Origin of the sequence: Streptomyces sp. NPDC059255, assembly GCF_042752355.1 — a bacterium.
Classification (GTDB): Bacteria; Actinomycetota; Actinomycetes; order Streptomycetales; family Streptomycetaceae; genus Streptomyces.
In genome coordinates, this window is record NZ_JBHYZP010000006.1 from 16,277 (window position 1) to 72,963 (window position 56,687).

Sequence of the window (56,687 nt, forward strand, 5' to 3'; positions counted from 1 at the left end):
TGGCGGTCGCCACAGCGGTGTACAGCGCGTCCATCGAAACCCTCCCTCTCGTCGTGGGGGGGCCCGGGGGGCGCCCGCCGCCAAAAACCGGCCCGCGGCCCCCCGCGCGGATCACTTCCGCGCGGGGCGCCTCCATGTCGTACGACGGTCTCCGGCTTCGTCGGCGGTCTCAGAGGCTTCCGTCGGTGGTCTCAGGCTTCCGCCGGAGGTCTCGGCCGTCACCGGGGTCTCAGCCCTCGCCGATGTCCTGGCCGATGTCCTCGCCGATGTCTTCGTGCCACAGCTCCGGGCTCCGCGCGATGAACTCCCGCATCAGCGCCACGCACTCCGCCGCGTCGAGCAGCACGATCTCCACGCCGTGCTCCGCGAGCCAGTCATGGCCGCCGTGGAAGGTCTCCGCCTCGCCGATCACCACGCGCGAGATCCCGAACTGCCGTACCAGCCCGCTGCAGTACCAGCACGGCGAGAGCGTCGTCACCATCGTCGTGCCCCGGTACGAGCGCTGCCGCCCCGCCGCGCGGAACGCGGCCGTCTCGGCGTGCAGCGACGGATCGCCGTCCTGTACGCGGCGGTTGTGGCCCCGGCCGAGCAGGGTCCCGTCCGCGCCGTACAGCGCCGCGCCGATCGGGATGCCGCCCTCGGCCAGCCCGGCGCGTGCTTCGGCGACGGCGGTCGCCAGCCACTCGTGCGCCCGCGCCGTGTCCGGTCCCGTCACGGCCGTCAGGACTTCGGCGGGGTGTCGTCGGCGCTGCCGCCGCCCTTCTCGCGCCGCTCGATCTCCTCCTCGCGGCGGCGCAGATCCGCCTCCCACCGCTCAAGGTGCGCGGAGTCGTCGTCCTCGGGCGCCTTGGCGGCCCCGCCCTGGGCGGCGTCGCCGGCACCGGCGCCCTCGTCGTCGTGCTTCTTGTCCTTGAGGGAGTTCAGGAAGTCCGGGTTGTCGTCCGGCGCCACCCAGCCGCCGCCCCGCGCCTTAGGCGTCCGCTCGCGCCCCACGATCAGCCAGGAAATGGACCCGACCAGCGGGAAGAGCAGCACCAGGATCGCCCAGACGGGCTTCGGGAGATACCGGATCTCCTTCTCCTCGGTGGTGATGCAGTCGATGAACGCGTAGATGCTGAGAGCCAGCGGCACCAGAATCATCAGCACCCGAAGCATGGAGCTCCCCCTGGTAAGTGGAGTTCGAGACCGGATCGCGGCCCCCGTGACAAGTCCAGCGTACCGAGTGCGCATCGGGCGAGTGGCTTCCTGTGGATGATCAGCGTCGCCCGACGGCCAGTAGGTGCGAGCTTGCGGCAAGGAGCTCGGGATAGGGCTCGGCCATGCGTGAGGCGGCGAGAGCGGAGGCGAACATGCGTGAGTCGCGCAGGGACTCGCCGGTGTGGTGCTCGGTCGCCTTCAGCAGCGCCCAGGCAGGACCTTCGATGCCATACACAGCGGTGTGCCTGAACCCGGCGGCGCGCAGCTCACCGTCGAGTTGTTCGCCGGTGTGGAAGTAGGCCTCGGTGAAACCCTTCCTGCCGTTGTGCGCACCTGTGGCCAGGATGGCGGCGATGCCTTTCTGAAGGTCAGGCTTGTCGAGATGGGCCAGCGCGCTGTGCTCGAACAGGGAGGCATATCTGTTGATCGCCGCCGCTGCGATCAGGCCACCGGGTCGGACCACTCGGTATGCCTCGGCCAGCGCCGTGCGCCGGTCGGACGCGTCCGTGAGGTGGTAGAGCGGGCCGAGCATCAGGACCACGTCGTACGAGGCGTCCTCGGCGGTAAGCGATCTGGCGTCCCCCAGCTCGACCGTGCACCCCGCGCCGATCGCGTCCGCGAGGTGCCGTTCGACGGGATCCACGAGGTGGACGCGGTAGCCGTCCGCGACCAGCCAGCGCGCGTGGGTGCCGGGGCCACCTCCGACATCGAGGACCGCCGCCGGCGCGGTCGGCGCGTGGCGCCGAAGGAGTTCCTGCGTCCTGAGGAGTTCCAGGGCGCCGTCGGCCGAACTGGTCAGGCGTTCGGACTCGTTGATGGTCGATGTGTAGAACGCGATGATCGCTGGTGGAACCCGTGGCGTTGTCATCTGTCTCCCTCACGGCCTTGGACTGCAGGTCCGGCCGCCGGTAATTTAGCCGGTTGACCTGTCCAGTCACCAGGAGGAATTGTGCCGCTTCTCAAATACGAGCAGATCGCCGACTCCCTACGCGCCAGGATCGCGGACGGTGAGTTCGGTCCCGGAGATCACCTGCCGTCGGGGCGGGATCTGTGCGAGCAGTGGTCCGTGTCGCGCGCGACAGTCATCAAGGCGATGGACGTGCTGCGCAACGGCGGTCTCGTTGTCGCACGGCAGGGGTCGGGTTTCACGGTCGCGGAAGGCCCGGTCGCCCGCCCTGCCGGGCGGAGGGGCGTGGGCACATCGCGTCTGGAGAAGGGCGGCCCCTTCCGCAGGCTGGGTACGCCCCGTAGGGAACGTCCCCCGCGTCATGTCGTGGGCGCGCTGGGCCTGGTGGAGGGGCAAGCCGCACTGCGGCGTGCCCGGCTGATGCTGCTGGCGGACGGCGCGCCGTATTCCCTGGTCACGGCCTGGTTTCCGGAAGCAGTGGCGGATCGTTGCCCCAAACTTGCGCAGAGCGGGCCGATCATCGAGGGGACCACGCACTACATCACCCGCATGCTCGGCAGGTCCCCGGTGGAGGGGAAAGATGTCGCCTCGGTAAGGACGGCCGATGCGGAAGAGGCCGAATTGCTCGGTCTCTCGCTCCCGGCAACGGTCGTGGCTGTCCTCCATGTCGCGTATGGCCGCGAGGGAGCAGCTCTGGTCTGTGAGGACGGAGTGACACCGGCTCACTTGTGGGAACAGGTCGACATCTACCCGATGGGGTGATGGTGACGCAGACCTCTTGATTGGACCGGTCAACCGGTCCAATATGTGTCGCATGGCGAATACGGAACGTGGCGACGGTGGGGATTTCGGCGATGCGGAACAGTCCGATCCGGTTAGTCATGCTCGGCTGCTGCCGTGGACGAGGGACGACGGTCGGCCGTGTTACCTGATGAGCGCGAGTGGTGATGGCTACGTCTCACGCCTCGCCGACCGGATGGAATCGGTGCAGTTGGACACGGGGGCTGAGGTGTTGCGGTGTGCGAGGTCGCTCATCACGGACCAGCGCACGACATCGCGCCAACTGCGCTTCGTCGCGACGCGGCTGTCCGAGTGCCTGACGGACGTTCTGAGGATTGCCGAGAGCCGAGGTGCCCGGCTGCCTCAGGGCACGGTCGAACGCTGACGCCAGAGGGGCGGGGAAATGTTCGAGGGGCGCGTGTACCGGGCTGAACCGACGGACTTTCAGTTGCAGGAGGTTGAACGGTATACGGGCGCGTGTCGATCCGTCTGGAACACCGCGCTCGAACAGCGGCGTGAGTATGGGCGTCGGGGTGGCCGGATCAGCTACGAAGAGCAGGCCCGGCAACTGGCCGAGGCGAAGAAAGTCCCGGAGTTCGCTTGGCTGCGTGAGGCTCCGGCTCATTCGTTGCAGCAGACGCTGATGGATCTGGACAAGGCGTGCCGCACGCACGGCGTAAGGAAGGTTCGTTGGAGGTCGAAAGGAAAGTGGTCCCCATCGATGCGGTTCCCCGACGGAAAGCATCTTCGAGTGGAGAAGCTGTCGCGGAAGTGGGCGCGTGTGAAGTTGCCCAAGCTCGGATGGGTCCGGTTTCGGCTTGCGCGTCCACTTGGCGGGACAATCCGGTCGGTCACGTTCCGCCGGGATGGAAGTCGATGGCAGCTCTCATTCCTGGTGGACACACCGGAGAAAGTCCGGACGGTCTCGCTGGCGCGAGGCCGGATCGGCCTGGACCGGGGCGTGGTCACGGCTGTTGTCACCTCGGAGGCGGATCCGGAGACCGGTACAGGATTTTTCGACCGTGAATTCCTCAGTACCGGTGAGGCGGAGCGCTACATGCGCCTTCAGCGACGACTGGCGCGATCCCGGAAAGGGTCCAACAGACGTCGACGGCTGCGGGCGGCCATGACAGTGGTCATGCGGCGGGTACGTCGCAGACGCGCCGACTTTCAGCACCGTACGGCACGCGAACTCGTCCACGGGAATGCGTTGGTCGTGCTGGAAGATCTGAACATCAAAGGCATGACAGCTTCCGCAAAAGGAACCGTAAGCCGACCGGGCCGCATGGTGGCGCAGAAGACCGGTCTGAACCGTGCGATCCGCAACAAGGGCTGGTACGGCCTGGAGACGGCTCTGCACAGCGTGGCCCGGACCACCGGCACCCGCATTCGCAAGGTCAACCCCGCTTACACCTCGCAGACATGCCCGAAGTGCGGACATGTGGATGCGGACTCGCGCAAGAACCAAGCCGAATTCGCGTGTACCCGATGCGCTCATACCGAGCATGCCGATCTCGTCGGCGCGAAGAACACTCTGGCCGCCGGGCATGGCGGTTACAGGACGTGGAGCCCTCCAGGCGTCGGCCGGGGCTGTGAAGCGTCAACCGGGCCACCGGGCTACCGGTGCGCGACTGTCTCAGCCGCAGACTGAGACGGGGAAGCCCCGGGCGTATCCCGCCGGGGAGGATGCCACACTGGAGCGTATGGCTTACGACGATCTTCGCTCGCTCCTCCGGGCGCTGGAGCGCGACGGCGACCTCAAGCGCGTCAAGACCGAAGTCGACCCGCATCTGGAAGTCGGGGAGATCGTGGACCGGGTGAACAAGGCCGGCGGGCCCGCGCTGCTCTTCGAGAACGTGCGCGGCTCGTCCATGCCGCTGGCGATGAACGTGTACGGGACGGACCGCCGCCTGCTCAAGGCGCTCGGGCTCACCTCGTACAGCGACATCAGCGACAAGATCGGCGGACTCCTCAAGCCCGAACTGCCGCAGGGCTTCGTCGGGGTGCGCGAGGCTTTCGGGAAGCTCGGCGCGATGACCCATGTCCCGCCGAAGAAGATCAAGCACGCGCCCGTCCAGGATGTCGTCCTCACGGGTGACGACGTCGATCTCGACCAGTTGCCCGCGCTGTTCACCTGGCCCCAGGACGGCGGGGCCTTCTTCAACCTCGGGTTGACGCACACCAAGCACCCGGAGACCGGTGTCCGCAATCTCGGGCTCTACCGGCTCCAGCGCCACGACCGGCGCACGATCGGGATGCACTGGCAGATCCACAAGGACAGCCGGAACCACTACCAGGTGGCGGCCAAGCGCGGGGAGCGGCTGCCGGTCGCGATCGCGTTCGGCTGCCCGCCGGCCGTGACATACGCCTCGACCGCGCCGCTGCCCGGCGACATCGACGAGTACCTGTTCGCGGGGTTCGTGCAGGGGCAGCGGATCGAGATGGTCGACTGCAAGACCGTGCCGCTCCAGGTCCCGGCCAACGCCGAGGTGGTCCTGGAGGGGTGGCTGGAGCCCGGGAAGACGCTGCCGGAGGGCCCGTTCGGGGACCACACCGGCTTCTACACCCCGCAGGAGGAGTTCCCCGCGCTCACCATCGACTGTGTGACGATGCGGGAGCGGCCGCTGCTCCAGTCGATCGTGGTCGGCCGCCCGCCGACGGAGGACGGGCCGCTGGGGCGCGCGACGGAACGGTTCTTCCTGCCGCTGCTGAAGATCATCGTGCCGGACATCGTGGACTATCACCTGCCCGAGTCGGGCGGGTTCCACAACTGTGCGATCGTTTCGATCGACAAGAAGTACCCCAAGCACGCCCAGAAGGTGATGCACGCGATCTGGGGCGCGCACATGATGTCGCTGACCAAGCTGATCGTGGTCGTCGACGCGGACTGCGATGTGCACGATCTGCACGAGGTGTCCTGGCGGGCGCTGGGCAACACCGACTACGCGCGCGACCTCACCGTCGTGGAGGGCCCGGTCGATCATCTCGACCACGCGTCGTACCAGCAGTTCTGGGGCGGCAAGGCGGGGATCGACGCGACGCGCAAGCTCCCCGAGGAGGGGTACACCCGGGACGGCGGCTGGCCGGAGATGGTCGAGTCCGACCCGGAGACGGCGGCGAAAGTCGACCGCCGGTGGAGGGAGTACGGGCTGTGACCAGCGCAGCGGCGGCAGTACCGCAGCCGGGCCGGACGAAGGCGTTCCTGCGGCTGGTGATGATCGAGCACTCGGTCTTCGCGCTGCCCTTCGCCTACATCGCCGCGCTGACCGCGATGTTCCAGCTCGACGGCAACGTCCACTGGGGCCGGCTGCTGCTGGTCACGGTCGCGATGGTCGGGCTCCGTACGTTCGCGATGGCGTGCAACCGGATCATCGACCGGGAGATCGACGCGCGCAATCCGCGCACGGCGGGGCGCGAGCTGGTGACGGGCGCCGTCTCCGTGCGCTCCGCGTGGACGGGCGCGCTGATCGCCGTCGTCATATTCCTCGGGGCGGCGGCGGCGCTCAATCCGCTCTGTCTGGCGCTCGCGCCGATCGCCGTGATCCCGATGGTGGTCTATCCGTACGGGAAGCGGTTCACCAATTTCCCGCACGCCATTCTCGGGGTCGCCCAGGCCATGGGCCCGGTCGGCGCCTGGCTCGCGGTCACCGGGAGCTGGTCGTGGGAGGCGGTGATCCTGGGCCTGGCGGTGGGGATCTGGATCGGCGGCTTCGACCTGATCTTCGCCTGCCAGGACGTGCAGGCGGACCGGGCGCACGGGGTGCTGTCCGTACCGGCGCGCTTCGGTGTCCCGGCGGCGCTGTACGGGGCGCGCGCGTCCCATGTGGTGACGACGGTGCTGCTGGTCTGGTACGCGCTGGCCACCGGCGCCGGGGTGTTCTTCTGGACCGGGCTGGTGATCGTCGTGGGTGCCTTCCTCTACGAGCACACGATCGTGAAGCCGCACGACCTGTCGCGCCTGAACCGGGCGTTCTTCTCCGTGAACGGGTTCATCGGGATCGCCCTGTTCGTGTGCGCGCTGCTGGATCTGCTGGTGCGCGGCCTCACCCTGTGACGGGCCCCGGGGCGGCCCTGAGCCGCCTCGGCCCGCGATGCCTCAGCCTATGAGTTCGTTCATGGGCGGCTTCCTGCGGAACATGAAGGCGGCCATGACGCCGCCTATCAGCCCGAAGAGATGGCCTTGCCAGCTCACCGCCGGGTTGGTCGGCAGGACGCCCCAGAGCGCCGAGCCGTAGACCGCCAGCACCAGCAGCCCCGTCACCATGTCCACCGCGCTGCGGTCCACGAAGCCGCGGACCAGCAGATAGCCGAGCAGGCCGAAGACCACGCCCGAGGCGCCCGCCGTGACGGAGTGGTCGGCGGCGGTGAGCCAGACGCCGAGACCGCCGACGAGCATGATCGTCAGCACCACGGCGGCGAACCGGCGCAGCCCGTTCAGCGCGGCGAGGAAGCCGAGGATCAGCAGCGGCACGGTGTTGGACGCGAGGTGGTCGAAGCCGTGGTGCAGGAACGCCATCGGGATGACGTCCCGCAGCTCGCCGAACTCGCGCGGGCTCAGCCCGTACGTACTCAGCGAGCCCGTCGCGCTGTTGAAGGCCTCCAGGACCCAGAGCAGCGCGACCCAGCCGGCCATGAGAGCGGCCGCGCCCTTCACCCGGTCGGTGCGGGTGCGCGGGGTCGATGTGGTCGGGTCGACGGGCGAGTACGGCATCGCAGGCCCCCCTGTGGTCCACGGTGATCCATGTGTTCCGTTGTGCGGAGAACGTCTGTTCCGTTGTGCGGAGAACGTCCGGGACCCGGCCCCCGGTTCCCGGCCGGGCCCGCCGGATAGGCTCGGTGCCGTGAAGCCCGGATCGTACGCAGACCACCGCCCCCCGCACCCGACGGAGCGGCCGAGGCGGCCCTGGGTCGTCGGGATCTCCGGCGCGTCCGGGACGCCGTACGCCGCCGCCGTGCTGCGCGGGCTGCTGGCGGCCGGTGAGAGCGTCGACCTCGTCGTCAGCAGGGCGTCCCGGCTGACCCTGCTCGACGAGACGGGCACCGGCTTCCGGGACGCGCACTGGCGGGAGGACCTGGCCGCCTGGCTGGCGCGCGGCGCCGACGGCAAGCCGGACACCTTCACCGGCGGGTCGGCGCCCGACCTCTCGGACGTGCGGTACTGGGCCGCCGGGGACCTGGCCGCCGGGCCGTCCTCCGGGTCGTACGCGTCGAAGGGGATGCTGATCGTCCCCGCGTCCACGGCGTGCGTGGCCGGGGTGGCGCTCGGGCTCTCGAAGGACCTGCTCCAGCGCGCGGCGAGCGTGACGCTGAAGGAGCGCCGGAGGCTGGTCGTCACCGTACGGGAGACGCCGCTGAACGGGCAGACGCTGGAGCACCTGGTGACGCTGGACCGGGCGGGCGCCGTGGTGCTGCCCGCCTCCCCGGCGTTCTACGCGGGCGCGACCCACATCCAGGACCTGGTCGACTTCGTCGCGGGGCGGGTGCTGGACGCGGCGGGGGTGGCGCACGGGCTGTACCGCCGCTGGGAGGGGGAGCTGGGAGGCCCGGGGGGCTCGGGAGGACATGGGGGCCATGGCGGCCCGGGGAGTCATGGGAGCCCGGGAGACCCCCGCGTGCGGTGAGCCACGGCTGATCATTTCCTGAACCATTTGCTAAATTCGCAGGACTTCACCTCTTCATGCCTTAGATTCTCTCTATAACTTTGCGGGATTGCTGAATAATGGAAGGTTTCAGGCATATGGACGCCGTGGATCGGCAGCTCATCCAGGCCCTCAGGGAGAACGGCAGAGCCTCCTACGCCGAACTGGGCCGGCTCGTCGGGCTCTCCGGGCCCAGCGTCACCGACCGCATCAACCGGCTCGAAGCCGCGGGCGTCATCACCGGCTACCGCGCCACGGTCGACTCCGCCTCGCTCGGCCTCGGGGTCACCGCGCTGATCGGGATCTCGCTCTCCGACGCCGCCGACCACGAGGACGTGGCGCGCCGGATGCGCGACCTCGGGGAGATCGAGGACTGCTGGTTCATCGCGGGCGACGACTCGTTCATGCTCAAGGTCCGCGCGAGCGACGTCGACGGCCTGGAGAAGACGATCCGGCGGCTGAGCGGCACCAAGGGCGTCTCCCGGACCCGTACGACCATCGTCCTCTCCACGAAGTGGGAGAACCGGGTGGGCGAACTGCCCGAGGACTGATCGAGGACTGCCCGGGGACTGACCGAGGACTGGTCGAGGACTGACCGAGCAGGGCTGACCGAGGGGCGCCTCGGGTTCTGTCGGTCCGGGGGCGTAGGCTCGTCTGGCCCGATTGGTAGACGTATGGGAGGCGGCCTGATGACTGCATCTGTCCAAGATGTGGGTCTCAAGCGCGAGCTGGAAGCCAAGGTCCTGGCCGGTGAGCGGCTGACGCGCGAGGACGGCATCGCCCTGTACGAGTCGGACGACCTCGCCTGGCTCGGCGGGCTCGCCCACGAGGTACGGACCCGCAAGAACGGTGACGTGGTCCACTTCAACGTCAACCGGCACCTCAACATGACGAACGTGTGCACCGCGTCGTGCGCGTACTGCTCGTTCCAGCGCAAGCCGGGCGAGAAGGACGCGTACACGATGCGCATCGAGGAGGCCGTCCGCCTCGCCAAGGCGATGGAGGGTGAGAGTCTCACCGAGCTGCACATCGTCAACGGCCTCCACCCGACGCTCCCGTGGCGCTATTACCCCCGCTCGCTCAGCGCGCTGAAGGAAGCCCTTCCGCAGGTCTCCCTCAAGGCGTTCACCGCCACCGAGATCCACCACTTCGAGACGATCTCGGGGCTCTCCGCCTCCGAGATCCTCGACGAACTGATCGAGGCCGGCCTGGAGTCGCTGACCGGCGGCGGCGCCGAGATCTTCGACTGGGAGGTCAGGCAGCACATCGTCGACCATCGGACGCACTGGGAGGACTGGTCGCGCATCCACCGCCTCGCGCACGAGAAGGGGCTCAAGACCCCGTGCACGATGCTGTACGGGCACATCGAGGAGCCCCGGCACCGGGTGGACCACGTGCTGCGGCTGCGTGAGCTCCAGGACGAGACCGGCGGCTTCCAGGTCTTCATCCCGCTGCGCTACCAGCACGACTTCGTGGACATGAAGGACGGCAAGATCCGCAACCGCCTCCAGGCGCGCACCTCGATGGCGACGGGGGCCGAGGCGCTGAAGACCTTCGCGGTCTCCCGGCTGCTCTTCGACAACGTCCCGCACGTCAAGGTCTTCTGGGTGATGCACGGCGTGCAGACCGCCCAGCTCGCGCTCCAGCACGGCGCGGACGACATGGACGGCTCGGTCGTCGAGTACAAGATCACGCACGACGCGGACAACTACGGTACGCCCAACAAGCTCGGCCGGGAGGACCTGCTCGACCTCATCCGTGACGCGGGCTTCCGCCCCGTCGAGCGGAACACCCGGTACGAGATCATCCGCGAGTACCCGGGCCCGGACCCGGACCGCCGCGAGGCCCCGCAGGCGATGCGGCTCTGAGGCGGGGGTTCCGATGGCGCTCGCGTTCGAGCTGGATCCCGCGGTGGACCGCGCCCTGCGGGACGGGCTCCTCGCGCTGTGGACGGACGTCTCCAACGCCGGTGGCGCGGTCGGGTTCGTCCCGCCGGTGACGTCCGAGGACATACGGCCCGAGCTGGTCAGGCACTTCGCGTCGATGGACGAGGGCCGCACCCGGCTGCTGGTCGGGTACGACGAGGCGGGCACCGTCGCCGCGGTGGCGTTCCTCACCCTCAACACCCACCGGCTGATGCGCCACTGGCTCTGGCTCTACACGGTGATGGTCCACCCCCGGTACCAGGGCCGGGGGTACGGCCGCGACCTCATGGCCGCCGCGGCCGACGCGGCGCGCTCCGTCGACGGCATCGAGGCGATACGGCTCACCTGCCGGGGCGGCACGGGCGCGGACGCGTTCTACACGGCCTGCGGCTACAAGGAGGTCGGCCGGGTGCCGGACGCGATCCGGGTCGCCCCGGGCGACGACCGCGACGACATCACGATGCTGCTCCCGCTGAACCGGCACTGAACGGCGCGTGCTTCACTGTTCGTACGCCTTTCGGACATCCAGGAAGAGAGAGAAGGCCCGCTGTGACCGCTGTGAAGACAGGCGCCACCCTCCGGTACACCGCGATGCGCCTGGGCATCTTCGTCGGAAGCTTCGTCGTCGTCGCCGGACTGGTCCAGTTCGGCGTGCTGCCCAAGGGGCTCGGGGACTCGAACTTCATCTGGGTGCTGCTGCTCGCGATCGTCATCTCGGCGCCGCTCAGCTTCGTGCTGCTGCGCAAGCAGCGTGACGCCATGTCCGAGCAGATCGTCGGCAAGGTCGGCACCGCGAAGGCCCGGCTGGAGGCCAACCGGTCGCAGGAGGACGGCGCCGCCGTCCAGTCCCAGTCGTAGCGGCGGCAGCGACAGCTCCTACGCGCCCGCCCAGGAGGGCGGGTCGTGGTCGCCGGGGGCGACGAGTCCCGTCTCGTAGGCGAGGACGACCGCCTGGGCCCGGTCACGCAGGGCCAGCTTGGCGAAGATCCGGGCCACATGGGTCTTCACCGTCGCCTCGCTGAGCGTCAGGGCCCGCGCCAGTTCGGCGTTGGAGAGCCCCCGCCCCAGCAGTGTCAGCACCTCGTGCTCGCGGGGCGTCAGGGCGGCGAGATCACGGTGTACGGCCGGGGCATGGCCGCTCGGGGCCGCTCGGCGGCCATGGCCGGGTTCCTGGGACCCCGGCGCCGGGGCGCCGGACGCGAAGCGCTCCACCAGGCGGCGGGTGATCGACGGAGCCAGCAGCGCGTCACCGGTGTCGACGAGGCGCACGGCGGCGGCGAGATGCGCCGGGGTGACGTCCTTGAGAAGGAAGCCGCTGGCACCGGCGGCGAGGGCGGCGTAGACGTAGTGGTCGAGGTCGAACGTGGTCAGCATGATCACTCGGCACTCCGGGGCCCGCGCGAGCACGCGCCGCGCGGCCTCCAGACCGTCCATCACGGGCATCCGGATGTCCATCAGCACGACGTCGGGCCGCAGTTCGGACACCGCCGCCACCGCCTCGGCCCCGTCGCCCGCCTCGCCGACGACCTCGATACCGCGCGCCCGCAGGATCAGACAGAAGCCGGTACGCACCAGCTCCTGATCGTCGGCGATCACCACACGGGGGCCGCGCCCGGCCGGCGGTGTCGCGGCCGACGCCGTCACGGCCGGTCCAGCGGGATCCGGGCGCGGACGCGGTAACCGCCGCCGAGCCGGCGCCGGGCGTCCAGGTCGCCGCCGTAGACGGCCACCCGCTCCCGCAGCCCGATCAGCCCGCGGCCCGTACCATCGGCGGGCCGCGCCGCCGGACCCGGCCGGTCACCGGGGACGCGGCCGCCGCCGGCGAGCGTGTTCGGCCCGCTGTTCAGCACCTCGACCCGCAGGCTGCGCTCCGCGTACCGCACCGTCACCTCTGCCTTCACCCCGTCCCCGTGCTTGAGCGCGTTGGTCAGCGCCTCCTGGATGATCCGGAAGGCGGTGGCGTCGACACCGGCCGGCAGCGGACGCGGCTCCCCGGAGATCCGTACCTCCACGGACAGCCCGGCGAAGGAGACCCGGTCGATCAGCGGGCTGAGCCGGCGCAGACTCGGCTGCGGTGCCAGGCCCGTACCGTACGGATCCGTACCGTAAGAGCCCGTACCGTACGGCGCGTCCTCACCGTTCTGCGCGGGGGCCAGCAGGCCGAGCAGATGGCGCAGTTCGGTCATCGCGTCCCGCCCGGCGGTCTCGACGGCGGCCATCGCGGCCGCGGCCTCGTCGGGCAGCGTGGCCAGCACCTCGCGGGCGGCCCCGGCCTGAACGACCATCAGGCTCACGTTGTGGCTGACGATGTCGTGCAGCTCCGCCGCGATCCGGGACCGCTCCGCGTCGACCGCGGTGCGCGCCGCGCTCTCCCGTTCCCGCTCCAGCAGCCAGCCCCGCTCCTCCACGGCCGCCCGGTGCGCCCGCCGGGCGCGCGCCAGCAGCGCGCCCAGCCACCCTGCCGCCGCGCACGCCACCACCAGGGCCGCGGCCAGCCATCCCACCGCCGCCGAACTCCCCACCCGTACCCCGCCTCCGCCCGTCCCCGACGCCCCGACGCCCCCAGCTTCACAGCGACCGGCGCCGTGCGCGTCATCCTCCGGGCGGGCCGCGTACATCGCCGGGATGACGGGCCGGACCGGATACATCCCGCGCGTGACGCCCGGCCCGGACGCCCCTTCTAGGTTCGTGCCATGACAACTGATGACGGCGGCCCGCCGCGGATCGTCGTACGCCTGGACGGCGTGCGCAAGGAGTACGGCGAGGCCAGAGCCCTGGACGGGATGTCGGTGGAGATACGGGCGGGGGACGCGGTCGCCGTGATGGGGCCCTCCGGCTGCGGCAAGTCCACCCTGCTCAACCTGGTCGCGGGCCTCGACCGCCCCACCTCGGGCACGGTCGAGGTCAACGGCCAGGACCTGGCGGAGCTGAACGAGACCGGGCTCGCGCTGTTCCGGCGGCAGCACATCGGGATGATCTTCCAGTTCTTCAATCTCATCGACGACCTGCCGGCGCTCGACAACGTGGCGCTGGCCGCCCAGCTGACCGGAACCCCGGCCCGGCAGGCCCGGCTGCGCGCGCTGGAACTCCTCGACGAACTGGGCGTCGCCGACCGCAGGAACAGCTATCCGGCCGCCCTCAGCGGCGGCGAGCGCCAGCGCGTCTCGGTGGCCAGGGCGCTGATGAACCGTCCGGCGCTGCTTCTGGCCGACGAGCCGACCGGCGCCCTCGACAGCCGCTCCGGCGAGCAGGTGATGGACCTGCTGATCGACCTCAACCAGATCGGCCAGACCCTGCTGATCGTCACCCACGACCCGCACCTCGCCACGCGCTGCGCCAGCCGCCTGGTCGAGATGGCCGACGGCCGGGTGGCCCGTACGAGCGCGCTGGAGCCGACCGTATGAGCGCCGTGTGGCGGGCCTCGCGCGGGGCCGTGCGGCGCCGCAGGCTCCAGACCTTCGTCATCGGTCTCGTCGTCCTGTGCTCCACCGTGACCGTGCTGCTGGCGCTGGCCGTCCTCGACGCCGCCTCGGCCCCCTTCGACCGGGCCTTCGCGGAGCAGCGCGGAGCCCACGCGGTGGCGAGCTTCGACGCCGCGAAGGTGTCGGACGCGCAGCTCGCGCGGACCGCCGGGCGACCCGGGGTCGCCGCGGCCGCCGGGCCGTTCGGGCAGGCCGTCCTGGAGCTGCCCGAGAGCTGGCTGTTCCGGCCCGCCGGGGCGCTCACCGTGGTGGGCCGGGCCGACCCGGCGGGGCCGGTGGACCGGATCAGGCTGCTGACCGGCCGCTGGGCCACCGCGCCCGGGGAACTCGTCGTCGAATGGCCCGTCCAGGGCACGCCCGACACGGAGATGCTGGGGACCGAGCTGAGGACGCCCGGGGCCCCGCCCCTCACCGTCGTCGGGTTCGCGGCGAGCATGAGCAGGTCCGCCGGCGGCTGGGTGACCCCCGGGCAGGTGGCGGCGCTGCATCCGACCTCGGCCCAGATGCTCTACCGCTTCCAGGAACCGGGCACCGGGACCGACGCGCGGCTCGGGGCCGGGCTGGACAACGCCACGGCGGGGCTGCCCGCCGGGGCGCTGACCGGCGCGCAGTCCTACCTCACGCTCAAGCGGACCTTCTCCGCGCAGGCCGACGCGTACCTCCCGTTCATGACGCTCTTCGGGGTGCTCGGGCTGCTGGTCTCGGTGCTGATCGTCGGGAACGTGGTCAGCGGCGCGGTGGTCTCCGGATACCGGCACATCGGCGTGCTCAAGGCGCTGGGCTTCACCCCGAACCAGGTCGTCGCCGTCTACCTGACCATGGTGTCCGTGCCCGCCGTCGCCGGCAGCGTCCTCGGGACCGCACTCGGCAACGTGCTGGCGGGACCCGTCCTGAAGCTGGCCTTCGGCGGGATCGAGACCGGCACCGCGTCCATCGGCGTCAGTCCCTGGCTCTCCGTCGTCTGTCTGCCGGCCATGCCCGCGCTCGTCGTCCTCGCCGCGCTGGTGCCCGCGCTGCGCGCGCACTCGCTGCCCGCCGCGCGGGCGATCAGCGCGGGCAGCGCGCCACGGACCGGGCGCGGGCTGCGGGTGCAGCGATGGCTCGGCGGTACGCGGCTGCCGCGCCCGGTGAGCCTGGGGCTCGGCCAGCCGTTCGCCCGGCCGGGCCGGACGCTGCTGACCATGGCGGCCATCGTCCTCGGGGTCACCACCGTGACCCTGACCACCGGCCTGACCAGCACGATGGTCGCGTACGCGGGCGGAGCCCGGGGCAACGGCGCCGACCGGGTCGACGTGGACATGAGGGACCCCGAGGACACGGGGGATCCCGAGGAGGGTGGGGCGGCACGGAAACCCGATGACCGGCGGATCGAGGCGCGGCTGCGCGCGCTGCCCGGTACCGGCCGGATCACGGTCCGCGCGCTTGCCAAAGTGCGTGTCGCGGGTGTCGGCACCACCCCGTTCCTCGACTTCTACTGGGGGGACACCCGGCCCCTCGCCCGCCGGATCGTCGAGGGGCACTGGCCGGACGGACCGCGCGAGATCGCGGCGGGGCCGGCGTTCCTGAAGCAGAACGGGCTCGCGGTCGGCGACCGGACCACCCTGTACCTGAACGGCAGGCAGCTGCCCGTGACCGTGGCCGGCCGGCTCATCGACGGCGACGCCCGGTCCATGGAGACGGGACGGCGGACCATGGCCGAACTGGCCCCGGACGTTCCGGTCTTCGGCTACACGATCCAGCTCGCCGACGGCACCGACACCCGGTCCTACCTCAAGGCCGTCGAGGCGGTCGATCCGGCGCTGCGCCCGTCCCTGAGTATCGCGAGCGCCGGTCCCGTCGTGGCCGTCGTCACCTTCTCGACGGTCTTCACCGTGCTGCTGACCGTCGTCGCGGCCCTCGGTGTCTTCAACACTGTCCTGCTGAACACCCAGGAGCGGCGGCGGGATCTGGGCATGCTCAAGTCGATCGGGATGACGCCCCGCCAGACGCTGCTGATGACGGTGACGTCGGTCGCCGGGCCGGGCGCGGCCGGCGGGCTGCTCGGCGTCCCCCTCGGGATCGTGGCGCACCGGCTGGTCGTGGACAACGTCGGGATCATCGAGTTCCCCGAGTCCATGAAGAACGTGTGGCACGTACCGCAGTTGACGGGTCTGGCCCTGGCGGGCGTCACGATCGCCGTGCTCGGCGCGCTGGTCCCGGCGCGGTCGGCGGCCCGCCTCACCATCGCCCGGGTGCTGCACAACGAGTAGCCGCTCCGGGCTGCCGGGCCCCTGACGAGCCATAGGGTGGGCCCGGCAAGCAGAACTGGTGGGGGCGGGAAGAGGGAGTCGGGAGTGGCTGCGGGTGGTGCGGCAGGGGCCGCAGGGGCTACGGAAGTCGCGGCAGCCGTGGGGGCGGTGGGGACTACGGAGGCCGCGGAGGTCGCGGAGACCGCCGGGAGCGGGCGGTCCGGCAGGCGGATGCCGCGCGCGGTGCGGGAGCGGATGATGATGGACGCCGCCGTACGGACCTTCGGGCGGCGCGGGTACCGCGCCGCCTCGATGGACGACATCGCCGAAGTGGCCGGCGTGTCCAAGCCGTTGGTCTATCTGTATCTGAACTCCAAGGAGGAGCTTTTCATCTCCTGTATCCGCCGCGAGGCCGCCGCGCTGCTCGAAGCCGTCACCGAGGGCGTCCAGCCGGGAGTGTCGGCCGACCTCCAACTGCGCTCCGGGCTGGGGGCGTTCTTCGCGCACACGGCGGAGCACCCGGACGGCTGGTCCGTACTGCACCGTCAGGCGCGCACGCACGGGGAGCCGTTCGCGGGGGAGGCGGCGAAGGTACGGGACGAGCTGGTGGCGTTCGTGGCGGGGCTCATCGGCGCGGCGGCACGCGAGGCGGCCACCGGCCGGGAGAGCGGCCCGGGAGGCAACCCGGGAGGCAACCCGGGAGGCAACCCGGGAGGCGGCGCGGAAAACGGCGCGGGGGAGCTGGCCGACCGGGATCTGGCCGGGCTGGCGCAGGCCCTGGTGGGGGCCGCGGAGTCGCTGGCCGGGTGGGCCATCGAGACGCCCGGCGTGTCGGCCAAGGAGGCCGCGGCCACGCTGATGAACTTCTCCTGGATGGGCCTCGGCCGGCTCATGGACGGCGAGCGCTGGCCGACGACAGCTCGCCGGTGACATGGACGCGCGCCCCGGCGCCGTCGCGCAGTTCGAAGGCGACACCCGAGGGCGAGGACCTCGACACGTAGGTCACGGTGCCCGGCAGCGGCACCGGCGCCCGGAACTCCGCCCGCGCGCGGGCCGCCCGGGGCGCGCCCCGGCCCGTCTCCGCCTCCGCCACACAGCGGGCGAACGTCCACATGCCGTGTGCGACGGCGCGCGGGTAGCCGAACGGTTTCGCCGCCAGCGGGTGCAGGTGGATCGGGTTGCGGTCGCCCGACACGGCACCGTAGCGCCGCCCGAGCCGGGCCGGCAGCCGCCACCGCGCCGTCGCGGCCAGCAGCGCCGCGGCGTCGGGGGCGTCGTCGGCCGGGGCGGCGCCATGGGAGGGACGGGCGCCGTAAAGGGGATGGGGGGTATGCGTGCCGTGCCGGGCGAGATAGGCGCCGCGTGACATCCAGACCGGCTCGTCACCGATCCGCGCCTCGGTCACCATGATCACCTCCGTGCCCCGCCGGTGCGGCGCCAGCCGCTCCGCGTACACCGTGAGCGCGGGCCGGTCGCCGGCCGTCAGGGCCCGCCGGCCGCTGACCTCGATCCAGGTGTGGACCAGCCCGAGCACCGGCAGCGGGAAGTGGTGCTCCGTCATGATCCGCAGGGCGAGCGGGAATCCGAGCACGTGCGGATACGGGAGCGGTACGGCGCCGTCCCGGGGGAAGCCGCAGATCCGGGCGTACGAGGCGAGCCGCCCCGGGTCGATCCGGGCGCCAGGGAGGACGAGCCGGGTGCCGGGCAGGGACGCGTCCTCGTGCGGCGGCAGGCGCTTGAGGGGCGCGGTGACCACGCCACGGACCAGGGCGGGCAGCAGCCGGGGCGGCGCGGAGAGCGTGCGGGCGAAGCTGTCACGCATGGGCGGGACATGCTCCTTCGGGCGTCTCCCGGATCCACCGGCACGGGGCCACCGGTCGCGGAAGTCCGGGTTTTTCGGTGAGGAATCGGCCGGGTGCTGTGCCGGAGAGGTGCAGATAGCGATCGGCCATTGTCCTGACTCCCTGGACGGTCATAGTTTAACTATTAAGTAAGGTGACTGTCCGTAAGGTTACTGAAGAGTCAGGATCTGGTCGAGGTGATTCCCCTTCGTGCCCGCTGAGATGCGCCCCGCCCCGCCCGCACCGCTTCCCGCGCCGCCGGCGCAGCCGTCGGCCGAGCCGGTGAAGGTGAGGGAGGACGGGGTCGTCAGAGAGGTGGCCGTACCGCCGCTCGCGCGGCCCGTACGGCGCGGCTCGCTGGCCGGCATCCCCTTCGACAACGCCCGTGAGGCGCCGGACGCGGTCGTCCTGAGCCGTAAGCGGCCCGCGACCGGCCGGAACGCGGAGCCGGGAGCGGCGCGCGGCAGGCGCGGCGGAGGCAGGACCGGCAGCGGCGCGGCGTGGCAGGACGTCACGGCCGCCGCCTTCGCCGGTGAGGTGCTGGCCGTCGCCAAGGGGCTGATCGCGGAGGGGCTGCGCCCCGGCGACCGGCTCGCGATCATGTCCCGTACGACCTACGAGTGGACGCTCCTCGACTTCGCCGCCTGGGCCGCCGGGCTGATCACCGTACCCATCTACCCGACCTCCTCGGCCTTCCAGGCCCGCTGGATCCTCCAGGACTCGGGCGCCGTGGCCTGTGTCGTCGAGGACGGCATCCAGGCGCGCATGATCGGCCAGGAGCGCGACCGGCTGCCCGGACTCACCCGGCTGTGGACCGTCGAACGGGGCGCTGTCGACACCCTGTGCGCGGCGGGGCGGGAGGTCCCGGACGACGAGGTCACCGCGCGGCGCGCGGCCCTCGGCCCCGACTCCGTCGCGACCATCAGCTACACCTCGGGGACCACGGGACGCCCGAAGGGGTGCGTCCTCACGCACGGCAACTTCTTCGCGGAGGTGGACAACGCGATCGAGCTGCTGCACCCGGTCTTCAAGGCGCCGGGCCAGGCCCGTTACGCACCGCCCGCCCCCTCCCACGCCGGGGACCCGCACGACTCGTCCAGCCCGCACGACTCCTCCGACCCGTCCAACCTGTCCGACCCGCACGACTCCGCCACCCCGTCCGACCCGCACGATTCCGCCACCCCGTCCGACGCGTCCGGGACGCTCTCCACCCTGCTCTTCCTGCCGCTCTCCCATGTCTTCGGCCGGATGGTCGCGGTCGCCTGTCTGCGCGCGCGGGTACGGCTCGGCCACGCGCCCTCCATCAGGACCGAGGACCTGCTCGCGGACCTCGCGGGGTTCCGCCCGACGTTCCTGCTGGCCATCCCGTACGTCCTGGAGAAGGTCTACAACACCGGCCGCGCCCGGGCGGAGCGGATGGGGCGCGGCGCGTCCTTCGACCGCGCGGCGCGGATCGCCGAGGCGTACGGCGCCGCGGTCGAGGCGGCCGGCCACGGCGAGGGCCCCGGCCCGTCCCTCGGGCTGCGGGCCCTGCGGGCGCTCTACGAGCCGCTGGTCTACCGGCGGATCCGCGGGGCCCTGGGCGGGCGGGTGAAGTACGTGATCTGCGGCGGCTCCCCGCTGGGGCGCAGGCTGGCGGCGTTCTACTCGGGCGCCGGGGTCATGACCTTCGAGGGGTACGGCCTGACGGAGACCACGGCGGCGTCGACCGTCACCCCGCCGCTCCGGCCCCGGCTGGGTACGGTCGGCTGGCCGATGCCGGGGACGTCCGTACGGATCGCGGACGACGGGGAGGTGCTGCTGCGCGGCGGCCAGGTCTTCGCGGGCTACTGGGACGCCGGGCGCGGTGAGGCCGTACGGGTCCTGGAGCCCGGCCCGGACTCCGGCCCCGGCTCGGCGGAGGGGTGGTTCGCCACCGGGGACCTGGGGGCGCTGGACGAGGGCGGCTATCTGACGATCACCGGGCGCAAGAAGGACGTCATCATCACGTCCAGCGGCAAGAACATCGTCCCGGCGCCGCTGGAGGACTGGCTCCGCGCCCATCCGCTGGTCAGCCAGTGCCTGGTGGTCGGCGACAACCGTCCGTACGCCGCCGCCCTGATCACCCTGGAGCCGGAGGGCCTGGCCCACTGGCGGCTGATGCGGGGGAAGCAGGGCGCTCCGCTCGCCGCCCTCGTCCACGACAAGGAGCTGCGCGGCGCGCTCCAGCGGGCGATCGACGAGGCGAACCGGCTGGTCTCGCGCGCCGAGTCCATCCGCCGCTTCCGGGTCCTCGATGTGGACTTCACGGAGGAGGCCGGCCATCTCACCCCCACGCTGAAGCTGCGGCGCGCGGCGATCGCCGAGGGCTTCGCGGCGGAGATAGCCGAGCTGTACGCGTAAAGGCTTTGTAAGCGGTGACCGGGCACTCGGTGAACGGATGTTCTATTTAAATCTTCGGGAATTCCGGGCCGCGGGCCGGGTAGGCGCGGGAAAAGGCAGGAGCCCCGCCTTCCCCCCGCCTGAGCGGGAGGAGCAGGGCTCCTTGGGTACTGCGTGTAAAGACGTCTACTGGGTGTAAGACGTCCGCGATCGCCGGACCTGGCAACTAGGCCGGGGTGACGTTCTCCGCCTGCGGGCCCTTCGGACCCTGCGTGACGTCGAAGGTCACTACCTGGTTCTCCTCAAGGGCGCGGAAGCCACTTGCGTTGATCGCGGAATAGTGGACGAAGACATCCGGGCCGCCGCCGTCCTGGGCGATGAAGCCGAAGCCCTTTTCAGCGTTGAACCACTTGACGGTTCCGGTAGCCATAAGCCCTCCTTGGGCCAAAGGGTTGCCCTGCTCCAGAACCTGCAAAGAAGTCTGAAAACTACAAAAGCCTGCGGGTCACATGCTCCGCAGGCTCTGTACTGCAAGGGAAACCAAACTGCAACTTGCGGCGAGCCTAGCACGCAGCATGTGCGCAGCGGTAGAGGGAAAGATCACTTCACCCGGACGTTTGTATAAGGGCCTGGCGCGCTGACGAATCGAGGGCCGCCGACACTCCCGCCGGCCCCCTGCCGGCCCCGCGCGCGGGGCCGACACAGGCCCCGCTCTCCGGCCCCCGGAGCCGTTCCCCCGACGGCCCGGGGCTAGCCTCACGCTGTGGACAGTCCAGAGGAAAAGACAGCGGCAGAAGCAGCGGCGGAAGCAGCGCGAGAAGCAGCGGGGGAAGCGACCGCGGCGGTGACGGCGGCGCCGGGAGCGCCCGCCCGGGCCGGAGGCGACACGGGTGGCGACGGCGGCGCAAACAGCGGCGACGGCGCAAAGGGTGACGCCGGCGCAAACGACGACGCCGGTGGTCACGGGACCCGGCCGCGTGTCGGCCATATCCAGTTCCTGAACTGCCTGCCCCTCTATTGGGGGCTCGCGAGGACCGGAACGCTTCTTGATCTGGAACTGACGAAGGACACGCCGGAGAAGCTCAGTGAACGGCTGGTGCGCGGCGAGCTGGATATCGCCCCCATCACGCTCGTCGAATTCCTCCGCAACACCGACGATCTCGTCGCCTTCCCCGATCTCGCGGTCGGCTGCGACGGCCCCGTCATGTCCTGCGTGATCGTTTCGCAGGTGCCGCTGGACCAGCTCGACGGCGCCCGCGTCGCCCTCGGCTCCACGTCCCGTACCTCGGTACGGCTGGCGGAGCTCCTGCTGAGCGAGCAGTACGGCGTACGGCCCGACTACTACACGTGCCCGCCCGACCTCGGCCTGATGATGCAGGAGGCCGAGGCCGCCGTCCTCATCGGCGACGCCGCCCTGCGCGCCTCGCTCCATGACGCGCCCCGGCTCGGCCTCCAGGTCCATGACCTGGGTCAGATGTGGAAGGACTGGACCGGGCTGCCGTTCGTCTTCGCGGTCTGGGCGGCGCGCAAGGACTACCTGGCGCGTCGGCCGAAGGTCGTGCGGGAGGTCCACGAGACCTTCCTGGCCTCCCGGGACCTCGCCCTGGCGGAGGTGGCGACGGTCGCCAAGCACGCCGCACGCTGGGAGGCCTTCGACGCGGAGCTGCTGGAGCGTTACTTCACGACGCTCGACTTCCGCTTCGGCCCCGAACAGCTCGCGGGCGTCTCGGAGTTCGCGCGCCGGACGGGACCGACGACCGGATTCCCCGCCGATGTCCACGTCGAACTCCTGACCTCCTAGGCTGACCCCCTGAAAGCACGAAGGGCGCGCCTTCGCCAGGGCGCGCCTTCGACAGAGGGGACGGGCATGCAGCCGCTCGACACAGGCGATCCGTCGGAGATCGGCCCGTACCGCTTGCTCGGGCGACTGGGTGCCGGCGGGATGGGCCGCGTCTTTCTCGGACGCTCGGCCGGCGGCCGTACGGTGGCGGTCAAGGCCGTCCATCCGCACTTCGCGACGGACGACGAGTTCCGGGCCCGCTTCCGCCGTGAGGTGAAGGCGGCGCGGCTGTTCGGCACCGGTCCCGGCGGGGCGCGCTGGTCTGCGCCGGTGCTGGACGCGGACCCGGAGGCGGCCGTTCCCTGGGTGGTCACGGGCTATGTCGCGGGCCCTTCGCTGACCCAGGCCGTCGCCGGCCACGGGGCGCTGCCGGAGTCCTCCGTACGGGCGCTGGGCGCCGGACTCGCCGAGGCGCTGACCGCCGTCCACGCCCTGGACCTGGTCCACCGCGACGTCAAGCCGTCGAACGTGCTGCTCGCGCTGGACGGCCCCCGGCTGATCGACTTCGGCATCGCGCGCGCCACCGACGGCACCTCCTCGCTCACCTCGACGGGCGTCTCGGTCGGCTCGCCCGGCTACATGTCGCCCGAGCAGATCCTCGGCCGGAAGATCACCGGTGCGGCCGATGTCTTCTCGCTCGGCGCGGTCCTCGCGTTCGCCGCGACGGGCACCAGCCCCTTCCCCGGCGACTCCTCGGCCTCGCTGCTCTACAAGGTGGTCCACGAGGAGCCCGAACTCGACGATCTGCGGGGCGAGGTGCGGGAGCTCGTCGTGCGCTGCCTCGACAAGGACCCGGCCGGGCGGCCCACCCCCGCGGAGGTCGGCCGGCTCCTCGCCCCCGACGGCGCGGAGGCGCTGGTGGCGGGCGGCTGGCTGCCGGGGCCGCTGGTCGAGGAGGTCAGCCGGTCGGTGGTGCGGCTGCTGGACCTGGAGACGTCGGGCCACCGCCCCGACGCGCCCGCCCGCTCCGGGGCGGCGAGCGCCGGACAGCCGTCCGCCGCCCTCCCGACCGGGCCGGTGGCCTTCAGCAACCCGTCCCTCGGCGGCCCCTCGCCCACCGGACCGGCCGGCGCCGCTCCCGCCGGTCCCTCCCTCGGGACCTTCGGCCCGCCCGTCGAGCCGACGTCCCTGGACGGCGCGCCGAGCCTTCCGGTCACCGCCGACGTGCGGACCCAGACCGCCCCGGTCCGCGGCAACGGCCCCGGTGCGGGCGCCCCTCACGCGCCCGCCGCCGCGCCCGGCCGCCCCCGCCGCCGTACCGGCCGCAGACTGGGCTGCGCCCTCGCCGTGGTCGTGGTGGGCGGCCTCGGCTTCGCGGGCGTCCTCCTCGCCTCGGGACTCGGCTCGTTGATCCTCGACCAGATGCGCGACGACATCATCAACGAGGGCACCCGGAACCCCACCGACGGCGGCAGCACGGCCGGGAGTTCGGAGGGAACCGCGGAGGGGAGCGAGGGCGGGTCCGCCACCGGGGTCCCCAAGACCTTCGTCGGCACCTGGAGCGGGCCGGTCACCGAGCGCAGCGGACTGCCGCACGGCACGCTCACCGCGGAGATAGTCCAGGGCGGGAAGGGCGAGGACATCGTCCGTACGACGAGCCGGATCACGGTCCTCGGCGCCAAGGTGGAGTGCTTCGGCGTCGGCAAGCTCGTCTCCGCCACCGACGACGAACTGCGCGTCGAGGAGCGCACGGACCCCACGAAGCGGAGCGCGAAGGACCTGTGCACCACGGGCGGCGTGGCGGAGCTGACCTTCACCCGCGCCTCCGGCACCACCCTCGACTACGCGTCCGCCGAGGAGGCCGCGGGTACCCCGAAGGGGACCCTCACCAAGGAGTGAGGGGGACTGGCGTAGGCTGAATCGGTCGTGACAACCCCTTGGGAAGGACCCGCCCCGGTGACCGAGAAGGCCGACCTGACGTCCGTTCTGGCCCGTGCCGCCGCGGGTGGGCGCATCACCCCCGAGGAGGCCCTCGACCTCTACCGCTCGGCGCCGCTGCACGCGCTGGGCGCCGCTGCCGACGCGGTACGCCGCCGCCGGTACGCGGGTACGGAGCACATCGCGACGTACATCATCGAGCGGAACATCAACTACACCAACGTCTGCGTGACGGCGTGCAAGTTCTGCGCCTTCTACGCCGCGCCCAAGGACACCGCCAAGGGGTGGACCCGCGATCTCGACGACATCCTGCGCCGCTGCGCGGAGACCGTCGAACTGGGCGGTACGCAGATCATGTTCCAGGGCGGGCACCACCCGGACTACGGCGTCGAGTACTACGAGAAGCACTTCGCGGCGATCAAGCAGGCGTACCCGCAGCTCGTCATCCACTCCCTCGGCGCCTCCGAGGTCGAGCACATGGCCCGGATCTCCAAGGTCTCCGTCGAGGAGGCGATCCGGCGCATCCACGCCGCAGGTCTCGACTCCTTCGCGGGCGCCGGCGCCGAACTGCTGCCTGCGCGGCCCCGCAAGGCGATCGCCCCGCTCAAGGAGTCCGGCGAGCGCTGGCTGGAGATCATGGAGGCGGCGCACGGTCTGGGCGTCGAGTCCACGTCCACGATGCTCATGGGCACCGGCGAGACCAACGCCGAACGCATCGAGCACCTGCGGATGATCCGCGACGTACAGGACCGGACGGGCGGCTTCCGCGCGTTCATCCCGTATACCTACCAGCCCGAGAACAACCACCTGAAGGGCCGGACGCAGGCCACGCTCTTCGAGTACCTGCGGATGATCGCGATCGCCCGGATCTTCCTCGACAACGTCGCCCACATCCAGGGCTCGTGGCTGACCACCGGCAAGGAGGTCGGCCAGCTCTCGCTGCACTACGGGGCGGACGACCTCGGGTCGATCATGCTGGAGGAGAACGTCGTCTCCTCGGCCGGTGCCCGGCACCGCTCGAACCGGCTGGAGATCATCGACCTGATCCGCAAGGCGGGCCGCGTCCCGGCGCAGCGCGCCACGACGTACGAGCACCTGGTGGTGCACGACGACCCGGCGAACGACCCGGTCGACGAGCGGGTCGCGTCGCACATCTCGTCGACGGCGATCGAGGGCGGCACGGCCCACCCCGAGCTGAAGCTCATCGCCACCAACTGACGTGGTCGGACCGGGTTCTGTGAGGCGCTGAGTGGAGACCCTGCACGTGGCCGACGTGCTCCGGTACGCGTGGAACGAAGGCGATGCCGACGGTGACGACGGCGCCGACGGCTCGCCGCTCCCGGGCGGCGCGGTGGTGGTCGGCCGGGACCGGATCCTCGCGACCGGGAGCTACGAGGACCTGCGGGTACGGTTCCCCGCCGCGCGGGTACGGAAGTGGTCCGGCGTGCTCGGTCCGGGCCGCGTCCACGAAGGGCCCCTGCCCGACGCCCCGAGCCCGCGCGAGCGGATCCACGCCGTGCTGAAGCGGGGCGCGGTCGCGGTGCTCGACGCGTACGTCACGGACGACCCGGCGCTCCGCGCGGCCGCCGCACGGGTGGGCGTGACCGTACTGCCGGCCCCGCCCGTCGCCCGACGCCCCGTGCTCACCGTGACGGGGCGCGCGGACCTCGCGGTGTTCGACGCGGACGGACGGTGTCTCGCGACGGTCTGCGCGGGGCGCCTGGTGCACCGCCGGGCTTGACCAGCACCCTGGTCAGTCCGACCCCAGCGCCTCCGCGAACGCCCCCGGCGTCTGCTCGACGCCGCTGCACGTGTCGGACGCCTCGGCCGTCGACACCCCCTCCGCGCACGCCCGGTCCCGGAACGTCGCCCACATCGAGAGCGCGCCCACGCCGTTCTGCCGGGCGAAACGGCGCAGCCGCGCCGCGTCCGCGAGGGTGAAGGTTTCGCCCGCGACATCGTTGACGCCCGCCATCGCCGTGATGTGGAGCGAGGTCCACGCCCGCGCCGACGACAGCCCCAGGATGTCCGCGATCTGGTCGTGGGCCGCCCGCGCCGCCTGCTCCGCGTAGCCGCCCATGTCCCCGGTGTACGCGGAACCGTAGTTCATCGCCATGATGTTGACGGCCGAGAGCCGCACACCGCGCTCCGCCGCGTCGGAGAGGAGCGCCGTACCGCTCTTCTCCAGACCGTCGGGCATCACCGGCAGGGTGTACGTGACGTCGAGGTCCCGCTCCTTCTGGAGCTGGACGATCGCCTTGTTCCGCAGCGCGACGGAGGCGCTGTCGGTGAGCGCGTCGCCCTCGATGTCGAAGTCGGCCTTCGCCGCGCCGACCGCGTCGAGCACCTTCGCGTACGCGGCCACCAGGGCGGCGGTGTCCCCGCAGGCGAGCGCCGGTTCGGTGCCCGCGGCGCCGCCGAAGGAGACCCGGACATCGGCGCCCGAGGCCGTCAGCTTCGCCACCCGGGCCTTGACGGCCGCGCTGTCGTACGCCGCCGTACCGCCCCAGGTCGGGGTGCAGCCACCGGCACCGTCCGTGATCACGAAGGCCAGGTTGTACGTGCCGGGGGAGCCGGTCCCGTCGGTGCCGGCGGCGGTGGTGGCGCTGACGTACGGGGCGAACTCCGTCGTCGCGGCGGCCGGGGTGGTGGTGCGGCCGGGCGGGGAGTCCGCGTTCCGGCCGGCGTCGGCGGCGGTGCCCGTCGCGCACGACGTTCCGGCCAGCGCGAGCGCGACCAGCACCGCCGGCCAGGTCACCGGTCGTCGTCCGTGACTCCGCGAACTCGGCATGGAGAAATGCACCCGCTCTCGTGTGTTCCCAGAAGAATGCGCCGGACGGCAGGAGCCTCCCACACGGGAACGGGGTGACGGAGCACACAGTTCGGGTAAGGCGGTTCGGCGGAAATATTCAACCCCCCATTCCCAGCAGTGCGTTCACGCTCCCGGCGGACACCTTCGGGGATTTCCGGGCCGTATCCCTCCCAGCTCGCTGACAGGAAAAGAAAGATTTCATAGGAACGCGTCGTCGGAGTCACAGGTTTCGCACATAAAGGGTGGCCAATCTGCTCGCATGCATTCTGACCCCACCCTTGAGGAACGCCCGGTAAGGCCGGTCCCGACGGTAAGGCCGGTCCCGACGGTAAGGCCGGACCGCCCGGACCGGCGCCGTAAACGCGGTGCCGGCCGCCCCCAGGAGGGACCCGTCTTCGTGGACGCCTCCGGGCGCAGGGCCCGCCTGCTGCGCCGCGCCGGGCTGGTGCTGGGCACCGTCACCCTCGGGTATGTCGCCGTTCTGGGGCTCGCCTTCATGGGCGGCATCTCCCTGACCCCGTCGCAGATCCTGCCGTTCGACGGCGGACCGCCGCCCGGCGCGGGAGAAGTCCCGCCCATGGCGCCGCCCGCCGCCTCCACCGGCAGCGATCGCTGAGCCGATGCCCGAGACCCCCACCAACTCCCCGGTGCGCAGGCGCCGGCACGCCACCCCCACCCGCATCGAGCGCGTCGGCCGGCAGGCGGTGCCCAAGCCCCGGGTGATCTTCGCCGTGCTGCTGCTGGCCGGCCTCGTCAGCGTGCTGCTGCTCGACGGCTATCTGCGCTCCGAGGTCGGCGGCGACCAGCGGATCCGGTCCGACGCGAGCAACAGCGAGGTGCCGGACAGCATTGTCGACGGCGGCCCCATACTCAGTTTCGTCGGCGGTCAGGCGCGTACGCGGTCCGTGGCGGACAAGACGATCGTGCTCACCTTCGACGACGGACCCGACCCCGAGTACACGGAGAAAGTCCTCAGGATTCTCGACGACCAGGACGTGCCCGGCACGTTCTTTCTCATCGGATCGATGATCTCGCGCTATCCGGGCGTCGTGCGGGACATGGTCGACCAGGGAAACGAGGTCGGAATCCACACCTTCACGCATGTCGATCTCTCGTACCAGAGCGCTTCCCGGGTCAAGCGGGAAATCGCCCAGACCCAGCTCGCGCTGGCGGGCGCCGCGGGAATCACGACCACGCTGTTCCGGGCCCCGTACTCCTCGACGAACGACGCGATCGACAACGAGAGCTGGCCGGTCTACCAGCGCCTCGGCGCGCTGGGGTACACGAGCGTCTTCATCGACACCGACAGCGAGGACTGGCAGGAGCCGGGCGTCAGCAAGATCATCAAATGGGCCACGCCGAAGGACGGCGACGGCGCGGCGGTGCTCTTCCACGACGCGGGCGGCGACCGTACGGAGACGCTGGAGGCGCTGCCGCGGTACATCGAGAAGATGAAGGCGAAGGGGTACACCTTCACGACGGTCAGCGGCGCCCAGCAGGCCGACGGGCAAGCCGGCGAACAGGCCGGTGAGCAGGCCGACACGCAGCCCGGTGAGCAGGCCGACCGCGCGACACCGGCGGCCGGTCCCGGCGGCGCTCCCGGCGGGGGCCCACCGGCCGCGGGTTCCGGTTCCGGTACCGGCACCGGCGTCGAGCAGATGGCCCACCGCAAGGCCACCGGCGCCACCCTCTGGGAGGGCAGGGCCCTGATCGCCGCCGTGGCCGTCGCCGAGTGGTCCGTCCCCGGTCTCGCCACCGGCCTCGCGGTCGTCGGCGTCGCCGTGCTGGCCCGGTTCGGGCTGATGCTCGTCCTCGCCCGCCGCCACCACCGGCAGCGCAACAGACGCCGCTTCACCTGGGGACCGCCGGTGTACGAACCGGTGAGCGTGATCGTGCCCGCGTACAACGAGAAGGAGTGCATCGCCAACACGCTCAACTCCCTGGCCGCGAGCACCCACCCGATCGAGATCGTCGTCGTGGACGACGGTTCCACGGACGGCACCGCCGAGATCGCGGAGTCCCTGGGGCTGCCCAACGTCCGCGTCGTCCGCCAGGAGAACGCGGGCAAGTCCGCCGCCCTCAACAACGGGGTGCGGCAGGCCGCGTACGACATCGTCGTGATGATGGACGGCGACACGGTCTTCGAGCCGTCCACCGTGGGGGAGTTGGTGCAGCCCTTCGGTGACCCGCGGGTCGGTGCGGTCGCGGGCAACGCGAAGGTCGGCAACCGCGACACGCTCATCGGGGCGTGGCAGCACATCGAGTATGTGATGGGCTTCAACCTCGACCGCCGGATGTACGACGTACTGGGCTGCATGCCCACCATCCCCGGCGCCATCGGCGCCTTCCGCCGGCGGGCCGTCCTCGATGTCGGCGGCATGAGCGAGGACACCCTCGCCGAGGACACCGACATCACCATCGCCCTGCACCGCGCGGGTTGGCGCGTCGTGTACGCGGAGCACGCGCGGGCCTGGACCGAGGCGCCCGCCACCGTCGGGCAGCTCTGGCGCCAGCGCTACCGGTGGAGCTACGGCACGATGCAGGCACTGTGGAAGCACCGTGGGTCGGTCCTGGACAGGGGCCCCTCGGGCCGGTTCGGCCGGGTCGGTATGCCGCTCGTGGTGCTCTTCCAGATCGTCACACCCGTCTTCGCCCCGCTCATCGACGTGTTCACCGTCTACGCGATGATCTTCGTCGACTTCAAGGCGTCCCTGCTCGCCTGGCTGGCAGTCCTCCTCGTCCAACTGCTGTGCGCCGCGTACGCGTTCCGGCTCGACAAGGAGAAGTACCGGTATCTGCTGATGATGCCGTTGCAGCAGATCGCCTACCGGCAGCTGATGTATCTGGTGCTGATCCACTCCAGCGTCACCGCGCTCACCGGCGGCCGGCTGCGCTGGCAGAAGCTCAAGCGCACCGGCGAGGTCGGCGCGCCCCGCCCCGGCGCGGGGGCGGTCTGATGGGGGGCGCGCACCGCAGGGGGGCACTGCCGCCGGAGGCGGTACGTACGGGTACGGGTACGGCGCCGGCCACGCCCCCCGGTGTCGGACCTGGTGGCGGACCCGGTGGCGGCCGGGACCGGTACTTCGACGCGCTGCGCGCCTTCGCGCTGGTCCGCGTCGTCACGTACCACACCTTCGAGTGGCCCTGGCTGGGTCTGGTCTTCCCTTCCATGGGGGTGATGTTCGCGCTCGCCGGCTCGCTGATGGCGCGCTCCCTGGAGCGGCCCGCCGGCGCGGTGATCCGGAGCAGGCTGCGGCGGCTGCTGGTGCCGCTGTGGGTGTTCGGGGCCGTGCTCGTCGTGGCCATGGCGCGGCACGGCTGGCTGCCGGGCACCGACGCCGTCTACTGGCTGCTGCCGGTGGGGGACCCGCCCGGCGATGCCTGGGGCGAGCAGGCGTGGGCGGTGCTCTGGTACCTGCGGACGTACCTGTGGTTCGTGCTGCTCTCGCCCGTGCTGCTGAGGCTCTTCCGGCGCGCGCCGCTCCTCGTGCTCCTCCTGTCGCTCGTCCCGGTCGCCGTCTTCGAGACGCTGTGGCCCCTCCCGGACGGGCGGCTCGGCGCCGCGCTCGGCGATCTGTCGGTCTTCCTCTTCTGCTGGCTGCTCGGCTTCGCGCACCGCGACGGGGTGCTCGACCGGCTGCGCCCGGGGCCCGTGGTGGGCGCGGCGCTCCCGGTGATGGCGCTCGGCGCGGGGTGGGCGTTCTCCCATCCGGTGGACGGTACGTACGACCTCGACGACATCCCGCTCGGGCAGGCGCTGTGGTCGGCGGGGTTCGTGCTGCTGCTGATGCGGTTCCGGCCGGACTTTGGGTGCCTCGGGCGCCGTCCCGTGGCCGACCGGATCGTGAAGATCTTCAACGCCCGCGCGGTGACGGTCTACCTCTGGCACGAGGTCGCGCTGATGGTGAGCGTGCCGCTGATCGACGCGATGTGGGACATCCCCGCCTTCGAGCGGGACCTGCCGCTCGGCAGCGTGTGGTTCCAGTTCGGGATCGCGTGGGTGCTGATCGCGGCGGCCGTGGCGCTCTTCGGGTGGGTGGAGGACGTGGCGGCGAAACGTCGGCCGAGGCTGCTGCCCTGATGCGGGACGGCGGGCCGTGCCCTGCCACAATAAATAACGTGACCCGAGCCTCCCTGGACAAGCAGCCGCACGAAGTCGCCTCGATGTTCGACGTCGTGGCGGAGAACTACGACCTCACCAACGACGTGCTCTCGCTCGGCCAGGACCGGCGGTGGCGCAAGGAGGTCGCCAGGGCGGTCGGCGCCCGGCCGGCCGAGAAGATCCTCGACCTGGCGGCCGGTACGGCCACCTCCTCCCAGCCGTTCGCCGCGACGGGCGCGTACGTCGTGCCGTGCGACTTCTCCCTCGGGATGCTGCGCGAGGGCAAGAAGCGGCACGCGTGGATGCCGTTCACGGCGGGCGACGCGACGAAGCTGCCCTTCGCCGACGAGGCGTTCGACGCGGTGACGATCTCCTTCGGGCTGCGGAACGTCCAGGACACGGACGAGGCGCTGCGCGAGCTGTACCGGGTGACGAAGCCGGGCGGCCGGATCGTGATCTGCGAGTTCTCGCACCCGACCTGGGCGCCGTTCAGGACCGTCTACACGGAGTACCTGATGCGGGCGCTGCCGCCGGTCGCACGCGCCGTCTCGTCCAACCCCGACGCGTACGTCTACCTCGCCGAGTCCATCCGCGACTGGCCCGACCAGCCCGCACTGGCCGCCCGGCTCCAGGGCGCGGGCTGGTCGAAGGTGGCGTGGCGGAACCTGACGGGCGGGATCGTGGCGCTGCACCGGGGCGTACGGGTCTGACGGGCCGCGAGCGGGTGGGTGGGCGCAGCGCGCACCCACCCGCCCGCGCAGGCACCCACTCACCCACTTCAACGCACCGTGCCTCACAACTCCAGGCGGAAGCAGTAGGCCTCCTGCTGGGACGCCGGCCCCACATACGTCTCCGCCAGCTCCATCCCCAGCCGCCGGGTCACCGCGACCGAGCGGGCGTTGCGGGAGTTCACCATCGCCACGACCCGGCCGACGCCCGCCGCCCGTACCCGTTCCAGCGTGGTCCGCGCGGCGGCGGTCGCGTAGCCCCGGCCCCAGTACGCGCGGCCCAGCCGCCAGCCGATCTCGATCTCGCCCACCGGCCCGAACTCCGGGTGCGGCCAGGGCTGGGCGCCCGTGAAGCCGATCACCTCCCCGGACTCGTCCAGCATCGTCCAGAAGCAGAAGCCGCGCTCGGCGTCGTGCCGGCGCTGGCGGGCGGTCAGCTCCTCGTACACGGACATCTCGGCCGGTGCGCCGCCGTGGAACTCCATGACCTCGGGGTCGTCGAAGACGCGGTGCCAGGCGAAGGCGTCCTCCTCGGTGGGGACGCGGAGCCGCACGACGGGGAGCGCCTTGGTTGTGTTGTTCACGAGGGCAGCCCTTCACTGGGGGATCTGTACGCACCCATAGACTGCAGGTGACCAGTGCCGTTCGGTACGCGAATTCGAGTCTTCGGGAGAACCCGCTGTGACTGAGCCCCTCTCCGAGAACACCGCGGACGTCATCGTCGTCGGCGCCGGCCCGGCCGGTTCCACGACCGCGTACTACCTCGCCAAGGCGGGTCTGGACGTGCTGCTGCTGGAGAAGACGGCGTTCCCGCGCGAGAAGGTGTGCGGCGACGGACTCACCCCGCGCGCCACCAAGCAGCTCGTGTCGATGGGCATCGACATCTCGGAAGAGGCCGGCTGGCTGCGCAACAAGGGGCTGCGGATCATCGGCGGCGGCGTACGGCTCCAGCTCGACTGGCCGGACCTGGCGGCGTACCCGGACTACGGCCTGGTCCGCAAGCGCGACGACTTCGACGAGCAGCTCGCCCGGCAGGCGCAGAAGGCCGGCGCCCGGCTGCACGAGCGCTGCAACGTCGGCGCCCCGATCACCGACGCCCGGACGGGCCGGATCACCGGCGTCCACGCCAAGATGGGCGAGGAGAAGACCCCGGTCACCTTCCACGCGCCACTGGTCGTCGCCGCCGACGGCAACTCGACGCGGCTGTCGCTCGCGATGGGGCTGCACCGCCGCGAGGACCGGCCGATGGGCGTGGCCGTACGGACGTACTTCACCTCGCCGCGCCACGACGACGACTACCTGGAGTCGTGGCTGGAGCTGTGGGACCGGCGCGGTCCGGGCCCGGACAAGCTGCTGCCCGGCTACGGCTGGATCTTCGGCATGGGCGACGGCACGTCGAACGTCGGTCTCGGCATCCTCAACTCCTCGTCCGCGTACAAGGAGCTGGACTGGCGCGAGGTGCTGAAGGCGTGGTGCGCGTCGATGCCCGAGGACTGGGGCTACACCCCCGACAACATGACGATGCCGATCAGGGGCGCCGCGCTGCCGATGGCGTTCAACCGGCAGCCGCACTACACCAAGGGGCTGCTGCTGGTGGGGGACGCGGGCGGCATGGTCAACCCGTTCAACGGCGAGGGCATCGCGTACGCCATGGAGTCGGGGCAGATCGCGGCGGACGTCATCGTCCAGGCCCACGCCCGGGCGACCCCGGCGCAGCGCGAACTGGCGCTGCTGCACTACCCGAAGGTGCTCAAGGAGACCTACGGCGGTTATTACACGATGGGCCGCGCGTTCGTGAAGCTCATCGGAAACCCGAAGATCATGAAACTCGCGACGGAGCGCGGCCTGACGCATCCGCTGCTGATGAAGTTCACCCTCAAGATGCTGGCGAACCTGACGGATCCGACGGGCGGCGACGCGATGGACCGCATCATCAACGGCCTTTCGAAGGTGGCGCCGAAGGCGTGAGGTCCCCCGCGACCCTCAGCCCTTTCTCGCCCACTTCTTCAGCGCGGCACGGTCGGTGAACTGACCGATGTTCGTGTCGATGGGGCTGTCCGTGTACTGGTGGAACTTCCACGCGGCCTGGATCCGGGGCTTCCCGGCGGTCACGTAATCCGCGATCCACAGGGCGTCGCCGGCGTTGCTGGTGGTGTCGCGGTTCAGCCAGTAGTCCCGGTTGCAGTACAGCCCCACGCGATGCGTGGTCCCGCGCAGCCGCTTCACCTCGGCGAGGAAGGCGTCCTTCTGCGCGTTGGAGACGTCACTGTCCTCCCAGTCGGCGAAGAGGGGGTCGTAGGCGATGCTGGAGCACTTCTCGACGAAGTACTTGGCCTGCGCCTTCATGTTCCCGCCCCGCAGGAAGTGGTAGAACCCGACGACCAGCCCGGCCGCCCGGCCGTGGGAGGCCTGGGCGGCCATCTTGGGGTTGATGTACGAGGTGCCTTCGGTCGCCTTGACGAAGACGAAGTCGAAGCCGGCGGTGGAGTAGGTCGAGCTCTGGTACGACGAGACGTCGATGCCTTTTATGGTCATGGGGGGAGCTTCCTCCTGGCCGGAAGATGTGGGGGACCGTCCGGCGGTGTGGTGCGAAGTGACGTAAGTGTCTTCTACCCAGGAGGAGTGAGCATGCCATCACTCGATCGGGTTAAGTGAGAGCTTGATCAAATCTTGGTCCGGCCCGACGTCCTCCGCACTGCCACCCCCGGAAACGGCGACAGCCCGCATCCCCCTTGCGGGGCGCGGGCCATCGCCGTACGTGTTGCTCGGTCGGAACGAGGGGCGGGGCGGGTGCGTCAGAGGACGCGGACCGCGCCGGTCGGGGGGTCGTAGTCCAGGGAGGCCTGGATGACGCCCTTGCTCGGGTTCTGCGCGCCGATGAACTCGCCGCCGCCGATGTAGATCGCCGTGTGGTACGCGCTGCCGGCGCTGCCCCAGTAGAGGATGTCGCCGGGCTGGAGGTTGTCCAGGGAGACCTGGGTGCCCGCCACCGACTGGTCCTGCGAGACGCGGGGGAGGTCGACGCCGATCTGGCGGAACGAGGCCTGGACGAGGCTGGAGCAGTCCCAGGCGTTCGGTCCCGTGGAGCCCAGGATGTACGCGTCGCCGACCTGCGCCTGCGCGAAGGCGAGCACGGCGGCGGCCGAACCGGTCGCCTGCGAGGTGGCCTTGGAGACGGTGCCGGAAGCGGACGACGACGAGCTCGACGAGGAGCGGGAGCCGGAGTCCGACGAGGCGTTGCTGAGCGTCGTGCGCTCGGCGGTGCGGGAGGCGCGCTCGGCGGCCTCGGCGGCCTTCTTGCGGGCTTCCTCGGACTTCCGCTTGGCCTCGGCCTTGCGCTCGGCCTCCGCCTTCGCGGTCTTCGCGGTCTTGGCCGCCGTCGCGGCGGCGGAGTCCTGCTGGGCCCGCAGGTCCAGGGTGTTGGCCACCTGCTGGGTCGCCTCGGCGGACCGGGCGAAGTCACCGGCGAGGCCTGCGGTGATGGTGGGCATTTCGATGGTCTCGGTCACCGGCTCGGCGTTCGCCGGCGCGGCGGCACCGGCGACCGCGATCGTGCTGAGGACGCCACCGGCGACTCCGGCGCGAAGGCTGGCGCGCGGGGAGCTCCGGCGGGGCTTCCGGTGGCTGGTTATCTGAGCGGTGTGGGACATGAGACCAACGGCTATCAGGTCGGCCCGGGTTCTCGTCAAGAAACGTGGGGTGCACCACAGTTCCGCCCGGAATCTGTGAATCCGCTTTCCGTCAGCCCTTATTGACGCCGTAACGGGCAAAACGGGCAAGGGTGATCATGGCTGTGATCACGGGCTTTCCGATAAAGGTCCGAATTGCCTGCCGCTTACCATCGCTTCACACTCATGGCCAAGCCCTCTTCTTTGAGGGGTTGAGTGAAGTGACGCAGGTCACATTTTGAGCGCACAGATAACAGGTCGGTCACCGTTCGGCTGTCGGTCCGGTCACGCGAGGTGTGACGCGCTCCCGAATGAGTTGGTTCCGGCGCCCCCGCGAAGCCGTCCCGTCGCCCCGCCGGCCGGATCGGGCTCGCGTCCGGTTGCTCGTGAATGCGTGCACGTGTCCCCTTCGGTCCACCCGGCGCCCGCCGGTCCCTCGCTCGGGTGGCCCTCCGCGCCGTATCACCCGAAAGTGTCTCATCGCCAATTTGCTTGTACGGTGCATCTCTTGATAGGGCGCAACGCCTCTGGCCAGCACTGACCGGCTCGAATGTCACCTCTGGTGATCACGTGGCCGCTTCGCGTATGAAGATCACCCATCATCCGGCTTCATGATCCTTCGTCAGGTGGTGGAGATCACAAACTCCCCGCTGTACCCCGTGTCGCAGATCACAGGTCACCGGGCATAGGATGCGGGGCAGCCGGGCTTGTGAACTGCCTCACATGTACGCGATCTTCGGTGATCCGCGACGAGGCGGCGAGGCGGTCCGCCCGGTGCGATCCGACGGTCAAGGACGACTGGAAGGAGCTGAGGGGCGTGAATGCCTACGCACCCATCCTCGTGCTCGGCGCACTGGGGGCCGGGTTTGCGATCTTCTCCGTGGTCATGGCCACGCTTATCGGCCCAAAGCGCTACAACCGGGCGAAAGTCGAAGCGTACGAGTGCGGCATCGAGCCCACACCGACGCCGGCCGGGGGCGGCCGATTCCCCATCAAGTACTACCTGACGGCGATGCTCTTCATCATTTTCGATATTGAGGTCGTCTTCCTTTACCCGTGGGCGGTCACCTTCGACGCCCTGGGGATTTTCGGGCTCGTGGAGATGCTGCTCTTCGTGCTCACCGTCTTCGTCGCCTACGCGTATGTGTGGCGGCGCGGCGGTCTGGAATGGGACTAAAGGGGCTGAGGGGCCACCAATGGGACTCGAAGAGAAGCTGCCGAGCGGTTTCCTGCTGACCACCGTCGAACAGGCATCGGGCTGGGTACGGAAGTCCTCCGTCTTCCCCGCGACGTTCGGTCTCGCCTGCTGCGCCATCGAGATGATGACGACCGGCGCCGGGCGGTACGACCTGGCGCGGTTCGGCATGGAGGTCTTCCGCGGCTCACCGCGCCAGGCCGACCTGATGATCGTGGCGGGGCGGGTGAGCCAGAAGATGGCGCCCGTCCTGCGGCAGGTCTACGACCAGATGCCCAACCCCAAGTGGGTGATCTCCATGGGGGTCTGTGCCTCGTCGGGCGGGATGTTCAACAACTACGCGATCGTGCAGGGCGTCGACCACGTCGTTCCTGTCGACATCTATCTGCCCGGCTGCCCACCACGTCCCGAGATGCTGATGGACGCCATCCTCAAGCTCCACCAGAAGATCCAGAGCTCCAAGCTCGGGGTCAACGCGGAGGAAGCGGCCCGCGAGGCGGAGGAGGCGGCCCTCAAGGCGCTCCCGTTGATCGAGATGAAGGGGCTGCTGCGGTGAGCGACAAGCAGCGATCCGGAGACGACAAGCCGCGATCCGAGGACGACACCCGCCGGTCCGGGAACGACGGCCCGCCCGCCGGGAACGACGGGCCGGAACCCGGCGAGAACGTTCCGTCCGCGCGGGATCGGGCCGACGAGCCCATCCGCGTGCAGAAGGGCATGTTCGGCGCCAACAACGGCGGGGACACCAGCGGGTACGGCGGTCTCGTACGGACCGTGACGCTGCCGGGCGCGTCCTCCCGGCCGTACGGCGGACCCGGCGGTGTCTTCGACGAGATCGCCGACGAGCTGGAGGGCGCGCTGGAGGAGCAGGACCTCGTCCCCTCCCACGCCATCGAGAAGACGGTCGTCGACCGCGACGAGCTCACCTTCCACATCGCCCGCGAGCATCTGCCCCAGGTGGCCCGCACCCTGCGCGACGACCCGGCCCTCCGCTTCGAGCTGTGCACCGGGGTCTCCGGCGTCCACTACCCCGGCGACAAGGGGCGCGAGCTGCACGCCGTCTACCACCTGCGCTCGCTCACCCACGGACGGCTGATCCGCCTGGAGGTCTCCGCGCCGGACGAGGATCCGCACGTACCGTCCCTGGTCGCGGTCTATCCGACCAACGACTGGCACGAGCGGGAGACGTACGACTTCTTCGGCCTGATCTTCGACGGCCACCCCGCCCTGACCCGGATCATGATGCCGGACGACTGGCAGGGCTTCCCGCAGCGCAAGGACTACCCGCTCGGCGGTATCCCCGTCGAGTACAAGGGCGCCCAGATCCCGGCTCCGGACCAGCGGAGGTCGTACTCCTGATGACCACTTCACACGCCTCCGCCCCGCAGGACGCCGCCCCGGACGCCTTCGACGCGCTCGGCTCCGGCCGGGAGACCACCGAGGGCACCGTCTACACGGTCACCGGCGGCGACTGGGACGAGGTCGTCCAGTCCGCCGCCAAGGCCGACGACGAGCGGATCGTCGTCAACATGGGTCCCCAGCACCCCTCCACCCACGGGGTGCTGCGGCTGATCCTGGAGATCGAGGGCGAGACCGTCACCGAGGCCCGCTGCGGCATCGGCTATCTGCACACGGGCATCGAGAAGAACCTCGAATTCCGCAACTGGACGCAGGGCACCACCTTCGTCACGCGCATGGACTACCTGACCTCGTTCTTCAACGAGACGGCGTACTGCCTGGGCGTCGAGAAGCTGCTCGGCATCGAGGACGACATCCCGGACCGCGCCACGCTCATCCGGGTCCTGCTGATGGAGCTGAACCGGCTCTCGTCGCACCTCGTCTGTCTCGCGACCGGCGGCATGGAGCTGGGCGCGACCACGATCATGATCTACGGATTCCGCGATCGTGAACTGATTCTCGATGCCTACGAGATGATCACCGGACTGCGGATGAACCACGCGTTCATCCGCCCCGGCGGCCTCGCCCAGGACCTCCCCCCTGGCGCCGTCGACAAGCTGCGCGAGCTGCTGAAGCAACTCCGGAAGAACCTGCCGGAGTACGACAAGCTCGCCACCGGCAACCCGATCTTCAAGGCCCGCATGCAGGACGTCGGCTACCTCGACCTGGCCGGCTGCATGGCGCTCGGCGCCACCGGACCGATCCTGCGCTCCACCGGGCTCCCGCACGATCTGCGCAGGAGCGACCCGTACTGCGGTTACGAGACGTTCGAGTTCGACGTCCCGACCGCCGACACCTGCGACGCGTACGGCCGCTTCCTCATCCGGCTGGAAGAGATGCGCCAGTCGCTGCGGATCGTCGAACAGTGCCTGGACCGGCTGGAGCCGGGCCCGGTCATGGTCGCCGACAAGAAGATCGCCTGGCCCGCGCAGCTCGCGCTCGGCCCGGACGGACTCGGCAACTCCCTCGACCACATCAAGAACATCATGGGCACGTCCATGGAGGCTCTGATCCATCACTTCAAGCTGGTGACGGAGGGCTTCCGGGTCCCGGCCGGTCAGGCGTACGCCGCCGTGGAGTCGCCCAAGGGCGAGCTCGGCGCGCATGTCGTCTCCGACGGGGGCACCCGCCCGTACCGCGTGCACTTCCGCGATCCGTCCTTCACCAATCTCCAGGCCATGGCGGCGATGTGCGAGGGCGGCCAGGTCGCCGACGTCATCGTCGCCGTCGCGTCCATCGACCCCGTGATGGGAGGCGTCGACCGGTGACCGCCACACCGCCCAACGCCGCGGCAGGCACGGCAGCCGCGGCCACCGCCGGCGTCAGCCTCGGGATGCCGCGGCTGCCCGCCCCCGCCTACCCGGACGAGGTACGCGCCCGGCTCGAAGCGGACGCGAAGGAGATCATCGGCCGCTACCCGGACTCCCGCTCCGCGCTGCTGCCGCTGCTCCACCTCACCCAGTCCGAGGAGGGCTTCGTCTCCCGTACGGGGATGGCCTTCTGCGCCGAACTGCTCGGCCTGACCACCGCCGAGGTCACCGCCGTCGCCACCTTCTACTCCATGTACCGGCGCGAGCCCGGCGGGGAGTACCAGGTCGGCGTCTGCACCAACACGCTCTGCGCGGTGATGGGCGGCGACGCCATCTTCGACGAGCTGAAGCGCCATCTCGGCGTCGACAACCACGGGACGACCCCCGACGGCAAGATCACCCTCGAACACATCGAGTGCAACGCGGCCTGCGACTTCGCGCCCGTGGTGATGGTCAACTGGGAGTTCTTCGACAACCAGACGCCGGACACCGCCCTGCGGCTCGTCGACGACCTCGGCGAGGGACGCCCCGTCGCGCCCACCCGGGGTGCCCCGCTGTGCACGTACAAGGAGACCTCGCGCATCCTGGCCGGCTTCCCCGACGAGCGCCCCGGCGCCGTCGAGGCCACCGGCGGCGCGGGACCCGCCTCGCTGGTCGGGCTGCGGCTCGCGAAGGGCGAGGGGCTCCAGCGGGTGGTACGCCCACGGGACGGCGCGGACGCCCCGCCCCGCGACGCCGCCCCGAAGGACACACCGCGGGACGCGCGGCCGGACCGGCGGACCGGAACCGAAGCCGAGGAGGAGGAGTGATGACCATGGCCGCCGAGCTCAACGAGAACGGGACCAGCCCGGAGAAGCTCCTCGCGCCCGTCCTGTCCGCCTTCTGGGACCAACCGGAGTCCTGGACCCTGGCCACCTACGAGCGGCACGAAGGCTACAAAGGGCTCCGCAAGGCCCTCGCCATGTCGCCCGACGACCTCATCGCGTACGTCAAGGACGCGGGCCTGCGCGGACGCGGCGGCGCCGGCTTCCCCACCGGGATGAAGTGGCAGTTCATCCCGCAGGGCGACGGCAAGCCGCACTACCTGGTCGTCAACGCCGACGAGTCGGAACCCGGCACCTGCAAGGACATCCCCCTCCTCTTCGCCAACCCGCACTCCCTCATCGAGGGCATCGTGATCGCCTGCTACGCGATCCGCTCGCAGCACGCCTTCATCTATCTGCGCGGCGAGGTCGTCCCCGTACTGCGCAGGCTGCACGAGGCGGTGCGCGAGGCGTACGCGGCGGGCTACCTCGGCAAGAACATCCTGGGCAGCGGACTCGACCTCGACGTCGTCGTGCACGCGGGCGCGGGCGCGTACATCTGCGGCGAGGAGACCGCGCTGCTCGACTCCCTGGAGGGGCGTCGCGGACAGCCCCGGCTGCGTCCTCCCTTCCCGGCGGTGGCGGGCCTGTACGCCTGCCCGACTGTGGTGAACAACGTCGAGTCCATCGCGTCGGTTCCCGCGATCCTCAACCGCGGCAAGGACTGGTTCAAGTCGATGGGCAGCGAGAAGTCCCCGGGCTTCACGCTCTACTCGCTCAGCGGCCATGTCACCAGCCCCGGCCAGTACGAGGCCCCGCTCGGCATCACGCTGCGCCAGCTCCTCGACATGAGCGGCGGCATCCGGGCCGGACACCGCCTCAAGTTCTGGACCCCCGGCGGCTCCTCGACCCCGATGTTCACCGACGAGCACCTCGACGTCCCGCTCGACTACGAGGGCGTCGGCGCGGCCGGCTCCATGCTCGGCACCAAGGCGCTCCAGTGCTTCGACGAGACCACCTGCGTCGTACGGGCCGTCACCCGCTGGACCGAGTTCTACGCCCACGAGTCCTGCGGCAAGTGCACCCCCTGCCGCGAAGGGACGTACTGGCTCGTCCAACTGCTCCGCGACATCGAGGACGGCAAGGGGGAGCTGTCCGACCTCGACAAGCTCAACGACATCGCCGACAACATCAACGGCAAGTCCTTCTGCGCGCTCGGCGACGGCGCCGCCTCCCCGATCTTCTCCTCGCTCAAGTACTTCCGCGCGGAGTACGAGCAGCACATCACCGGCAAGGGCTGCCCCTTCGACCCCGCGAAGTCCACCGTGTGGGCAGACCGGAACCCGCACCTGGAGGTGAACGCATGACGGTGACCACGAATGCTCCCTCCGGGGGCGGCGAAGCCGCGGTTCCGCCCGAGGATCTCGTCTCGCTGACCATCGACGGCATCGAGATCTCCGTCCCCAAGGGGACGCTGGTGATCCGCGCCGCCGAGCAACTGGGCATCGAGATCCCGCGCTTCTGCGACCACCCGCTCCTCGACCCGGCCGGCGCCTGCCGCCAGTGCATCGTCGAGGTCGAGGGCCAGCGCAAGCCGATGGCGTCCTGCACGATCACCTGCACCGACGGCATGGTCGTCAAGTCGCAGCTCACGTCACCGGTCGCCGAGAAGGCGCAGCGCGGGGTGATGGAGCTGCTGCTCATCAACCACCCCCTGGACTGCCCGGTCTGCGACAAGGGCGGCGAGTGCCCGCTCCAGAACCAGGCCATGCAGGTCGGCGACCCCGACACCCGCTTCGAGGGCCACAAGCGCACCTTCCAGAAGCCCGTGCCGATCTCCACGCAGGTGCTGCTCGACCGCGAGCGGTGCGTGCTCTGCGCCCGCTGCACCCGGTTCTCGAACCAGATCGCGGGCGACCCGATGATCGAGCTGATCGAGCGGGGCGCCCTCCAGCAGGTCGGCACCGGCGAGGGCGACCCCTTCGAGTCGTACTTCTCCGGCAACACCATCCAGATCTGCCCGGTCGGCGCGCTCACCTCCGCGGCGTACCGCTTCCGCTCCCGCCCCTTCGACCTGGTCTCCTCGCCGGGCGTCTGCGAGCACTGCGCGGGCGGCTGCGCGACCCGTACGGACCACCGGCGCGGCAAGGTCATGCGGCGGATGGCGGCGAACGAGCCCGAGGTCAACGAGGAGTGGCTCTGCGACAAGGGCCGCTTCGGCTTCCGTTACGCGCAGAAGCGCGACCGGCTCACCACCCCGCTGGTACGGAACGCGGACGGCGTCCTCGAACCGGCCAGCTGGCCGGAGGCGCTGGAGGCCGCCGCGCGCGGCCTGGCCGCGGCCCGGGGCAGGACAGGCGTCCTGACCGGCGGGCGGCTCACCGTCGAGGACGCGTACGCCTACGCCAAGTTCGCGCGCGTCGCCCTCGACACCAACGACATCGACTTCCGCGCCCGGGTGCACAGCACCGAGGAGGCCGACTTCCTCGCCGCGTACGTCGCGGGCCGGGGCCATGACCTCGACGGCACGGGGATCACGTACACCACGCTGGAGGCCGCCCCGGCGGTGCTGCTCGCGGGCTTCGAGTCCGAGGAGGAGGCGCCCGGTGTCTTCCTGCGGCTGCGCAAGGCGCACCGCAAGCACGGCCAGCGGACGTTCGCCCTCGCCACGCACGCCACCCGGGGCCTGGCGAAGGCGGGCGGCACGCTGCTGCCGGCCGCGCCCGGCACCGAGACCGAGTGGCTGGACGCACTCGCCTCGGAGACCGGGCTCGACGCGGACGGCACGGCCGCCGCGCGGGCGCTGCGCGAGCCCGGCGCCGTGATCGTCGTCGGGGAGCGGCTGGCGGCCGTGCCCGGCGGGCTCACCGCGGCGGCGCGCGCCGCCACCGTGACCGGCGCCCGGCTGGTGTGGATCCCGCGCCGGGCCGGCGAGCGCGGCGCGCTGGAGGCGGGCGCGCTCCCGTCGCTGCTGCCCGGCGGCCGGCCCGCCACCGATCCGCGGGCCCGCGAGGAGACCGCGGCGGTGTGGGGCGTACGCGAACTGCCGCCCCGTTACGGCCGCGACACCGACCAGATCGTCCGGGCCGCCACCACCGGCGAGCTGGGCGCGCTGCTGGTCGCGGGCGTCGAGATCGCGGATCTGCCGGACCCGGCGGCCGCGCGGACCGCGCTGGACGAGGTCGGCTTCCTGGTCTCGCTGGAGCTGCGGCCCAGCGAGGTCACCGATCGCGCCGATGTGGTCCTCCCGGTCGCGGCGGTCGCGGAGAAGCCCGGCACCTTCCTCAACTGGGAGGGCAGGGCGCGGCTGTTCGAGGCGGCGCTGAAGCCGGAGCAGATGACGCGGCGGCTCGCGCCGAGCGACGCGCGGGTGCTGCACATGCTCGCGGATGCTTTGGACGTCCACTTCGCGCTGCCGGACCTGCGGGCCGTACGCGCCGAACTCGACCGGCTCGGCGGCTGGGACGGGCCGCGCGCCACCGAACCGCTGGAATCGTCCCGTCCGGTGCCCAGGACCGGCGGCGGGGAGGCGGTCCTCGCGGGCCACCGGCTCCTGCTGGACCAGGGCAAGCTCCAGGAGGGCGACGACGCGCTGGCCGGTACGCGCCACGCGGCGGTGGCCAGGCTCTCCGCCGCGACGGCTGCCGAGACGGGGGTCAAGAACGGCGACGACCTGACCGTCACGGGCCCCGCGGGCACGGTCACGCTCCCGCTGGCGGTGACGGTGATGCCCGACCGGGTGGTCTGGCTGCCGCTGAACTCCACGGGCGGCGGCGTCCTCGCGGACACCGGCTCGCAGCCGGGCACGCTGGTCCGTATCGGCCCGGCGGATTCGGCCGGCGCCGCCCGGGACGGTTCCCCGGGGTCCGGTTCCTCCGGGTCCGGTTCCCCGCACGACGGCCCCGCCGACGAAGCACCGGAGGTGCGCGCATGACCGGCCTCGTCCCCCTCGCGGCGGCCCCGGGGTCCGTCCTCGCAGCCGAGGACCTGTCGATGTTCGGCCGCGACCCCTGGTGGCTCGTGGTCGTCAAGGCCGTGTTCTGCTTCGCGTTCCTGATGCTGACCGTGCTCTTCTCCATCGTGTGGGAGCGCAAGGTCGTCGCCTGGATGCAGCTGCGCATCGGCCCCAACCGGCACGGCCCCTGGGGCATGCTCCAGTCGCTCGCCGACGGTGCGAAGCTGATGTTCAAGGAAGACATCGTCGTCAAACGCGCCGACAAGGCCGTCTACATCCTCGCGCCGATCATCGCGGCGATCCCCGCGTTCATGGCGATCGCGGTGATCCCCTTCGGGCCCGCGGGCAACGAGATCTCGATCTTCGGCCAGCGCACCACGATGCAACTCACCGACCTGCCCATCGCGATGCTCTACATCCTCGCGGTCGCCTCGGTCGGCATCTACGGCATCGTCCTCGCGGGCTGGTCCTCGGGCTCGACGTATCCGCTCCTCGGCGGGTTGCGCTCGTGCGCCCAGATGATCTCGTACGAGATCGCCATGGGCGCCGCGTTCGCCTCGGTGTTCCTCTACTCCGGGTCGATGTCGACCTCGGCGATCGTCGAGGCGCAGGCGGACCGCTGGTACGTGCTGCTGCTGCCGGTCTCCTTCATCATCTACATCATCACGATGGTCGCGGAGACGAACCGCAACCCGTTCGACATGCCGGAGTCCGAGGGCGACCTGGTCGGCGGCTTCAACACCGAGTACTCGTCCATCAAGTTCGCGATGTTCATGCTCGCCGAGTACGTCAACATGGTGACCGTCTCGGCCGTCGCGACGACGCTCTTCCTCGGCGGCTGGCGCGCCCCGTGGCCGGTCTCCACCTTCTGGGAGGGCGCGAACCACGGCTGGTGGCCGATGCTCTGGTTCGTCCTCAAGGTCCAGCTGCTGCTCTTCTTCTTCATCTGGCTGCGCGGCACGCTGCCCCGCGTGCGCTACGACCAGCTGATGAAGCTGGGCTGGAAGGTCCTGATCCCGGTCTCGCTGGTCTGGCTGATGCTCGTCGCGACCGTGCGGGCGCTGCGCAACGAGAACTACTCCTTCCAGACGATCCTGCTGTACGTGGCCTCGGCGATCATCGCGCTCCTGCTGCTCTCCTTCGTCGCGGACATCTTCCGCGACCGGAAGGAACGGACCGCGGCGGCGAACGAACCGGAGCCACCGGCCTTCGACCCGATGGCGGGCGGTTTCCCCGTACCGCCGCTGCCCGGACAGACGCTGCCACCGGTCCCGCGCAGGCAGCCGCGACGCGAGCGGGAGCTGATTGTCAGTGGCGGGGTCAATACTGTGAGTGACGGTACCGAGAGTGACGGAAAGGAGGCCGGCAGTGTCTGACTCTTCGCAGGAGAACCTCCCGCAGCGGAGCGGACCGCGGGGGAGCGCCCCGGAGGGGGACGCCCCGGGGGGCGACATCCCGCGTCCGCCGCGGAATCCGGTGGCCGGCTTCGGGCTGACCTTCACGGCCATGTTCAAGAAGCGGCTGACGGAGCAGTATCCGGAGACGCCGAAGGTGACGGCGCCGCGCTTCCACGGCCGGCATCAGCTCAACCGCCATCCGGACGGCCTGGAGAAGTGCATCGGCTGCGAGCTGTGCGCGTGGGCCTGTCCCGCCGACGCGATCTATGTGGAAGGCGCGGACAACACGGAGGAGGAGCGCTACTCCCCGGGCGAGCGCTACGGCCGCGTCTATCAGATCAATTACGCGCGCTGCATCTTCTGCGGACTGTGCATCGAGGCGTGCCCGACCCGGGCGCTCACGATGACCAACGAGTTCGAGCTGGCCGACAGCTCCCGCGAGAACCTCATTTTTACGAAGGAGCAGCTGCTCGCCGGGCTGGAGGAGGGCATGGTCGAGTCGCCGCACTCGATCTTCCCCGGCATGGACGAGCAGGACTACTACCGCGGTCTGGTCACCGAGGCCGCGCCCGGCACGGTCCGGCAGGTGGCCGTCAGCAAGGGCGAGAAGCCGCAGGACGAGGGGGTCGACGCATGAGCCTCCTGGCAGCTTCCCTGGCGGGCCCCGTGAGCGGTCCGCTGCCCGAGGCGCTGACGCCGGCGCTCGCCGCCGGGTCCGTCACGTCGACCGGCGAGGCCGTCCAGTTCTGGATCCTCGGCACGGTCGCGGTGGTCGGCGCGCTCTGCACGATCCTGATGAAGAAGGCCGTGCACAGCGCGCTGTGCCTCGCCGCCACCATGATCATCCTGGCGGTCTTCTACCTCGCCAACGGCGCCTATTTCCTGGGCGTCGTCCAGATCGTCGTCTACACCGGCGCGATCATGATGCTGTTCCTCTTCGTGGTCATGCTGGTCGGTGTCACCGCGGCCGACTCCCTGAAGGAGACGCTGAGGGGCCAGCGCTGGTGGGCCGCCGCCTGCGGGCTCGGCTTCGGTGTGCTGCTCGTCGCCGGGATCGGCCAGGCCTCGCTGAGTTCGTTCACGGGGCTCGGGCAGGCCAACGCGGGCGGCAACATCGAGGGCCTGGCCGCCCTGATCTTCACGAAGTACGTCTTCGCCTTCGAGATCACCGGCGCGCTGCTGATCACCGCGGCGGTCGGCGCGATGGTGCTCACCCACCGGGAGCGCACCGAGCGGGCCAAGACCCAGCGGGAGCTGGCCGAGGCGCGGGTCCGCAGCGGCCAGTTGCCGCCGCTGCCCGCCCCCGGTGTGTACGCCCGGCACAACGCGGTGGACATCGCGGGCCTGCTGCCGGACGGCACCCCGTCCGATCTGACGGTCAGCAGGACGCTCAAGGACCGTGGCCAGATCCGCGACGTGTCGGACGAGGCCATCGCGGACCTGAAGGCGCTGGAGCAGCGCTCGTCGGAGCGGCTGGGCCGTACGGACTCCGGTCGGGGGGACTCCGGTCGCGCCGATCACGACCGCGCCGACAGTGACAAGGAGGTCAAGCGATGAACCCTGTCTACTACCTCTATCTCGCCTCGGTGCTGTTCACCATCGGCGCCGCCGGTGTGCTGATCCGGCGGAACGCGATCGTGGTCTTCATGTGCGTCGAGCTGATGCTCAACGCCTGCAACCTCGCGTTCGTCGCCTTCTCCCGGATGCACGGCAATCTCGACGGCCAGATCATCGCGTTCTTCACGATGGTCGTCGCCGCCGCGGAGGTCGTGGTCGGGCTCGCGATCATCGTGTCGCTCTTCCGTTCCCGCCACTCGGCCTCGGTCGACGACGCCAGCCTGATGAAGCTCTGAGGGGTCGCTGAATCGTGGAGAACTTGATTGCGCTGCTCATCGCGGCGCCCCTGCTCGGAGCGGCGGTCCTGCTGTGCGGCGGCCGCCGGCTCGACCGCGCGGGCCACTGGCTCGGTACGGTGCTGGCCGCCGCGTCCTTCGTGATCGGCCTGGTCCTCTTCGGCGACATGCTCGGCAGGAGCGCAGACGACCGCTCCCTGCACCAGTACCTGTTCTCCTGGATCCCCGTCGAGGGTTTCCAGGCGGATGTCGCCTTCCAGCTCGACCAGTTGTCGATGACCTTCGTCCTGCTGATCACCGGTGTGGGCACCCTGATCCACATCTACTCGATCGGGTACATGGAGCACGACGAGCGGCGGCGCCGCTTCTTCGGCTACCTGAACCTCTTCCTGGCGGCGATGCTGCTGCTGGTCCTCGCGGACAACTACCTGCTGCTGTACGTCGGCTGGGAGGGCGTGGGCCTCGCCTCGTACCTGCTCATCGGGTTCTGGCAGCACAAGCCGAGCGCGGCGACGGCGGCGAAGAAGGCGTTCCTCGTCAACCGGGTCGGCGACATGGGCCTGTCGATCGCGATCATGCTGATGTTCACGACGTTCGGCACGTTCGCCTTCGGCCCGGTCTTCGCCGCCACGGGTGACGCGACCGAGGGCAAGCTGACGGCGATCGCCCTGATGCTGCTGCTGGCCGCCTGCGGCAAGTCGGCCCAGGTGCCGCTCCAGTCCTGGCTGGGCGACGCGATGGAGGGCCCGACCCCGGTCTCGGCCCTGATCCACGCGGCGACGATGGTCACCGCGGGCGTTTATCTGATCACCCGCTCCTCCGCCATCTTCAACCTGGCCCCGGACGCCCAGCTGACGGTCGTGGTGGTCGGCGCGGTGACGCTCCTCTTCGGTGCGATCGTCGGTTGCGCGAAGGACGACATCAAGAAGGCCCTCGCGGGTTCGACGATGTCGCAGATCGGCTACATGATCCTGGCGGCGGGCCTCGGCCCGATCGGCTACGTCTTCGCGATCATGCACCTGGTGACGCACGGCTTCTTCAAGGCGGGGCTCTTCCTCGGCGCCGGTTCGGTCATGCACGGCATGAACGACGAGGTCGACATGAGGAAGTACGGCGGCCTGCGGAAGTACATGCCGGTCACCTTCGTCACCTTCGGCCTCGGCTATCTCGCCATCATCGGCTTCCCCGGGCTCTCCGGTTTCTTCTCCAAGGACAGGATCATCGAGGCGGCCTTCGCCAAGGGCGGCACGGAGGGCTGGATCCTCGGCGCCGTCACCCTGCTGGGCGCCGCGATCACCGCGTTCTACATGACGCGCGTGATGCTGATGACCTTCTTCGGCGAGAAGCGCTGGCAGCCGGACGCGGACGGGAACGAACCCCATCCGCACGAGTCCCCGAAGTCCATGACCATCCCCATGATCATCCTGGCGTTCGGCTCGGTCTTCGCCGGCGGGTTCTTCGCCATCGGCGACCGCTTCCTGAACTGGCTGGAGCCCGTCACCGGGTACGACCACGGACACGCGCCGATCAGCGCGGGCGCCGTCACCGCCGCCACGGTGGTCGTCCTGGTCATCGGTGTCGCCGTCGCCTGGTTCATGTACGGCCGCGCGCCCGTCCCGGTGGTCGCCCCGCGCGGCTCGCTCGCCACCCGCGCCGCCCGCCGCGACCTCCTCCAGGACGACTTCAACCACGTGGTCCTGGTCCGCGGCGGCGAACACCTCACCCGCTCCCTCGTGTACGTCGACCACACCCTGGTCGACGGGGTGGTCAACGGCACCGCGGCGTCGTTCGGCGGGCTCTCAGGACGGCTGCGCAAGCTGCAGAACGGCTATGCCCGCACCTATGCGGTCTCGATGTTCGGAGGTACGGCAGTGCTCATCGCCGCGACCCTGCTGATGAGGGCGGTGTAACCGGATATGTCGTTCCCCCTTCTGACGGCCACGGCGGTGCTGCCCGCGATCGGGGCGATCGCCACGGCGGCCGTCCCCGCGGCCCGGCGCACCGCCGCCAAGTGGCTGGCGCTGTTCTTCTCGCTCGGCACGCTCGCGCTGGCCGCCGTGGTGCTGGTCCGCTTCGAGCCCGGCGGCGCCCGCTACCAGCTCACCGAATCCCACGCCTGGATCGCGGACTTCGGGGTGCGGTACGAACTGGGCGTGGACGGCATCGGGGTGTCGCTCCTCGCGCTCACCGCGCTGCTCGTCCCGTTCGTGATCCTGGCGGGCTGGCACGACGCCGACCCGCTCGAAGACGCGAACCCGAACCGCCGCTGGCGGCCGACCCAGGGCTTCTTCGCGCTGATCCTGATGGTCGAGGCGATGGTGATCCTCTCCTTCGAGGCCACCGACGTCTTCCTCTTCTACATCCTCTTCGAAGCCATGCTCATCCCGATGTACTTCCTCATCGGCGGCTTCGGCGACCGCGCCCACGCCGGCGGCGACGACGCGGCGGCGACCCAGCGCTCGTACGCGGCCGTCAAGTTCCTCCTGTACAACCTGGTCGGCGGGCTGATCATGCTGGCCGCCGTCATCGGCCTCTATGTCGTCGCGGGCACCTTCTCGCTCTCCGAGATCGCGGCCGCCCGCGCCGACGGCAGCCTCACCATGGCGACCAACACGGAGCGCCTGCTCTTCCTCGGCTTCTTCTTCGCCTTCGCGGTGAAGGCCCCGCTGTGGCCGCTGCACACCTGGCTGCCCAACGCCATGGGGGAGGCCACCGCGCCCGTCGCCGTACTGATCACCGCGGTCGTCGACAAGGTCGGCACCTTCGCGATGCTCCGCTTCTGCCTCCAGCTCTTCCCGGAGGCCTCCAAGTGGGCCACCCCCGCGATCCTCGTGCTGGCGCTCATCAGCATCATCTACGGGGCGCTGCTCGCGGTCGGCCAGCGCGACATGAAGCGCCTGATCGCCTACGCGTCGATCTCGCACTTCGGCTTCATCATCATGGGCATCTTCGCCATGACCAGCCAGGGCCAGTCGGGCGCCACGCTCTACATGGTCAACCACGGGATCTCGACGGCCGCCCTGATGCTGGTGGCCGGCTTCCTGATCTCGCGGCGCGGCTCCCGGCTCATCGCGGACTACGGCGGGGTGCAGAAGGTCGCCCCGATCCTCGCCGGGACGTTCCTGATCGGCGGGCTCGCCACCCTCTCGCTGCCGGGGCTCTCCCCGTTCGTCAGTGAGTTCCTCGTCCTGGTCGGCACGTTCAGCCGTTATCCGGTGATCGGCATCATCGCCACCCTCGGCATCGTGCTCGCCGCGCTCTACGTCCTGGTCCTCTACCAGCGCACGATGACCGGCCCGGTGAAGGACGAGGTCAGGACCATGCCGGATCTGCGGTTGCGGGAGCTGGTGGTCGTCACCCCGCTGATCGCGCTCCTCCTCTTCCTGGGCGTCTACCCGAAGCCGCTGACCGAGATCGTCAACCCGGCGGTGGAGCACACGATGTCCGACGTACAGCAGACCGATCCCAAGCCCGAGGTGGAGGCCGCTCCATGAGCGCGAACGCCGTCCACAGCCTGTGGACAACGACGGCGGCCGACGGAATCGCCAAGATCCCGGCCCCGAAGATCGAGTACGCGCAGCTCTCACCCGTGCTGATCGTGGTGGCCGCCGCGGTCCTCGGCATCCTCGCGGAGGCGTTCGTCCCCCGCAAGGCGCGCTACCACACCCAGCTCTTCCTCTCCGTCGTAGCCCTGGCCGCGTCCTTCGCGGCGGTGGTCGGGCTCGCGGCGGGCGGGTACGGCACGACGAAGAAGCACATCGCGGCGATGGGCGCCATCGCCGTCGACGGCCCGACGCTCTTCCTCCAGGGCACGATCCTGCTGGCGTCGATCGTCGCCGTCTTCACCTTCGCCGAGCGCAGGCTCGACCCGGAGGCGCACGGCAACCGGGTCGACTCCTTCGTCGCGCAGGCCGCCGCCGTACCGGGGAGCGACAGCGAGAAGGCCGCGGTGAAGGCCGGGTTCACCACCACCGAGGTGTTCCCGCTGCTGATGTTCGCGGTCGCGGGCATGCTGGTCTTCCCGGCCGCCAACGACCTGCTGACGCTCTTCATCGCGCTGGAGGTCTTCTCCCTCCCGCTCTACCTCCTGTGCGCCCTGGCCCGCCGCAAGCGGCTGATGTCGCAGGAAGCCGCGGTCAAGTACTTCCTGCTGGGCGCCTTCTCGTCCGCGTTCCTGCTCTTCGGGGTGGCGCTGCTCTACGGGTACGCGGGCTCCGTCTCGTACGCGCGGATCGCGGAGGTCGTCGACGGCACGGTCCAGAGCGTGACCCCCGCCCTCGCGGACACCATGGGCAACGACGCGCTGCTGCTCATCGGCGGCGCGATGGTCCTGATGGGGCTGCTCTTCAAGGTCGGCGCCGTCCCGTTCCACATGTGGACCCCGGACGTCTACCAGGGCGCGCCCACCCCGGTCACCGGCTTCATGGCCGCCGCCACGAAGGTCGCCGCGTTCGGCGCCCTGCTGCGGCTGCTGTACGTGGTCCTGCCGGGCCTGAAGTGGGACTGGCGGCCGGTGATGTGGGGCGTCGTCATCATCACGATGCTGGGAGGCGCGATCGTCGCCATCACCCAGACCGACATCAAGCGGCTGCTCGCCTACTCCTCGATCGCGCACGCCGGGTTCATCCTGGCCGGTGTGATCGCGGGGAACAGCGAGGGGATCTCGTCCGTCCTCTTCTACCTGGCGGCGTACTCCTTCGTGACGATCGGCGCGTTCGCGGTCGTCACCCTGGTCCGCGACGCGGGCGGCGAGGCCACGCACCTCTCCAAGTGGGCGGGGCTCGGCCGGCGTTCGCCCCTGGTGGCGGCGGTCTTCGCGGTCTTCCTGCTCGCCTTCGCGGGTATCCCGCTGACCTCGGGCTTCTCCGGGAAGTTCGCGGTCTTCAAGGCGGCGGCCCAGGGCGGCGCGGGCACGCTGGTGGTGATCGGTGTGATCGCCTCGGCCATCGCGGCGTTCTTCTACATCCGGGTCATCGTGCTGATGTTCTTCAGCGAGCCGAAGCCGGAGGGCCCCACGGTCGCCGTGCCGTCGCCGCTCACGATGACGGCGATCGGGGTGGGCGTCCTGGTCACGGTGGTCCTGGGCGTCGCCCCGCAGTACTTCCTCGACCTGGCGAGCCAGGCGGGAGGCTTCGTGCGGTAGCACCGCACCGGGTGCCCGCGACGTACGTACGGCGGGGTCCGGCGCCTCCTCGGGGGAGGGGCCGGACCCGGCCGCGGTGCTTCTCGGGGGCCGCGGGGCTCCCTCAGGAGCCCCGCGGGCTCACCCGGCGGCGATCCTGCCCCGTACCTCGCCCAGGCCGACCTTCGTGCCGTCGGGGCCCGGGGCCCAGGCGGTCAGGGTCACCTCGTCGCCGTCCTCCAGGAAGGCGCGCTTGCCGCCGGGGAGCTCGACCGGCTCCGTACCGTTCCAGGTCAGCTCCAGCAGACAGCCGCGCTGCTCGCGGGCCGGCCCGCTGACCGTGCCGGACGCGAAGACGTCCCCGGTGCGCAGGGAGGCGCCGTTGACCGTGAGGTGGGCGAGCTGCTGGGCGGCGGTCCAGTACATCGTGGAGAACGGCGGCTCGGAGATCACCTCACCGTTGAGCGCCACCGAGATCCGCAGATCGAACCCGCCGGGCTCCTCGTCCTCCGCGTCGTCCAGATAGGGGAGTACGGGGACCGAGCGGGCCGGGGGCGCCACCCTGGCCGCGTCCAGGGCCTCCAGCGGCGTCACCCACGCCGATACGGACGTGGCGAAGGACTTGCCCAGGAACGGGCCGAGCGGCACGTACTCCCACGCCTGGAGGTCCCGCGCCGACCAGTCGTTGAGGAGCGAGAGCCCGAAGACATGGTCGCGGAAGGACGCCAGCTCCACCGGGGAGCCCTGCCGGGACGGCACCCCGACGACGAAGGCGACCTCCGCCTCGATGTCCAGCTTCACGGAGGGCCCGAAGACCGGCGCCGGGTCGGCGGGCGCCTTGCGCTGGCCCGCCGGGCGCGTCACCTCCGTACCGGAGACGACGATCGTGCCGGACCGGCCGTGGTAACCGATCGGGAGGTGCTTCCAGTTGGGGGTCAGCGCCTCGCCGTCGGGGCGGAAGATGCGGCCCACGTTCGTGGCGTGGTGCTCGCTCGCGTAGAAGTCGACGTAGTCCGCGATCTCGTACGGCAGATGCAGGGTGACGGCGCCCAGCGGGTGGAGCAGGGGCTCTATGTCGGGGCGGTGCGCGGGGACCGTCACCCACGCGGTCAGCGCCCGGCGGACATCGCGCCACGCCGTGCGCCCCGCCGCCATCAGCGGGTTGAGACTGGGCCTGGCCAGCAGCGCCGCGTACGGGGAGCCCAGCGCCAGCGCCGCCGCCCCCGCGTCGAGCACATGATCGCCGATGCGTACCCCGACCCGCCGGCGGTCGGGCTCGTCGGCGGTCGAGAAGACGCCGTACGGCAGGTTGTGCGGACCGAAGGGATCGCCCTCGGCCGTTTCGAGCGGGCTCTGCTCGGGCATCGGTGCTGCCTCGCTTTCCGGATCGATACGGGACACGTTACGTCGGTGTTGCCCGGCAGCGGCAGTAATAAAAAGCCCGCATTGACCTGAAAGGCCCGGGTAGGGGACGGGGTTGGGGGCGTGCCCCGGGGCTCAGCCCGCCGTACGCGGGATCCGCCGCTCCCAGGTCCGGTGGTGGACCACCTCGGCGCCCTCGCGGCAGATCAGCTCGTCGGTGGCGATGAAGTCGTCCGCGTCGCAGCGGATCTCCGAGCGCGTCTCGACCCGCGTGTCCCACGCGAGTTCCGGCCGGTGCAGCCGGATCGTCCACTGCGAGAGCGTGTGCGCCGACAGGGGGTCGCGCTCCTGGATCGTGTACGTCTCCCGGGCTTCCTCGGCGAACTCCAGCCCGTCCGGGTAGAAGCGGGAGCCGCCGTAGCGCGGGTCGACCTCCAGCCGCCAGACGCCTTTCGCGACGTCCCGTACCACCAGCCGCTCGGGGGGCTCCTCGTCGAGCGTGGCGGGGAAGGAGACGCCCAGCGGCTCGGCCTGCTCCGGCGGTTCGAAGGAGACCGTCGCCTCGCCCGCCCCGGCGGGCGCGCGGACGGGGAGTTCGAGCGAGCTGCCCGCCGGGTCGAGGGTGAAGCCCGCGGACCGGGCCTGCGGCCAGATCCACGGCCAGTACGCGGAGGAGACCGCGAGCCGGATGCGGTGGCCGGGCGGGAAGGCGTGACCGATGCCGTTCAGCTCGAAGGTGACGTCCTCGGTGGCGCCCTCGGGCCAGGGGTCGATCCGGTCGCGGCCGTTCCTGGCCGAGAGGTTGAGGACACCGCGCGTGACCAGCGTGGCGGAGCCGTCCGGCGCGACGTCGCACAACCGGGCGATTGCCTGGCCGGCCGGGGCGTCCATCCGGATCCGCAGCCGGACGCGGGGGCGGCCGAGGATCTCGATGCCGGCCCCGCCCCCGGCTCCGTCGTCCGCCACCCGGAAGTCGAAACAGGCCGACCGGGCGTCCTCCTCGCGCTGGTCGGGCGGCAGGTCCGCGTCATTGCCGAACGGGAAGAAGCGGCCCGCGTCCACCCCGGTGTGCTGGGGCGAGTCGACGACGACCGGTTCCCCCCGGAGGGCGTACGGCGTCGGCGTCACGTTCGGGGAGGGCCACGCGCCGTCGCCGACCCAGCGCCCCGGCAGCTCCGCGTAGACCGTCGCGGGCGGGTGCGAGCCGCTGATCCAGGAGCGCAGCAGCGGCTCGTCCATCACCCCCGTCTCCCGGCCCTTGAGGTGCTGGTCCCACCAGCGCAGGGTCTCCTGGAGGAAGCCCATGGCGGGCCCCGGCGGCAGCCCCCGGTCCGGGTACTGGTGCGACCAGGGCCCGATCAGCCCGCGGACCCGCCCGGGGTCGAGGTGTTCGACCAGCCGCAGCACGGTGTCCCGGTACGGGTCGTGCCAGCCGCCGACGGCCAGCACGGCGGCCCGGATCGCGCCGTACTCCTCGCAGACGCTGCCGTGCTTCCAGTACGCGTCGCGGGTCTGGTGGTCCAGCCAGGTGTGCAGGAACGGTTCGACGGCGTCCAGGCGCCGCAGCCACATCTCCCGCCACGCGCTCCCCGCGTACGCCGGGTCCGGCGGCCGGGCGGTGAAGGCGAGCATCGTCGCCGCCCAGGCGTGCATGTCGACGGCGAGGACCGAACCGCCCATGTAGTGGACGTCGTTGTCGTACCGGTCGTCGGAGGAGCAGACGGTGACGATCGCCCGCAGCGGTTCGGGGGCGAGGGCGGCGAGCTGGAGCGCGTTGAAGCCGCCCCAGGAGATGCCGAACATGCCCACTTTCCCGGTGCACCAGGGCTGCGCGGCGAGCCAGTGGATCACCTCGACGCCGTCAGCCAGCTCGGTCGCGTCGTACTCGTCGCCCGGCAGCCCCTCGCTGTTCCCGTGGCCGCGCACGTCGACGCGTACGGAGGCGTAGCCGTGGCCCGCGTACCAGGGGTGGCGCTGGTGGTCGCAGGGCGCCGTCCAGTCGGTGAGCCGGTACGGGAGGTATTCGAGCAGCGCGGGGACGGGCGGTCCGGAGACGGGGCGCCAGACGCGCGCGTAGAGCCGGGTGCCGTCGGTGAGGGGGATCCGTACGTCCTCGTGGGCCGTCTCGTACGGGAAGTGGGTGCGGATGGTGGGGGACATGCCGATCACCTCGGGGAGGTCGGGCGGGGGACGGGGAGTGCGGGTGCGTAGGGGACTCGGCGGACTCGGCGGATGCGGCGGATGCGGCGGACTCGACGGACTCGACGGATGCGGCGGACCGGGCCGGCTCAGTGAACGGGGTACATCGTGCGCCGCAGCCAGGGCGCGGCCGCGACGACGGCGAGACCGGCCAGCACCGCGATCGCCCCGTTGACGCCGAAGTACGCGGGCTGCGAGACCTGCCCGTACAGCTTCACCGTCTGGGCCTGGATGCCGTTGGCGAGCGCCAGGGAGAGGAACCAGAGCGCCATGGTCTGGCTCGCGAACGCCCGCGGCGCGAGCTTGGTGGAGGCGGAGAGCCCGGAGGTCTCCACGAGGATGTCGCCGAGGCCGAGCAGCAGGTACGAGGCGACGATCCACCACGCGGCCATCCGGTAGTCGGCGCCGCTGTGCCCGGACGTCGGCAGGACCATCAGCAGGAAGGAGAGGCCGCCGAGGATCACCCCGATCGCGATCTTGTTGGAGGCGTGCGGCTGGCGCGGGCCCATCCGTACCCAGACGGCGGCGACGACCGGCGCGAGCACGACCTCGAAGGCACCGAGGGCGGATGCGTACCAGCCCGCCGGGAAGTGGAAGCCGAGGATCGAGGTGTCCGCATTGGTCGAGGCCAGCAGGATCATCGTC

The 56,687-nt window shown here is 70.8% G+C and carries 52 protein-coding genes (1 of these 52 cut by a window edge); 37 read left to right on the forward strand and 15 right to left on the reverse strand.

All coding sequences use genetic code 11. From position 1 onward, the window contains the following. Window positions 1-229: 229 nt before the first annotated feature. From ACFXKG_RS10400 to ACFXKG_RS10410, 3 genes are all read right to left on the reverse strand, one after another. A complete protein-coding gene (locus tag ACFXKG_RS10400; RefSeq protein WP_384835360.1) occupies window positions 230-715 on the reverse strand; it encodes a nucleoside deaminase in 486 nt (161 codons plus the stop codon). Window positions 716-720: 5 nt separating this feature from the next. Beyond that, complete coding sequence (locus tag ACFXKG_RS10405) at window positions 721-1,155, reverse strand: PLD nuclease N-terminal domain-containing protein (protein ID WP_384835363.1); 435 nt, start codon at window positions 1,153-1,155, stop codon at window positions 721-723. A 100-nt stretch (window positions 1,156-1,255) separates the two neighbouring features. Beyond that, the gene (locus tag ACFXKG_RS10410; protein ID WP_384835366.1) at window positions 1,256-2,065 is read right to left on the reverse strand and encodes a class I SAM-dependent methyltransferase; all 810 of its coding nucleotides are present in this window, start codon (window positions 2,063-2,065) and stop codon (window positions 1,256-1,258) included. An 81-nt stretch (window positions 2,066-2,146) separates the two neighbouring features. Between ACFXKG_RS10410 and ACFXKG_RS10415 the strand changes: the two genes are divergently transcribed. The 5 genes from ACFXKG_RS10415 to mqnP are packed head-to-tail and all read left to right on the forward strand — an operon-like array spanning window position 2,147 to window position 6,938. Beyond that, window positions 2,147-2,866, forward strand: a complete 720-nt coding sequence (locus tag ACFXKG_RS10415; protein ID WP_384835369.1) for a GntR family transcriptional regulator — start codon at window positions 2,147-2,149, stop codon at window positions 2,864-2,866. 52 nt (window positions 2,867-2,918) lie between these two features. Then, window positions 2,919-3,269: a hypothetical protein gene (locus ACFXKG_RS10420; RefSeq protein ID WP_384835372.1), complete on the forward strand. Its 351-nt coding sequence runs from the start codon at window positions 2,919-2,921 to the stop codon at window positions 3,267-3,269. 18 nt (window positions 3,270-3,287) lie between these two features. Next, the gene (locus ACFXKG_RS10425) at window positions 3,288-4,535 is read left to right on the forward strand and encodes an RNA-guided endonuclease InsQ/TnpB family protein (protein WP_384835375.1); all 1,248 of its coding nucleotides are present in this window, start codon (window positions 3,288-3,290) and stop codon (window positions 4,533-4,535) included. A 52-nt stretch (window positions 4,536-4,587) separates the two neighbouring features. Then, window positions 4,588-6,039: a menaquinone biosynthesis decarboxylase gene (locus ACFXKG_RS10430; protein WP_365814438.1), complete on the forward strand. Its 1,452-nt coding sequence runs from the start codon at window positions 4,588-4,590 to the stop codon at window positions 6,037-6,039. Continuing rightward, window positions 6,036-6,938, forward strand: a complete 903-nt coding sequence (gene mqnP / locus ACFXKG_RS10435; RefSeq protein WP_384835380.1) for a menaquinone biosynthesis prenyltransferase MqnP — start codon at window positions 6,036-6,038, stop codon at window positions 6,936-6,938. The genes ACFXKG_RS10430 and mqnP overlap by 4 nt, the downstream gene beginning before the upstream one ends. A gap of 42 nt (window positions 6,939-6,980) precedes the next feature. Here mqnP and ACFXKG_RS10440 read toward each other — a convergent pair whose 3' ends face one another. After that, window positions 6,981-7,595 (reverse strand): rhomboid family intramembrane serine protease, encoded by a 615-nt coding sequence (locus ACFXKG_RS10440; protein ID WP_384835383.1) that lies wholly within the window; start codon window positions 7,593-7,595, stop codon window positions 6,981-6,983. A 130-nt stretch (window positions 7,596-7,725) separates the two neighbouring features. Between ACFXKG_RS10440 and ACFXKG_RS10445 the strand changes: the two genes are divergently transcribed. The 5 genes from ACFXKG_RS10445 to ACFXKG_RS10465 all read left to right on the forward strand — a co-directional run bounded on the left by ACFXKG_RS10445 (window position 7,726) and on the right by ACFXKG_RS10465 (window position 11,306). After that, window positions 7,726-8,505, forward strand: a complete 780-nt coding sequence (locus ACFXKG_RS10445) for a UbiX family flavin prenyltransferase (RefSeq protein WP_384835386.1) — start codon at window positions 7,726-7,728, stop codon at window positions 8,503-8,505. A 116-nt stretch (window positions 8,506-8,621) separates the two neighbouring features. Beyond that, the gene (locus ACFXKG_RS10450) at window positions 8,622-9,074 is read left to right on the forward strand and encodes an Lrp/AsnC family transcriptional regulator (protein ID WP_382894938.1); all 453 of its coding nucleotides are present in this window, start codon (window positions 8,622-8,624) and stop codon (window positions 9,072-9,074) included. 123 nt (window positions 9,075-9,197) lie between these two features. After that, window positions 9,198-10,391: an aminofutalosine synthase MqnE gene (gene mqnE / locus ACFXKG_RS10455; protein ID WP_384835390.1), complete on the forward strand. Its 1,194-nt coding sequence runs from the start codon at window positions 9,198-9,200 to the stop codon at window positions 10,389-10,391. 13 nt (window positions 10,392-10,404) lie between these two features. After that, the gene (locus ACFXKG_RS10460; protein WP_384835393.1) at window positions 10,405-10,935 is read left to right on the forward strand and encodes a GNAT family N-acetyltransferase; all 531 of its coding nucleotides are present in this window, start codon (window positions 10,405-10,407) and stop codon (window positions 10,933-10,935) included. 62 nt (window positions 10,936-10,997) lie between these two features. Beyond that, window positions 10,998-11,306: a DUF4229 domain-containing protein gene (locus ACFXKG_RS10465; protein ID WP_382894944.1), complete on the forward strand. Its 309-nt coding sequence runs from the start codon at window positions 10,998-11,000 to the stop codon at window positions 11,304-11,306. Between the two features lie 18 nt (window positions 11,307-11,324). Here the strand turns inward: ACFXKG_RS10465 and ACFXKG_RS10470 are convergent, their stop codons facing one another. Both ACFXKG_RS10470 and ACFXKG_RS10475 read right to left on the reverse strand, forming a co-directional pair. Further along, entirely contained in the window at window positions 11,325-12,092 is a 768-nt protein-coding gene (locus tag ACFXKG_RS10470) for a response regulator (protein WP_384835396.1), read from the reverse strand. Then, window positions 12,089-12,952 (reverse strand): sensor histidine kinase, encoded by an 864-nt coding sequence (locus tag ACFXKG_RS10475; protein ID WP_384835399.1) that lies wholly within the window; start codon window positions 12,950-12,952, stop codon window positions 12,089-12,091. Before ACFXKG_RS10475 ends, ACFXKG_RS10470 begins: the two co-directional genes overlap by 4 nt. Window positions 12,953-13,141: 189 nt before the next feature. On the opposite strand from ACFXKG_RS10475, the gene ACFXKG_RS10480 reads away from it, so the two are divergent. The 3 genes from ACFXKG_RS10480 to ACFXKG_RS10490 all read left to right on the forward strand — a co-directional run bounded on the left by ACFXKG_RS10480 (window position 13,142) and on the right by ACFXKG_RS10490 (window position 17,088). Beyond that, entirely contained in the window at window positions 13,142-13,852 is a 711-nt protein-coding gene (locus ACFXKG_RS10480) for an ABC transporter ATP-binding protein (protein WP_384835402.1), read from the forward strand. Continuing rightward, window positions 13,849-16,179: an FtsX-like permease family protein gene (locus ACFXKG_RS10485; RefSeq protein WP_384835405.1), complete on the forward strand. Its 2,331-nt coding sequence runs from the start codon at window positions 13,849-13,851 to the stop codon at window positions 16,177-16,179. Before ACFXKG_RS10480 ends, ACFXKG_RS10485 begins: the two co-directional genes overlap by 4 nt. Before the next feature lie 210 nt (window positions 16,180-16,389). Then, window positions 16,390-17,088 (forward strand): TetR/AcrR family transcriptional regulator, encoded by a 699-nt coding sequence (locus ACFXKG_RS10490; RefSeq protein WP_384835910.1) that lies wholly within the window; start codon window positions 16,390-16,392, stop codon window positions 17,086-17,088. Here ACFXKG_RS10490 and ACFXKG_RS10495 read toward each other — a convergent pair. Continuing rightward, window positions 17,048-17,980, reverse strand: coding sequence for a MaoC/PaaZ C-terminal domain-containing protein (locus ACFXKG_RS10495; protein WP_384835408.1), 933 nt, complete (start codon window positions 17,978-17,980; stop codon window positions 17,048-17,050). The genes ACFXKG_RS10490 and ACFXKG_RS10495 overlap by 41 nt on opposite strands. Before the next feature lie 241 nt (window positions 17,981-18,221). On the opposite strand from ACFXKG_RS10495, the gene ACFXKG_RS10500 reads away from it, so the two are divergent. Then, the gene (locus ACFXKG_RS10500; RefSeq protein ID WP_384835913.1) at window positions 18,222-20,381 is read left to right on the forward strand and encodes an AMP-dependent synthetase/ligase; all 2,160 of its coding nucleotides are present in this window, start codon (window positions 18,222-18,224) and stop codon (window positions 20,379-20,381) included. A 205-nt stretch (window positions 20,382-20,586) separates the two neighbouring features. Here ACFXKG_RS10500 and ACFXKG_RS10505 read toward each other — a convergent pair whose 3' ends face one another. Continuing rightward, entirely contained in the window at window positions 20,587-20,790 is a 204-nt protein-coding gene (locus ACFXKG_RS10505) for a cold-shock protein (RefSeq protein ID WP_365814426.1), read from the reverse strand. Between the two features lie 558 nt (window positions 20,791-21,348). Between ACFXKG_RS10505 and ACFXKG_RS10510 the strand changes: the two genes are divergently transcribed. The 4 genes from ACFXKG_RS10510 (at window position 21,349) to ACFXKG_RS10525 (ending at window position 25,819) form a co-directional block, all read left to right on the forward strand. Beyond that, window positions 21,349-22,161, forward strand: coding sequence for a menaquinone biosynthesis protein (locus ACFXKG_RS10510; RefSeq protein ID WP_365814463.1), 813 nt, complete (start codon window positions 21,349-21,351; stop codon window positions 22,159-22,161). A gap of 66 nt (window positions 22,162-22,227) precedes the next feature. Next, entirely contained in the window at window positions 22,228-24,039 is a 1,812-nt protein-coding gene (locus ACFXKG_RS10515; RefSeq protein WP_384835412.1) for a serine/threonine-protein kinase, read from the forward strand. A 57-nt stretch (window positions 24,040-24,096) separates the two neighbouring features. After that, on the forward strand, window positions 24,097-25,296 hold the full coding sequence (gene mqnC, locus ACFXKG_RS10520) for a cyclic dehypoxanthinyl futalosine synthase (RefSeq protein ID WP_365814424.1): 1,200 nt from the start codon (window positions 24,097-24,099) through the stop codon (window positions 25,294-25,296). Between the two features lie 31 nt (window positions 25,297-25,327). Further along, window positions 25,328-25,819, forward strand: coding sequence for a hypothetical protein (locus ACFXKG_RS10525; protein WP_384835415.1), 492 nt, complete (start codon window positions 25,328-25,330; stop codon window positions 25,817-25,819). A 12-nt stretch (window positions 25,820-25,831) separates the two neighbouring features. Here the strand turns inward: ACFXKG_RS10525 and ACFXKG_RS10530 are convergent, their stop codons facing one another. Next, window positions 25,832-26,869: a chitinase gene (locus tag ACFXKG_RS10530; RefSeq protein ID WP_384835418.1), complete on the reverse strand. Its 1,038-nt coding sequence runs from the start codon at window positions 26,867-26,869 to the stop codon at window positions 25,832-25,834. 418 nt (window positions 26,870-27,287) lie between these two features. Here ACFXKG_RS10530 and ACFXKG_RS10535 point away from each other — a divergent pair, with 418 nt between their 5' ends. The 4 genes from ACFXKG_RS10535 to ACFXKG_RS10550 are packed head-to-tail and all read left to right on the forward strand — an operon-like array spanning window position 27,288 to window position 31,702. Further along, a complete protein-coding gene (locus ACFXKG_RS10535) occupies window positions 27,288-27,506 on the forward strand; it encodes a hypothetical protein (protein WP_384835421.1) in 219 nt (72 codons plus the stop codon). A gap of 4 nt (window positions 27,507-27,510) precedes the next feature. Beyond that, window positions 27,511-29,847: a bifunctional polysaccharide deacetylase/glycosyltransferase family 2 protein gene (locus ACFXKG_RS10540; protein ID WP_384835424.1), complete on the forward strand. Its 2,337-nt coding sequence runs from the start codon at window positions 27,511-27,513 to the stop codon at window positions 29,845-29,847. Then, window positions 29,847-30,971, forward strand: a complete 1,125-nt coding sequence (locus tag ACFXKG_RS10545) for an acyltransferase (protein WP_384835427.1) — start codon at window positions 29,847-29,849, stop codon at window positions 30,969-30,971. The genes ACFXKG_RS10540 and ACFXKG_RS10545 overlap by 1 nt, the downstream gene beginning before the upstream one ends. Before the next feature lie 38 nt (window positions 30,972-31,009). Next, a complete protein-coding gene (locus ACFXKG_RS10550) occupies window positions 31,010-31,702 on the forward strand; it encodes a demethylmenaquinone methyltransferase (RefSeq protein ID WP_384835430.1) in 693 nt (230 codons plus the stop codon). An 83-nt stretch (window positions 31,703-31,785) separates the two neighbouring features. On the opposite strand, the gene ACFXKG_RS10555 is transcribed toward ACFXKG_RS10550, so the two are convergent. After that, on the reverse strand, window positions 31,786-32,304 hold the full coding sequence (locus ACFXKG_RS10555) for a GNAT family N-acetyltransferase (protein WP_384835433.1): 519 nt from the start codon (window positions 32,302-32,304) through the stop codon (window positions 31,786-31,788). A 97-nt stretch (window positions 32,305-32,401) separates the two neighbouring features. Between ACFXKG_RS10555 and ACFXKG_RS10560 the strand changes: the two genes are divergently transcribed. Next, a complete protein-coding gene (locus ACFXKG_RS10560) occupies window positions 32,402-33,688 on the forward strand; it encodes a geranylgeranyl reductase family protein (protein WP_384835436.1) in 1,287 nt (428 codons plus the stop codon). Window positions 33,689-33,703: 15 nt separating this feature from the next. On the opposite strand, the gene ACFXKG_RS10565 is transcribed toward ACFXKG_RS10560, so the two are convergent. Then, window positions 33,704-34,255: a glycoside hydrolase family 25 protein gene (locus ACFXKG_RS10565; RefSeq protein ID WP_384835439.1), complete on the reverse strand. Its 552-nt coding sequence runs from the start codon at window positions 34,253-34,255 to the stop codon at window positions 33,704-33,706. Between the two features lie 260 nt (window positions 34,256-34,515). Beyond that, on the reverse strand, window positions 34,516-35,370 hold the full coding sequence (locus ACFXKG_RS10570; RefSeq protein ID WP_384835442.1) for a C40 family peptidase: 855 nt from the start codon (window positions 35,368-35,370) through the stop codon (window positions 34,516-34,518). A gap of 835 nt (window positions 35,371-36,205) precedes the next feature. Between ACFXKG_RS10570 and ACFXKG_RS10575 the strand changes: the two genes are divergently transcribed. From ACFXKG_RS10575 to nuoN, 14 genes are all read left to right on the forward strand, one after another. Beyond that, a complete protein-coding gene (locus ACFXKG_RS10575) occupies window positions 36,206-36,565 on the forward strand; it encodes an NADH-quinone oxidoreductase subunit A (protein WP_365638558.1) in 360 nt (119 codons plus the stop codon). Between the two features lie 19 nt (window positions 36,566-36,584). Continuing rightward, window positions 36,585-37,139: an NADH-quinone oxidoreductase subunit B family protein gene (locus ACFXKG_RS10580; protein WP_313944763.1), complete on the forward strand. Its 555-nt coding sequence runs from the start codon at window positions 36,585-36,587 to the stop codon at window positions 37,137-37,139. Continuing rightward, window positions 37,136-37,942, forward strand: coding sequence for an NADH-quinone oxidoreductase subunit C (locus ACFXKG_RS10585; protein ID WP_384835445.1), 807 nt, complete (start codon window positions 37,136-37,138; stop codon window positions 37,940-37,942). Before ACFXKG_RS10580 ends, ACFXKG_RS10585 begins: the two co-directional genes overlap by 4 nt. After that, a complete protein-coding gene (locus ACFXKG_RS10590; RefSeq protein WP_384835448.1) occupies window positions 37,942-39,309 on the forward strand; it encodes an NADH-quinone oxidoreductase subunit D in 1,368 nt (455 codons plus the stop codon). The genes ACFXKG_RS10585 and ACFXKG_RS10590 overlap by 1 nt, the downstream gene beginning before the upstream one ends. A gap of 65 nt (window positions 39,310-39,374) precedes the next feature. Further along, a complete protein-coding gene (gene nuoE, locus ACFXKG_RS10595; protein ID WP_384835917.1) occupies window positions 39,375-40,160 on the forward strand; it encodes an NADH-quinone oxidoreductase subunit NuoE in 786 nt (261 codons plus the stop codon). Next, window positions 40,160-41,521: an NADH-quinone oxidoreductase subunit NuoF gene (nuoF, locus tag ACFXKG_RS10600; protein ID WP_384835451.1), complete on the forward strand. Its 1,362-nt coding sequence runs from the start codon at window positions 40,160-40,162 to the stop codon at window positions 41,519-41,521. The genes nuoE and nuoF overlap by 1 nt, the downstream gene beginning before the upstream one ends. Then, window positions 41,518-44,088: an NADH-quinone oxidoreductase subunit G gene (locus ACFXKG_RS10605; protein ID WP_384835454.1), complete on the forward strand. Its 2,571-nt coding sequence runs from the start codon at window positions 41,518-41,520 to the stop codon at window positions 44,086-44,088. The genes nuoF and ACFXKG_RS10605 overlap by 4 nt, the downstream gene beginning before the upstream one ends. Continuing rightward, window positions 44,085-45,485, forward strand: coding sequence for an NADH-quinone oxidoreductase subunit NuoH (gene nuoH, locus ACFXKG_RS10610; protein WP_384835457.1), 1,401 nt, complete (start codon window positions 44,085-44,087; stop codon window positions 45,483-45,485). Before ACFXKG_RS10605 ends, nuoH begins: the two co-directional genes overlap by 4 nt. Window positions 45,486-45,561: 76 nt before the next feature. Further along, complete coding sequence (gene nuoI / locus ACFXKG_RS10615) at window positions 45,562-46,143, forward strand: NADH-quinone oxidoreductase subunit NuoI (RefSeq protein WP_365814459.1); 582 nt, start codon at window positions 45,562-45,564, stop codon at window positions 46,141-46,143. A gap of 53 nt (window positions 46,144-46,196) precedes the next feature. After that, window positions 46,197-47,063, forward strand: a complete 867-nt coding sequence (locus tag ACFXKG_RS10620) for an NADH-quinone oxidoreductase subunit J (RefSeq protein WP_384835921.1) — start codon at window positions 46,197-46,199, stop codon at window positions 47,061-47,063. After that, on the forward strand, window positions 47,060-47,359 hold the full coding sequence (nuoK, locus tag ACFXKG_RS10625; RefSeq protein ID WP_365814396.1) for an NADH-quinone oxidoreductase subunit NuoK: 300 nt from the start codon (window positions 47,060-47,062) through the stop codon (window positions 47,357-47,359). Before ACFXKG_RS10620 ends, nuoK begins: the two co-directional genes overlap by 4 nt. A 14-nt stretch (window positions 47,360-47,373) precedes the next feature. Then, the gene (gene nuoL, locus ACFXKG_RS10630) at window positions 47,374-49,269 is read left to right on the forward strand and encodes an NADH-quinone oxidoreductase subunit L (RefSeq protein WP_384835460.1); all 1,896 of its coding nucleotides are present in this window, start codon (window positions 47,374-47,376) and stop codon (window positions 49,267-49,269) included. Between the two features lie 6 nt (window positions 49,270-49,275). Then, on the forward strand, window positions 49,276-50,853 hold the full coding sequence (locus ACFXKG_RS10635; protein ID WP_384835463.1) for an NADH-quinone oxidoreductase subunit M: 1,578 nt from the start codon (window positions 49,276-49,278) through the stop codon (window positions 50,851-50,853). Then, the gene (gene nuoN / locus ACFXKG_RS10640) at window positions 50,850-52,502 is read left to right on the forward strand and encodes an NADH-quinone oxidoreductase subunit NuoN (protein WP_384835466.1); all 1,653 of its coding nucleotides are present in this window, start codon (window positions 50,850-50,852) and stop codon (window positions 52,500-52,502) included. The genes ACFXKG_RS10635 and nuoN overlap by 4 nt, the downstream gene beginning before the upstream one ends. Before the next feature lie 120 nt (window positions 52,503-52,622). Here nuoN and fahA read toward each other — a convergent pair whose 3' ends face one another. The 3 genes from fahA to ACFXKG_RS10655 all read right to left on the reverse strand — a co-directional run. Then, window positions 52,623-53,846: a fumarylacetoacetase gene (gene fahA / locus ACFXKG_RS10645; protein WP_384835469.1), complete on the reverse strand. Its 1,224-nt coding sequence runs from the start codon at window positions 53,844-53,846 to the stop codon at window positions 52,623-52,625. Between the two features lie 132 nt (window positions 53,847-53,978). After that, the gene (locus ACFXKG_RS10650) at window positions 53,979-56,003 is read right to left on the reverse strand and encodes a CocE/NonD family hydrolase (protein WP_384835472.1); all 2,025 of its coding nucleotides are present in this window, start codon (window positions 56,001-56,003) and stop codon (window positions 53,979-53,981) included. Between the two features lie 128 nt (window positions 56,004-56,131). After that, window positions 56,132-56,687, reverse strand: partial view of a peptide MFS transporter gene (locus tag ACFXKG_RS10655; RefSeq protein ID WP_384835474.1) — the 3' end only. It continues 950 nt past the right edge of the window; 556 of the gene's 1,506 nt are visible here — the last part of the coding sequence; its start codon lies off the right edge, out of view — the gene reads right to left on this strand; the stop codon is at window positions 56,132-56,134.

What these genes read in the sequence shown, in the direction of transcription:
- ACFXKG_RS10405 (WP_384835363.1), bottom strand. Translation starts at nt 1,155, where the DNA reads ATGCTTCGGGTGCTGATGATTCTGGTGCCGCTGGCTCTCAGCATCTAC.
- ACFXKG_RS10410 (WP_384835366.1), bottom strand. Translation starts at nt 2,065, where the DNA reads ATGACAACGCCACGGGTTCCACCAGCGATCATCGCGTTCTACACATCG.
- ACFXKG_RS10420 (WP_384835372.1), top strand. Translation starts at nt 2,919, where the DNA reads ATGGCGAATACGGAACGTGGCGACGGTGGGGATTTCGGCGATGCGGAA.
- ACFXKG_RS10425 (WP_384835375.1), top strand. Translation starts at nt 3,288, where the DNA reads ATGTTCGAGGGGCGCGTGTACCGGGCTGAACCGACGGACTTTCAGTTG.
- ACFXKG_RS10430 (WP_365814438.1), top strand. Translation starts at nt 4,588, where the DNA reads ATGGCTTACGACGATCTTCGCTCGCTCCTCCGGGCGCTGGAGCGCGAC.
- ACFXKG_RS10440 (WP_384835383.1), bottom strand. Translation starts at nt 7,595, where the DNA reads ATGCCGTACTCGCCCGTCGACCCGACCACATCGACCCCGCGCACCCGC.
- ACFXKG_RS10450 (WP_382894938.1), top strand. Translation starts at nt 8,622, where the DNA reads ATGGACGCCGTGGATCGGCAGCTCATCCAGGCCCTCAGGGAGAACGGC.
- mqnE (WP_384835390.1), top strand. Translation starts at nt 9,198, where the DNA reads ATGGGAGGCGGCCTGATGACTGCATCTGTCCAAGATGTGGGTCTCAAG.
- ACFXKG_RS10460 (WP_384835393.1), top strand. Translation starts at nt 10,405, where the DNA reads ATGGCGCTCGCGTTCGAGCTGGATCCCGCGGTGGACCGCGCCCTGCGG.
- ACFXKG_RS10480 (WP_384835402.1), top strand. Translation starts at nt 13,142, where the DNA reads ATGACAACTGATGACGGCGGCCCGCCGCGGATCGTCGTACGCCTGGAC.
- ACFXKG_RS10485 (WP_384835405.1), top strand. Translation starts at nt 13,849, where the DNA reads ATGAGCGCCGTGTGGCGGGCCTCGCGCGGGGCCGTGCGGCGCCGCAGG.
- ACFXKG_RS10490 (WP_384835910.1), top strand. Translation starts at nt 16,390, where the DNA reads ATGCCGCGCGCGGTGCGGGAGCGGATGATGATGGACGCCGCCGTACGG.
- ACFXKG_RS10495 (WP_384835408.1), bottom strand. Translation starts at nt 17,980, where the DNA reads ATGCGTGACAGCTTCGCCCGCACGCTCTCCGCGCCGCCCCGGCTGCTG.
- ACFXKG_RS10500 (WP_384835913.1), top strand. Translation starts at nt 18,222, where the DNA reads ATGCGCCCCGCCCCGCCCGCACCGCTTCCCGCGCCGCCGGCGCAGCCG.
- ACFXKG_RS10505 (WP_365814426.1), bottom strand. Translation starts at nt 20,790, where the DNA reads ATGGCTACCGGAACCGTCAAGTGGTTCAACGCTGAAAAGGGCTTCGGC.
- ACFXKG_RS10515 (WP_384835412.1), top strand. Translation starts at nt 22,228, where the DNA reads ATGCAGCCGCTCGACACAGGCGATCCGTCGGAGATCGGCCCGTACCGC.
- ACFXKG_RS10530 (WP_384835418.1), bottom strand. Translation starts at nt 26,869, where the DNA reads ATGCCGAGTTCGCGGAGTCACGGACGACGACCGGTGACCTGGCCGGCG.
- ACFXKG_RS10540 (WP_384835424.1), top strand. Translation starts at nt 27,511, where the DNA reads ATGCCCGAGACCCCCACCAACTCCCCGGTGCGCAGGCGCCGGCACGCC.
- ACFXKG_RS10545 (WP_384835427.1), top strand. Translation starts at nt 29,847, where the DNA reads ATGGGGGGCGCGCACCGCAGGGGGGCACTGCCGCCGGAGGCGGTACGT.
- ACFXKG_RS10565 (WP_384835439.1), bottom strand. Translation starts at nt 34,255, where the DNA reads ATGACCATAAAAGGCATCGACGTCTCGTCGTACCAGAGCTCGACCTAC.
- ACFXKG_RS10570 (WP_384835442.1), bottom strand. Translation starts at nt 35,370, where the DNA reads ATGTCCCACACCGCTCAGATAACCAGCCACCGGAAGCCCCGCCGGAGC.
- ACFXKG_RS10580 (WP_313944763.1), top strand. Translation starts at nt 36,585, where the DNA reads ATGGGACTCGAAGAGAAGCTGCCGAGCGGTTTCCTGCTGACCACCGTC.
- ACFXKG_RS10590 (WP_384835448.1), top strand. Translation starts at nt 37,942, where the DNA reads ATGACCACTTCACACGCCTCCGCCCCGCAGGACGCCGCCCCGGACGCC.
- nuoE (WP_384835917.1), top strand. Translation starts at nt 39,375, where the DNA reads ATGCCGCGGCTGCCCGCCCCCGCCTACCCGGACGAGGTACGCGCCCGG.
- nuoF (WP_384835451.1), top strand. Translation starts at nt 40,160, where the DNA reads ATGACCATGGCCGCCGAGCTCAACGAGAACGGGACCAGCCCGGAGAAG.
- ACFXKG_RS10605 (WP_384835454.1), top strand. Translation starts at nt 41,518, where the DNA reads ATGACGGTGACCACGAATGCTCCCTCCGGGGGCGGCGAAGCCGCGGTT.
- nuoH (WP_384835457.1), top strand. Translation starts at nt 44,085, where the DNA reads ATGACCGGCCTCGTCCCCCTCGCGGCGGCCCCGGGGTCCGTCCTCGCA.
- nuoK (WP_365814396.1), top strand. Translation starts at nt 47,060, where the DNA reads ATGAACCCTGTCTACTACCTCTATCTCGCCTCGGTGCTGTTCACCATC.
- ACFXKG_RS10635 (WP_384835463.1), top strand. Translation starts at nt 49,276, where the DNA reads ATGTCGTTCCCCCTTCTGACGGCCACGGCGGTGCTGCCCGCGATCGGG.
- nuoN (WP_384835466.1), top strand. Translation starts at nt 50,850, where the DNA reads ATGAGCGCGAACGCCGTCCACAGCCTGTGGACAACGACGGCGGCCGAC.
- fahA (WP_384835469.1), bottom strand. Translation starts at nt 53,846, where the DNA reads ATGCCCGAGCAGAGCCCGCTCGAAACGGCCGAGGGCGATCCCTTCGGT.
- ACFXKG_RS10650 (WP_384835472.1), bottom strand. Translation starts at nt 56,003, where the DNA reads ATGTCCCCCACCATCCGCACCCACTTCCCGTACGAGACGGCCCACGAG.